The following is a 56913-nucleotide window of genomic DNA, read 5'->3' on the forward strand; positions in this document are numbered from 1 at the left end:
CCGGTGGAGAGCGGTGGACCGCCGGCTTGAGCGGGCCGGCACCGGCCGCTGCGACGCCTGCCGCGTCGCCGATCCAGCCGCAGCACGCCGGAACCCGCGATGCCGTCCCGTGTCTCCGGAACAGCGGAAGGGCCCCCGACCGGTGTCCCGGTCGGGGGCCCTTCCGCTACTGGTGGCAGGTGCAGGATTCGAACCTGCGAAGTCGAAGACGGCTGATTTACAGTCAGCTCCCTTTGGCCACTTGGGTAACCTGCCGTGGCGTGTAGCGAGAGCAAGAATAGCCCCTCCCCTCCGGGGCCGCGCAAGCGGGTTCTCCCCCGTTGAGACCGCGTTCACTGCCGTCCGCTCCGCAGTCGCGCGACCCGGTCGGCGGGGCCGGACTAAGCTTGACGATCGCGCCCCTGGGGCCGTGCCTCTGACACTGCGCCCGTGAACAATGGAAGGACCGGACTGCCATGGCTGACGCCTCGTTCGACATCGTCTCCGAGATCGACCTGGCCGAACTCGACAACGCGATCAACCAGGCCCAGCGGGAGCTGGGGACCCGGTTCGACTTCCGCGGTACCGGCGCGAGCGTGGAGCGCAGCGGCGACGAGGCGGCCGTGATCGCCGCCGAGACCGAGGACCGCGCCAAGGCCGCGCTCGAAGTGCTCAAGGAGAAGCTGATCAAGCGCGGCATCTCCCTCAAGGCCCTCGACGCGGGCGAACCGCGCCAGTCGGGCAAGGAGACCAAGATCGACGTGACCTTCAAGCAGGGCATCTCGACCGAGGACGCCAAGAAGATCGGCAAGATCATCCGCGACGAGGGCCCCAAGGGCGTCAAGCCGCAGATCCAGGGCGACAAGCTGCGCGTCACCGGCAAGAAGCGCGACGACCTCCAGGAGGTCATCAGCCTGCTCAAGGGCAAGGACCTCGACGTGGCGCTCCAGTTCACCAACTACCGCTGATGGACCGCGACCCCGTTGTCACGATCGCGGCACTGACCCTGATCCTCGTGGTCGGGTCCGTGGCGGTGGCCGTGGCCGCGCGCCGCGCCGACCGCCGCGCCGCCGGGACGGGGACCACGTCACCGCCTCCGGTCGGGGCGGGGCCGGTCCGCGAAGGCCCGTGGACGCTCACACTGGAGAGCGTCGGGCCGAAGCTGATCCCGGTCGTCAGAGAACTCAGAGCGATCACGGGCCTGGGGCTCGCCGAAGCCAAGGGCTTGACCGATCGCGTCCCGTCGACCGTGCTGGCCGGCGTCGACCACGCCGCCGCGACCGCCGCCCGCGACCGGCTCGCCGCAGCGGGCGCGGCCGTGCGGATCGCCCAGGGCTGAGTCACGGCGCGAGCCGGTGGGTGAGGCCGGTGTGGCGTTTGCCGGTGCCGGAGTTGCGCACCGCGGCCGCGAGCGCCTGCTTGGAGCCGACGAGCACCACGAGCCGCTTCGCGCGCGTGATCGCCGTGTAGATCAGGTTGCGCTGCAGCATGGTCCACGCGCTCGTGGTCACCGGGACGACGACGGCCGGGTACTCCGAGCCCTGCGAGCGGTGGACCGTGACGGCGTAGGCGTGGACGAGCTCGTCGAGTTCGGCGAACTCGTAGTCGACGTCCTCGTCCTCGTCGGTGCGGACGGTGAGCTGCTGGGCGACCGCGTCGACGGCCTGGACGAGCCCGACCGTGCCGTTGAAGACGCCCGCCTTGCCTTTGCCGTAGTTGTTGCGGATCTGGATCACCTTGTCGCCGAGGCGGAAGACGCGGCCGCCGTGGCGGCGTTCGGGCAGGCCCTCCTGCGCGGGCGTGAGCGCCTCCTGGAGGCGGGCGTTGAGGTTCCCCGCGCCGGGCCCGCCGCGGTGCATCGGGGTGAGGACCTGCACGTCCCGCACCGGATGGAACCCGAACTTCGCGGGGATCCGGCGGGCCACGATCTCCACCACCCGGTCGGCGACGAGCTCGTTGTCGTCGCACGCGAACCAGAAGAAGTCGGGGTAGCCGTCGAGGACGGGGAACTGCCCCTGGTTGACCTTGTGGGCGTTGGCGACCACACCGGATTCGGCCGCCTGCCGGAAGATCCGCGTCAAGCGCACCCGCGGGACCGCGGGGGCGGCGAGGAGGTCCCGCAGGACCTCCCCGGCGCCGACGCTCGGGAGCTGGTCCACGTCCCCGACGAGCAGCAGGTGCGCGCCGGGCGGGACGGCCTTGACGAGCTTGTTCGCGAGAATCGTGTCCAACATGGATGATTCGTCGACCACGAGCAGGTCCACGTCGAGGGGGCGGTCGCGGTCGTAGGCGGCGTCGCCGCCGGGCCGCAGCTCGAGCATCCGGTGCAGGGTGCGGGCCTCGAAACCGGTGAGCTCGGCCAGGCGCTTCGCGGCGCGGCCGGTGGGCGCGGCCAGCATGACCTTGGCGCCCTTGGCCCTCGCGAGGGCGACGATCGAGGAGACGGTGAAGCTCTTGCCGCAGCCGGGCCCGCCGGTGAGCACCGCGACCTTCTCGGTCAGGGCCAGGCGCACGGCCTCGGCCTGCTCGGGGGCGAGCTCGGCGTCGGTGCGCCGCCGCAGCCACGCGAACGCCTTGTCCCAGTCCACGTTCGCGAACGCGTCCAACCGGTCGTCCCCGGCGCGCAGGAGCCCGAGCAGCCCGGCGGCGAGGCCGCGTTCGGCGTGGAAGAACGGCGCGAGGTAGCGGGCCGGGACGTGGGAGTCCTTCGCGGGCACCTCGTCGGCGATGACGTGCTCGCCCGCGTCCGCGAGCTCCTGCAGCGCCTTCGCGACCGGCCCCGGTTCGAGGCCCAGGAGCGCGACGGTGTCGGCCACGAGGTTCGGGGCCGGCAGGAAGCAGTGCCCGGCGTCGGACGCCTGCGAGAGCGTGTACTGCAGCGCCGCCTTGATCCGCTCGGGCGAGTCGTGCGGGATGCCGACCGCGCGGGCGATCGCGTCCGCGGTCTTGAACCCGATGCCCCACACCTCGTTCGCGAGGCGGTACGGCTCGTTCTTGACCACGCCGATCGCGGCGTCCCCGTACTGCTTGTACACGCGCACGGCGAGCGAGGTGGAGACCTCCACGGACTGGAGGAAGACCATGACCTCCTTGATCGCCCGCTGCTCCTCCCAGGCGGCCGCGATCGCCTCGGTGCGCTTGGGACCGAGCCCGGGCACCTCGGCGAGCCGGCCGGCGTCCGCGTCGATCACCTCGAGCGTCTCGGCGCCGAAGTGCGCCACGATCTTCGCGGCGGTCTTGGGTCCGACCCCTTTGATGAGGCCGGACCCCAGATACCGCTCGATGCCCTGGACCGTGGCGGGCAGGACCGTCCGATACGACCAGACCTCGAACTGGCGGCCGTACTTCGGGTGGCTCGACCACCGGCCGGTCAGCGACAGCGACTCGCCGACCTGCGCGCCCAGGAGCGGACCGACGATCGTGATCAGGTCGCCGCCGCCGCGCGCCGGGCTGGCGCGGGCGATCGTGTAACCCGTGTCCTCGTTCGCGTACGTGACGCGTTCGAGGACCGCCTCGAGGTCCGTCCCACCGGTCCGGGGTTCCGCCATGGCCCAAGGCTAGACGGCGGGTACGTCAGTCCTTTCGGTCCTGGTCCGGCTCGTCGGCCAGCACGAGCTTGTGCGTGGCCGTGGGCGGGTCGTCGGTGCCCTCGACGGCGTTCGACGGCAGCAGCCGCCAGTCCGGCCGCGCGAAGAACGCCTTCGTCTCCCGGTACACCAGCGGCGTCAGGATCAAGAGGCCGATCAGGTTCGGCAGCGCCATGAGGCCGTTCGCGATGTCCGACAGGCCCCACAGCAGGTCGAGGCTGGTCACCGCGCCCAGGTAGGTCACGAGGACGTACAGGATCCGGTAGGGGAGGATCAGCGTCCGGCCCGTGAAGCGCTCGAGGCACTTCTCGCCGTAGTAGGACCAGCCGATGATCGTCGAGAACGCGAACGTGGCCAGGCCGACCGCGACGATGAAGCCGCCGATCGCGCCGCCCGTCGTGCCGGACCCGCCGAGGCCCTCCTCGAACGCGAGCCGCGTCAGCGCCGCCGAGGTGACGAGCTCGCCCTCCTCGTCCTGCGCGCCGAGGACGCCCGTGGAGATGATGACCAGGCCGGTCAGCGAGACGACGATGATCGTGTCGATGAACGTCTGCGTCATCGACACCAGCGCCTGGCGCACCGGCTGGTCGGTCTTGGCCGCGGCGGCCGCGATGCCGCCCGTGCCCAGGCCCGACTCGTTCGAGAAGATGCCGCGCGCGAAGCCCATCTGGATGGCCAGCATGATCGTCGAGCCGGTGAAGCCGCCGACGGCCGCGCCGCCGGTGAACGCCTGCTCGAAGACCATGACGAGGGCCGTGCCGAGCACGTCCCAGTTGAACGCGAGCACCGCGAGCGCGCCGAGCACGTAGAACACGATCATGAGCGGCACCAGCGCGGCCGCGACGTTGCCGATCCACTTGATGCCGCCGAGGATCGTGACGCCCACGAGCACGAAGATCACCAGGCCGGTCAGCTCGGGGGTCCACCAGGAGTCGGCGGGCAGCTGCGCGTCGAGGGCGCTCGTGACGTTCCCCGACTGCACCGCGTTGCCGATGCCGAAGCTCGCGACGACGCCGAACACGGCGAACATGATCGCCAGGACCTTGCCGAGCGGGCCGCGGATGCCCTGCGAGAGGTACTGCTGCGGGCCGCCGGACTGCTCGCCCTTCTCGTTCGTGACGCGGAACTTGACGCCCAGGAGCGCCTCGGAGTACTTGGTGGCCATGCCGAGGAAGCCGGTCACCCACATCCAGAACAGCGCCCCGGGGCCGCCGATCGCGATCGCCGCGCCGACGCCGCCGATGTTGCCCACGCCCACCGTGGCCGCCAACGCGACCGACAGCGCCTGGTAGTGGCTCAGGTCCCCCTTGGACTCCGAGTTCTCCTTGCGCTTGAACAGCGCGAGCCACAGTCCGTAGCCGAGGCGGCGGAACTGCACGCCTCGCAGCACGATGGTGAAGATCAGGCCCACGGCGAACAACGTGAAGATGAGGATGGGGCCCCACACCACGTCGACGACGGAACCCACGGCGGACCCGTACCGCTCGTTCAGTCCGTCCGCCCAGGACTGGATGGCCTCTGTCACGGGATCGAGGAAGTCCATGAAGTCCACATGCTCCTTTCAAGGGGGTATACGCGGCGAAAGGCAGTGTGCTACCGCGCCCGAAGAGCATATAGGTGGATTGTCGGGGCCGGCCGGTACGGTGTGGCGATGAGCGAACGATGGTTTGAAGGGCCCCTCCTCGGCTTCGACACCGAGACGACCGGCGTGGTCGTCGACCGCGACCGGATCGTCCAGGCGGCGCTGGTCTCCGGGACCGGCGGCGCCCGGGTGCCCGGCGGCGAGACCGCGAGCGTCTGGCTGATCGACCCCGGCGTCCCCATCCCCCCGGGGGCCACGCGGGTCCACGGCATCACCGACGAGCGGGTCCAGGCCGAGGGCCGCGCCCCGGCCGAGGCGCTCGCGGAGATCGCGGCGGCGCTGCGCGGGGCCGTGGAGGGCGGGGTGCCGGTGGTGGTGTTCCGGGCCGGGTTCGACTGCACGATGCTCTCGTACGAGCTGGAGCGGCACGGGATCGCGCAGCCCGACTGGCAGCGCATGGCGATCGTGGACCCGTCGGTGCTCGACAAGCGCGTCGACCGCTACCGCAAGGGCAAGCGGACGCTCGGCGTGACGGCCGCGCACTACGGGGTGCCGCACGCCGAGGCGCACTCGGCGGCGGGCGACGCGGCCGCGACCGTGGCGCTGGCGCGGGCGATCGGCGCGATGTACCCGGAGGTCGGCGACGTGACCGCGCAGGAGCTGCACGCGGCGCAGGTGCGGTGGCACGCCGAGGACGCGGCGAGCCTGGAGGCGTACTTCCGCCGCAAGGGCCGCGAGGAGGCGGTGGACCGGCGCTGGCCCCTGTGCCGCTGACACGGAACGAGGCCCCGATCCTTCCGGATCGGGGCCTCGTTCGCAACGTTCGGCGGCCTAGTGGCCCTCGGCCTCGGCTTCGGGCTCGTAGTACTCGCGGTCGGCGGCGTCGACCGGCGGGGCGATCGGCAGGTCGACCTCGACCTCGGTGCCGTCGGAGAAGAGGAAGGTGACCCGGACGGCCTCACCGGTGCGCAGCTCCTCACCGACGTTCTCGATCAGCAGGTGACCGCTGCTCTGGGCGCTCTGGTCGAGGCGCACGTAGTCGCCGACGGCGATCGGGATCTCGAACGAGGTCTCGCCGTCGAGCGCGTCGGCTCCGCTCGTGGGGGCCTCGGACGTGGCGTCCCCTGCGGGGGCGCTCGTCTCCCCGCCGTCGGGAGCGCTCGTCTCCTCATCGGTGGGGGTGCTCGTCTCCTCCGCGGCGGTGGTCGGCTCGTCCGGGAGGGCGGTCGGCTCCCCGGTCGGCGTGTTCGCGTCCGCCGTGGGGGTCGCCTCGGACTCGGCGCTCACGTAGGTGACGGTGCCCGCGTCGGTCTCGACGCCGACCAGGCTGACCTCTTCGGTGCCCTCGTTGCCGATCCAGACCCGCAGGGCCGCGTCGTCGCCCGTGTCGTAGCCCCCGGCGTCGTCGAATTCGACCGCGAGGTCGCGCAGAGCCAGGTCGTCCTTGTCGACGTTGACCCCGGCGATGGCGCTCTGCTTCTGGTCGGTCTGGGTCTCCAGACCCGCGCCGCATGCCGACAGAGCGGCCGCAGCGGCCCCCGCGATCGCGATGGCGGCCGCGCGACGAACCGTGATCGCCGTGCTGATTCCCCTGACCACTGCTGGTCCTCCCTGAGTTCCGACAGGCATGCTGACGACAGCGTAGACGACGAGCACCGCTGGTCGCTCTTGGCCGGGCGCGCGGCGAGCCCTGCGTCTCATCCCGACGCTGCTACCGCTCGGATCAATTGCGCGCCAACGATATTACCGAACGATCGAATCATCGGAGCAGGTCGTCGGCGCGCCGACGCCGGCCGCGCCCCGCCCCGTGCCGTACCGCGCCGGAGCGGCGCGAGGCGCCGGACACACCGGAGCGACCCAGGCCTCATTTGCCTCCTCCGCGCGCCGCCCGGAAGCCCAAGGTGCCGTAGAGTAATCAGTCACATACCAATTGACCAGGGAATTCGTGGCGATCCGCTGTCGGGGAAAACCCCGATGACGTGTTAGGCTAGACACAGCGAAAGGGGTTTCGATCCTATGGGTTTTAGTGTCGGCGAGACCGTTGTCTACCCCCACCACGGGGCCGCACTCGTTGAAGCTGTAGAGACTCGCGTCATCGGTGGTATCGAACAGGAATACCTCGTGCTGCGCGTCGAACAGGGTGACCTCACGGTCAAGGTTCCAGCCAAGAACGTCGAGCTCGTCGGCGTCCGGGAAGTCGTCGGCGCCGAAGGCCTCGAAGAGGTCTTCGAGGTGCTGCGCGCCCCCCACACGGAGGAACCCACCAACTGGTCGCGGCGTTACAAGGCCAATGTCGAGAAGCTCGCCTCCGGCTCTCCGCTGAAAATAGCAGAGGTCGTCCGGGACCTGTGGCGGCGTGACCGCGAACGGGGTCTGTCGGCCGGGGAGAAGCGCATGCTCTCCAAGGCCCGCGAAATCCTCACCGGCGAGATCGCCCTCGCCGAGGACTGCGTGAAGGACGAGGCGGACAACATCCTCGACAAGGTCCTGCTCCAGGAGGCCCCGGTCAAGTAGCCGGCCCTCCTCAGCGAACCGCACCAGCGTGAGCTTCGATCACAGTGTGGACTCCCACGACAGCGTGAGTTCCCAGGACGGCACGCGTTCCAGCGAACGCGCCGGTCCCCATACGCCCTTCGTCGTCGGGCACGGCAGTGACGTGCACCGATTCGACGACGAGCAGCCATGCCGCCTCGCCTGCCTCTCCTGGCCCGGCGAGGCGGGCTTGGCCGGGCACTCCGACGGCGACGTGGCCGCCCACGCGGCCTGCGACGCCCTGCTCGCCGCCGCCGGCCTCGGCGACCTGGGATCCAACTTCGGCACCGCCCGCCCCGAATGGGCCGGCGCCTCCGGGGCCGCGCTCCTCGCCGAATCCGCCCGCCGCGTCCGCGACGCCGGCTGGTCGGTCGGCAACGTGTCCGTCCAGGTCATCGGCAACCGCCCCAAGATCGGCCCGCGCCGGGCCGAGGCGGAGGCCGCCATGGCGGACGCCGTCGGCGCACCCGTGCGGCTGTCGGCCACCACCACCGACGGCCTGGGCTTCACCGGACGCGGCGAGGGTCTGGCCGCGACCGCGGTAGCGTTGCTGTACCAGCACTGATCTCCGTTCGGAAGTAATCCCATGGACTCAGACCCCGACCGCCGCTCCGTCGCCGAGCACCTCCAGCGCGCCGAGATGATGTACGAACTCGGCCAAGTGCCCGACGCGCGAGCCGAAGTCGACGCCGCGCTGCGCGTCGACCCCCTCGACCCCGACGCCAACGCCATGGCCGCCGCCTGCGCGCTGGCCGAGCACGACCCGGACGAGGCCCTCGTCTACGCCGGGGCCGCCCTCGCCCACCGGCCCGACCACTCGCGGGCGATGATCACGCGCGGCTACGCGCTCGCCGACGCCGGACGGCGCGAAGAGGCCCTGCAAGCCGCCGCGAGCCTGCTCGACCTCAACCGGACCTCCTGGCGCCACCACATCCACTACGCGCTCATCACCCGCCGCGCCGGCGCGGGACAGCCCGCCCTGGACGCCGCGTGGAACGCCGTGAACCTCGCCCCCGAAGAACCGCGCACCCACATGGCCCTCGCCGCCATCGCCGAGAACCTCGGCATGGACGACCTCGCCAAGCGCTCCCGGCAGGCCGCCGCGGAACTCGACCCCGAGGGCACCGACGGCTCGCCCGCGTTCAAGCTCGCGTTCGACATCGCGTCCCAGCTGCCGCCCGAGGCGCGCCGCGCCCCGCGCCGGTGGGTCGACGCCGACCGGGACGACCCGCACTGGCGCCAGAAGATCTACGGTCCCGGGCTCTTCAGCGGCGCGCTCGGCCGCTCGATCCTGCTCGGCCTCGCCGTCGTCTTCGCCGTCCCGGCCCTGCTCGGCACCGACATCGCCACCGGCCCGCGGCTGTTCTTCGCCGTCATCGCCGTCGGCGCCTGGGTGGGATGGTTCACAGTTCTGCGGCGCCACCGCAACCCCGAGTGACCTTTCGCGCGCGGCGCTCGTTAGTCCTTCACCACGATCTTTGGAGGACGAGCAAGTGACGACGTGCTGGGTTCCCGGGGCCGACGAGAGTCCCTACAACATCCACAATCTCCCCTTCGGGGTCTTCTCGACCGCCGACGAGACGCTGCCGCGCATCGGCGTGCGCATCGGCGACCAGATCCTCGACATGTACAAGGCGGTCCTCTCGGGCGACTGCCAGACGTGCGCGACCTGCGCCGCCCTGCGCGACCCCGCCCTCAACCGGCTGCTCTCGCTCGGCAAGGAGGCGTGGCGGCAGGTCCGGGCCCAGGCGCAGGAGGCCCTCACCGAGTCGAGCATCCAAGAGGTCGCCACCAACTGGCTCACCCCCGTCAGCGAGGCGATCATGCACGCGCCGCTGCTGGTGACCGACTACGTCGACTTCACCATGCGCGCCCCCCACTCCGACCGGTACTTCCCGCGCGCCTCCAACGGCCGGGCCTCGACGCTCCTGCCCTCCGGGATGGAGCTCGTGCGCCCCAGCGGGTACCGCCGCGGCGACGACGGCCTGCCCGTGTTCGGGCCCACCCGCGCCCTCGACATCGAAGCCGAGGTCGGCTTCCTCATCGGCGGCGAGTCCGAGATCGGCCGGCCCGTGTCCCCCGACGCGTTCGAGGACTACGTCTTCGGCGCGGTCCTGCTCAACGACTGGACCGCCCGCGACTTCGCCGAACTCGAGACCGACGGGCTCGGCCCCGTCGCCTCGAAGTCCTTCGCGACCTCCATGAGCGCCTGGGTCACCCCGATCGAGGCCCTCAACGCCTCCCGCACCGCCGCGCCGGAACCGAACGCCGACATGGCCTCCTACCTGAAGGAATCGGACCGGTACGGCTTCGACCTGCGCCTGAACATCGAAGTGAACGGCGTCGCCGTCGCCGGAGCCAACTTCGCGGAGTCCCACTGGACCCCCGCGCAGCAGCTCGCGCAGCTCACCGCCAGCGGCGCGATCCTGCGCCCCGGCCTCCTGTACGGCTCGGGCGAGGCCGCGACCGGCCAGTTCCGGCTCGAGAACGGCGACATCGTCAAAGTCACCGCGACCGCCCCCGGCCCGCGCGGCACCACCATCGCCCTCGGCGAAGTCGAGACGCGGGTCCTCCCGTCGATCACGTGAACCGGACCGGCCGGAGCCACCGAGGTGGCTCCGGCCGGGAACGGGACGTCGAAGACGGGTGCTAGACGAGGACGGTCTTCGCGCTCGGGACGAGCTGCGCGATCAGCTCGACCTCGACGGGGGCGCCCAAGGGCAGCTCCGCGACGCCGACGGCGCTGCGGGCGTGCTTCCCCGCGTCGCCGAAGACGTCACCGAACAGCTCTGAAGCGCCGTTGAGGACCTTCGGCTGGCCGGTGAACCCGGGCGCCGAGGCCACGAAGCCGACGACCTTCACGATCCGCTCGACCTGGTCGAGCGGGACGATCGAGGCCACCGCCGCGAGGCAGTTCAGACCGCAGATCCGGGCCAGGTCGTAGCCCTGCTCCGGATCGACCTCGGCGCCGACCCTGCCGACCGCGGCGAGTTCGCCGTCGACCATCGGCAGCTGGCCCGAGGTGTACACGTAGTCCCCGGAGCGGACGGCCGGCTGGTAGGCGGCCAACGGCGGGACGACCGTCGGCAGCGCGAGCCCGAGGCGCTCCAACGCCCCGTCCACATCCGCCACCGCTACTGCTCCTTCTTGCGCTTGAAGTACGCCACGAGCTGCTCCGAGTTCTGGCCGGGCAGGACGGTGACCAGCTCCCAGCCTTCGTCCCCGAAATTGTCGAGGATCATCTTCGTGTTGTGGATCAGCAGCGGCGCGGTGAGGTACTCCCATTTCTCCATGCGCCCACAGTACGGCGTCTTGATTCCCCCGCGACGCACCGCTACGCTCAGAGTGCGTCGCCTCCCCGAATGCCGCAGCCGCAGGCTGCACCACTCGAAACAGGGAGTTCCCGTGTCGTCAGACACTGCGGCTCAGCCGCCACAGACCGCATCCCGCCAGTCCCCGCGGCCCACCGAGGGACACGCGCCGGCCGACGACCCGAAGCGAACGGACGCACGGCCCCCCGAACACCCCGGCCCCCCGGACCGCTCCAGCCGCGTGTGGGCCTGGGCGACCGCCGGCGCGGCCATCGCGTTCTGCGCGGCCCTCGCCTTCGGCGCGATGCGCCTCTACGTGGACGTCGGCGAGGTCGCCGACTCCCCCGAACGCACCGTCGACGCGTTCCTCGAAGCGCTGCTCGACCAGCGCGACGCCGACGCCGCGGCCGCCTGGCTGTGCGAGGACAAATCCGACCGGGACCTGAGCGAGGCCGTCGCCGCCCTGTCCTACATCGACGACGCGGGCGAGTTCCGCTGGGGCGACGTCGCCGAGACCGGCCGCTCCGTCGGCGCGGCCACCGTCACCGCCGACATCCGCGTCGGCAGCGGCGACGACACCTTCTCGTCCCCCACGACATGGGAGTTCTCGCTCGTGGCCGAGCAAGGCGAGCCGCAATGGCTCATCTGCAGCATCACCGCGGAATGACTAGACTCCGATGAATGACTGCCTCTGCGCCCCCGGTGCCGCGCCTGCACATCGTCACCGGGAAGGGCGGCACCGGGAAGACCTCGGTCGCCGCCGCGCTGGCACTGGCGCTGGCCGGCCCGGGCAGGCGGGTCCTGCTGGTGGAGGTCGAAGGACGCCAAGGCATCGCGCCGCTGTTCGACGCCCCCTCGCTGGGTTACCAGGAGCGGCACCTGGCCGCCGGACTCGACGGCGGGGAGGTCTTCGGGCAGTCCGTGGACGCCGACGAGGCGCTCCTGGACTACCTCACGCTGTTCTACCGGCTCGGATCGGCCGGGAAGGTCCTCCAGAAGTTCGGGGCGATCGACTTCGCGACGACGATCGCGCCCGGCCTGCGGGACATCCTGCTGACCGGGAAGCTCAAGGAGGCGGTCTCGCGCGCCGAGTCGGGCCGGATGGCGTACGACTCGGTGGTGCTCGACGCGCCGCCGACCGGCCGGATCGTGCGGTTCCTGAACGTCACGGTCGAGAGCGGACGGCTGGCGAAGACCGGCCCCATCGGGAAGCACTCGCGCTCGGTGGCGCGGCTCCTGCACTCCTCGCTCACCGCCGTGCACCTGGTGACGACTCCGGCGGCGATGCCGGTGCAGGAGACCGTGGACGCGCACAGGGAACTGCTCGCCGCCGACCTCCCCGTAGGGCACCTGGTGCTCAACCGGGTGGCCGCCGCGAAAGCCGTCGAAGTCGACCACGCTGAGATCGCCGCGGGCCTGACCCGGGCCGGACTGGCCGCGGACGAGACCCTGGTCGCGGGCCTCATGGAGGAGTACGCGGCGGCGCGCCACGAGATCGAGGCGGTGGACGCCTACCGGGACCGGCTGGAGCGCCTCGGCCGCCCGGTCGACGAGCTGCCGCTGCTGCCCGAGGGGGTCGACCTGTCGGGCCTGTACCAGTTGGCGCGGGAACTGCGGCCGAGCTTCGCCGGCGCGCGGCGGCCGCTGAGCGGAGGCACCGATGCGGCCTGACACCATGCGCCCCACTGCCGCCACCCCCGGCGGCGTCCCTGAACTCGATGTGGACGCCCTCTTGGGCGACAAGGAAAAACACGTGATCGCCTGCTGCGGCTCGGGCGGCGTCGGCAAGACCACGACCGCGGCGGCGCTGGCGCTGCGCGCGGCCGAGGTGCACGGACGGCGCACCGTGGTGCTCACGATCGACCCGGCCCGGCGGCTCGCGCAGTCGCTGGGCATGGAGGCGCTCGACAACACCCCGAAGTCGGTCGCAGCGGTGCAGGGCGGTTCGCTGGACGCGATGATGCTCGACATGAAGCGGACGTTCGACGAGGTCGTGGCCTCCCACACGAGCGCCGAGCGCGCGGCCGAGATCTTCGCGAACCCGTTCTACCAGGCGGTGTCCTCGACGTTCTCCGGCACGCAGGAGTACATGGCGATGGAGAAGCTCGGCCAGCTGCGCGCCACGGGCAAGTGGGACCTCATCGTGCTCGACACCCCGCCCTCCCGCTCGGCCCTCGACTTCCTCGACGCCCCCGCCCGCCTGGCCCGCTTCCTCGACGGCCGCATCATCCGCCTCCTCTCGGCCTCGACGCCGGGGGCCCGGCGGTCGATGCTGTCCCTCATGGGCGCGAGCGCCGCGGTGTTCACTCGCGTGTTCAACAAGGTCCTCGGCGGGCACCTGCTCACCGATGTAGCGGAATTCACGGCCAGCCTGGAGGACACCTTCGGCGGCTTCCGCAAACGCGCCGAGGCGACCTTCCGGGCCCTGCAGGACGACCAGACGTCATTCCTGGTCATCGCGGCCCCGGAACCGGCAGCGGTGGGCGAGGCGGTGTACTTCACCCGGCGGCTCACCGAGGAGCGGATGCCGCTGGACGGCATGATCCTCAACCGCCTGACCCCGGTGGCTGCGAGCCTGTCGGCGGAACGGGCCCTCGGCGCGGCGGCCGCGCTGGAAGAGGCCGACGCCGACGACCCTGTGGCCGCGGTGCTGCGCACCCACGCCGACCTGGCCCGGCGCCGAGCGGCCGAGGAGCGGGTCGCGGCCCGGTACGCCGCGGCGTGCCCCGACGTGCCGCAACGGTGGGTCCCGGCGCTCGGGGTCGAAGTCGTCGACTTGGACGATCTCCGCGCCTTCGGCGCGGCGGCCGCCGGCGCGTTGCCGTCTGAGTGAGGTGCGGGCGGACCGCTGGTTGCGGTCCGCCCGCGATCTCCTCGCGAGGTGTGCCTGTAGGAGCCGCGCGCGGGTGCACCCGCGCGCGGTCTTCGGGGGCGGCTCCCGGGATGCCCACTTCGCCGCCGGTCCTACAGGCACCGGTCCGCCGCTCCGCGCTTCCACCTCCACCGGCGGAGCAGCCGTTTTTTCAATCAACCATCACATGTCCGCGATGTGCCGCCAAGGACTGTTTTTCGACCTGTGGATAACTTTGCGAATGTCGCTTATGTTGCCTGGTGGCATGGGGAAGGGTTTTCCACAGGGCATGAAAACGCGCCCGAGACGGCTTCGCCGTCCGGGCGCGGTGGTCTTCCTGTGCTCGTGCTGGTCGCCGGTAAGACGTTCACGTTCACCGGTATCCGGCGCCTGCTCTTGCGAGCGCTCCGCTGCTCATCCTCCAAGGCCACTTCGAACACCGCCCTCCATGAGCGGACGTCGGCGTGCTTGCGCAGCAGCGCCCTTCGTTCCCTCTCGGTCATGCCACCCCAGACGCCGAACTCGATACGGTTGTCGAGCGCGTCCGCGAGGCATTCCAGCCGGACCGGACAGCCTCGGCACACCTTCTTCGCATTGTTCTGCTCCGCCCCTTGGACGAACAAGGCGTCAGGATCACCCTCCTGACACAGCGCCTTGGTCGTCCAGTCGATCAGCAGTCCCATCTGCATGACCTCCCCGTGAGATCTACCCTTCATACCCCCCGACGACTACATTCGAGTGATCCTTCGATCACGCAACGTCGCCGTCAGAACGGACCCTACACCTCTTGTAAGTGTTTGACTACTCTCCGAGACGAAAATCGGACTTTGCGGGACGGCTTCACCCCTACGGCTCACTACGCGATGGCGACTCGCGATAATAACGATTCCGATACGAGAGCATCTCGTCTTCCGGATTGCGGCGTATGCATGCAGGGAACCTGAATCGACGTGGCCGACGCGCTGATCGCAAGCGCTCTCAGCTGGGCCCGCGCCCCGTCGGTCCGACCGGCCGACACTGTCGGCGAGTCGCTGATTCGGCATTTGCACACAGCCGCTCCCGCAGTTTCCGAAGTTCGTTCTAATCTGAGGCGGTGGAGACCTTGAAACGCGACCGGAGTCCCCTTGGGGATGCCATAGCTCTGCTCGTCTGCGGCATCCTCGCCGGAGTACTCGCGGCCGCGGCCGCCTTCCCGCTCGTCGGGCTCGCCGGCCTCGTGACCGAGGACAGCGTCGCCTCGTTCGAATCGCTGCCGACGGAGCTCACCAAACCCACACTCCCGCAGACGTCTTACGTGTACGCTTCTGACGGAGAGACACTCATCACCTCTTTCTACGAGGAGAACCGCCGCGAGGTCACCCTCGAGGAGGTCTCCCCAGTCATGATCGACGCGCTCCTAGCGGCCGAGGACTCGAAGTTCTACGAACACAACGGGGTCGACTGGGCCGGGATCATCCGGGCCGCCGTGGCGAACCAGGGCGGCGACTCCCAGGGGGCGTCGACCCTCACCATGCAGTTCGTACGCAATACCCTGATCTACTCCGCTTCAACCATCGACGAAGTGATCGCCGCGTCGGAGGACACGTACGAGCGCAAGCTCCGAGAAGCTCGGTACGCCATGGGCATCGAGGAGACGATGTCCAAAGAGGAGATCCTGCAGGGCTATCTCAACGTGATCTACCTCGGCAACCAGGCGTACGGGGTCCACGCCGGCTCCTACACCTACTTCAACAAGCCGCCGAGCGAGCTCACCACCGCCGAGGCCGCGACGCTCGCCTCGCTGCCGAAATTCCCCTCCTTCGCCGACGGCCTGCTCGACGGCGAGGGTGACGACAGCGACATCATCGACCGCCGCAATTGGATCCTCGACCGCATGGTCGGTCTCGACATGATCACCCAGGCCGAGGCCGACGAGGCGCAGGAGCAGCCGCTGGGCCTGAACCCCCGCCCGGTCCGCAGCGAATGCGTCGACGTCGCCACCCCGAACTGGGGCTTCTTCTGCGACTACTTCAAGGACTGGTGGGCGAACCAGGAGGTCTTCGGCGAGACCGAGCGCGACCGCCTCAGCCTGCTCAAACGCGGCGGCTTCAGGATCGTCACCAGCCTCGACCCCGCCCTCCAAGAGGCGGCGATGGACGCCATCCACGACGAGATCGACGACGACGACCCGCGCGCCCTCGGCTCCGTGACGATCACGCCGGGCACCGGGCACGTCCGCTCCATGGCGGTCAACCGCGTCTACAGCCTCGACCAGACCGAGAACGGCGAACGCTCCGACGGGGACGACTCCAAGCCGTCGAACTACCCGAACACGACCATCCCGCTGCTCAGCGGCAATGAGCAGGTCTCCGGTTACCCGGCGGGCTCGACGTTCAAGATGTTCGTCATGCTGGCGGCGCTGGAGCAGGGCTGGCCGCTCAAGACGGCCATCCCCTCCCCCAGCCAGTACGCCTCCCGCCTCTACTTCGACGAGACCAAGCAGCCGGCGTCCTGCAACTACCAGGTGGACGGCAAGTGGCCCTGGTGCCCGTCGAACGACGGCAACTGGTCCTCGTCCCCGCTGAACATGTGGGGCATGTTCGGCCGCTCCTCCAACACCGCGTTCGTGCAGTTGCAGGAGCTCGTGGGCACCAGCGCCGCCTTCGACGCCGCCAAGCGAGCCGGGATCGACTTCTACTCCGAAGGCGGCGTCAACGACGCCCTCGCGCACGACAACGTCGACGGCTACGGCGTGTTCACGCTCGGGTTCGACCCCACCACTCCGCTGGAGATGGCCGAGGCCTACGCCACCGTGGCGGCCAAGGGCCTGCACTGCGAGCCGCTGCCGGTCACGCAGATCATCAAGGCCGACGGCGCGGAGTGGACTGAAGCGGTCGCGCCGAAGTGCGACCAGGCCTTCTCCGAATCGGTGGCCCTGGCCGCGGTGAGCGCCGCCCACTGCCCGGTCTACGACAACGCCGACAAGACCCGCTGCTCCGGCGGCACGGCCCGCGAGGCCGAGAGCATCGACCGGCCCGTCATCGGCAAGACCGGTACGGCCAACAACGACCGCTCCTACTGGTTCATCGGCTCGACGCCCAACGCCACCACGGCGACCTTCGTCGGCGACCCCGACAACTCGTCCAACGACGGCATCGCGTCGAACTTCCACGACGAGGTCCGCTCCGCCGGCGTCAAGACGCTGAAGGCCGCGTACAAGGACCTCGAAGAGCAGTCCTGGCCCGCGCCTTCGGACAAGATGGTCAACGGCGACGACCTGGTGTCGATCCCCTCGATCGGCTGCATGGACCCGGACGACGCGCGCTCGCGGGTCGCGAACGCCGGCTTCGAAGCGTCGATCGCGTCCGGTCGCTTCAACTCCGACTGCAAAGAGGGCCAAGCGTTCTCGACGTCGATCACCGGTTCGGCCCCCAAGGGCAGCCCCGTCTACATCCTCATCTCGAACGGCTCCGATCACCAGGAGGAGGAAGAGGACGAGGAGGAGCCCGGCGGCACGACGCCGCCCGACCGGGACTGACCGCAGTACGCGCGGCGGCCGCGGCCCGCTCCCCTTCGGAGGGAGCGGGCCGCGGCCGTTCCGCGGACGGGCGGTCGCAGGACGGGCCGCAGCCGCGCGGCAGGCGGACCTGCGGCCGCGCCTCGAACGGCCGCATCGGTCCGCTTGGGGCGCAAGGATTCCCGGCCCGTCCGGGTCCTCCTCGGCGTGCCGCGGCCGTGCTCGGAACGGGTTGCGGGCCCGCGCCGATCGGCGCGGGCCCGCGGTTTCCTTTGGGAGGAAGGAAGTCGGTCAGTCGGCCTTCGGCATGACGAGCGTCCCGGGTTCGACGCGGTCGGTCGGGGTGCGGTCCTCGTGCTCGCGGTCCTCGTAGAGGTGGTTGCCTTCGCGGAGCCGGCCGTCGCGGATGGTCACCGCCCGCTGGGCGCGGTCGGCCACCTCGTGGTCGTGGGTGATGATCAGGATCGTCAACCCCTCGTCGTGCAGTTCGTCCAATGTGGCCATGATCGCGTCGGCGGTCTTCGAGTCCAGGTTGCCCGTCGGCTCGTCGCACAGCAGCAGACTCGGTTCGGCGGCGAGGGCCCGCGCGATCGCCACGCGCTGGCGCTCACCGCCCGAGAGCGTGGTCGGCAGCGCGTCCAACCGGTGCGAGAGCCCGACCAGTTCGAGTTTCTCCCGCGCGATCTGCCGCCGCTTGCGGCGCGGCACCCCTTGGTACACCAGCGACATCGCGACGTTCTCCGTCGCCGTCCGGTGCGCCATCAAGTGGAACGCCTGGAAGATGAACCCGATCTTGTCCGCCCGCAGCTGGGTCCGGTGGGACTCCTTCATCTTCGAGGTGTCGTGCCCGTCGAGCCAGTACGTGCCCGCCGTCGGGGTGTCCAGCAGCCCCAGGAGGTTCAGCAGGGTCGACTTCCCCGACCCCGAGGGGCCCACGATCGCCACGTACTCGCCGTCGTCGATGCGCAGCTGGACGGGTTTGAGGGCCTCCACCGGCGGCGGCCCCGGATAGGTCATCCCGACCCCGTCCAGCTCGATCAGCGCATGCGGCCCCTCGGCCGCCGGCGGAGCGTCGGCCACGCGCGCGAACACCGCGGTGTCGTCGCCGTCCGCTGGGCGGCCGCCCGCGTCGGCCGCGTTCACGGTCGGCAGGATCATGGTGGCGTCGTCTTCGGTCACGTCACCAAGACGCCGGAAGCGGCGCCGGGGGTTGCACGCGGAGGCGCATCGGGGCTCAGAACGCGAAGTCCGCCTGGACCGGGCGATGGTCGGAAGCGGTCGCGTCGAGCACGTCTGAGCCTGTGGCCTGCACTCCGCGGTACAGGACCTGGTCGATTCGCGCCATGGGCGCGTCTGCGGGCCAGGTGAAGCCGAAGCCGCTGCCGGCCTCGGCGTGCGCGGAGGCGAGCTGGTAGGTGATCGGTGCGAGGGAGCGGTCCTGCACGGTCCCGTTGAGGTCGCCGGCCAGGATCACGTTCTCGAGCGGCTCGTCGGCGATGGCCTCGCCGAGGAGCGAGGCGGTCTCGTTGCGCTGCTCGGAGGTGAAGCCCTCGGCGTTCACCCGCACCGAGAGGAGGTGCGCGACGTAGAACGCCACGGACTCGCCCTCGATGTCGACCGCGGCGCGGAAGGCGCGGGGCCAGCCGAGGTTGAGGTCCACTTCGGCGGAGTCGAGGACCGGGTAGGTCGACCAGAGCGCCACCGTGCCGTAGGAGACCGAGTACTCGTACCGGTCGGCCAGCCTCTCGCCCCAGTCGAGGCGCTGCTCGTCGGTGAGCTCGACCAGGACGATCACGTCGGGGCCGGCGGCGAGGAGCGAGGCCGCGGTGCCCTCGGTGTCGGCGTTCTCAGCGTTGACGTTGTGGGCGACGACGCGGAAGTCGCCCTCGCCGACGTGCTTGTCGGGCAGGAGCCCGCCGTACATCTGGAACCACACCAGGGCCGGCAGCAGCGAGCAGGCGATCGCGAGGGGCCGGCGCCGGATGGCGGCGAGGAGGACCAGGGGCGGGACGGCCAGGCCGAACCACGGCAGGAACGTCTCGATGAGGCTGCCGAGGTTGAACCAGGCGTTGGGGATGAAGCGGTGCAGGAGCAGGATCGCGGCCAAGAGGAGCGACGCCGCGATCACGGCCCCGCTGAAGATCTTCCCGCCCGTCGAGGATCGGCTCACCCGCTGCCCGCCCTTCGTTGTCCGAGTTGCGCTGTCGTCCGTTGCCGGGGTTTCGACAGACTAGTCGCAGGGTGCCAGGAACGCCGAACGCCGGGTCTGTGTCAGACCCGGCGTTCGTTCTCGCTGGCGGTGGCGGTGGGATTTGAACCCACGGTTGAGGGTTACCCAACACTCGCTTTCGAGGCGAGCTCCTTCGGCCGCTCGGACACGCCACCGCCGAAAAGGTTACAGGACCGCCGCGACGCCGGCGCGGTGGGGACCGGCGATCCGGCTCACAGCCGGTCGCCGCGGATACATGGGATGTTTATGAGAAGCTGAGTCCATGACTGCACACATCTCCGCCGAGCCGGGCGACATCGCCGAGAGCGTCCTCCTTCCCGGGGACCCCCTGCGGGCGAAGTGGATCGCCGAGACCTTCCTCGACGACGCCTCGTGCTACACCGAGGTCCGGAACATGTTCGGCTTCACCGGCACCTACAAGGGCCGCCGCGTGTCGGTCCAGGGCACCGGGATGGGCCAGCCGTCGGCCTCGATCTACACCCACGAGCTGCTGGACGTGTACGGCGTGAGGACCGTGGTCCGCGTGGGTTCGGCGGGCGCGATCCACGATGACATCGAGCTGCGGGACGTGGTGGCCGGGATCGGCGCCTCCACGAACTCCTCGATGAACCGCATCCGCTTCAACGGGGTCGTCGACTACGCGCCCGTGGCCGACTTCGGCCTGCTGCGCGCCTCGGTGGACGCCGCGGCCGCCCGCGGCGTCAACCTGCACGTGGGCCAGCTGTACTCCTCGGACACGTTCTACACCGACGCGCCCGACGTCGAGTCCAAGCTCGCCGACTACGGCATCCTCGCCATCGAGATGGAGGCCGCGGCGATCTACACCCTCGCCGCGAAGTTCAAGGCGCGCGCGCTGGCGCTGTGCACGATCTCCGACCACATCCTCAAGGGCACCGAGCTGCCCGCTGCCGACCGCCAGGAGTCGTTCTCCGAGATGGTGGAGATCGCGCTGGACGCGGTCACCGCCGAGTAGTCCCGGGACGACGCGGGGCCCGGCTCGTGTGCGAGCCGGGCCTTCGCGCTACCCGGCGGCGGCGGGCGTGGCGAGGGCGGCGGCGAGCTCGGCCTCCAGGTAGGGGCCGAGGGTCGCGGCGTAGGTGTTCGTCAGGTGCGCGTCGTCGCGGTAGACGAGGACGTTGCCGACCACCGGCGGGCAGGTCTCGGCCTCGCAGATGTAGTCGGTGAAGTCGGCCTTGTGCACGCCCTCGGGGACCTCCAGGTCCTCGAACGCGCTCGCCTCGTAGTAGGCGTCGCGGTCCACGCTGCACTCCTCGGAGTCGGGGCCGTGCAGGTCGACGCACAGGGGGATGTCGAAGCGCGGGCTCGGGGTGTCGCGGACGGCGACGACCTCGGCTCCGGTCGCCAGGAGCTGCTCGTAGCGGTCGGTGTAGTCGGGGAAGGTCTCGCGGGCCTCGTAGCCGACCCGGGAGCCGTAGGTGAACACCAGGTCGGGGCCGATCTCGGCGATCTCGTCCACGACCGCGTCGTTCCAGGCGGCGCAGGAGCGGAAGCGCTCCTCGTCGAGGGCCGCCTGGCCGGTCTCGATGATGCAGGCGTTCTTGGTGAACGCGATGACGTGCCAGTTCCGGGACTCGGCGGCGTAGAGCACGGCGGGGAGCCACTGCCAGATCTTCGAGCCGCCGTACATGACGACGGTGGCGTCGGCGGACCCGTCGTCCTCCTCCTCGTCGCCGTCCGCTGCTTCGCCTTCGTCCTCGCCGGCGCTGAAGTCGCAGCGGATCGGCTCGAAGCCGTTCATCGTCTGGTTGCAGTCGTGCGAGAGGGCCGGGTCGAAGTCCTCGGCGGCGTCCAGCGTGGAGGGCGTGAAGTCGGTTTCGGGCACGTCGAGGCCTTCCGCGAGGGCGGCCGCGCCCGGGTAGCGGCCGGGGTCGTGGGCCGCCTCGGCGAGGCGGTCGCGTTCGTAGGCGACGTATCCGCTCAAGGCCGTGTACGAGGCGAGGACGAGCGCCAGGCAGGCCGCGCCGAGCGCGAAGCCGCCGCGGGCGGTCCGCTGGCCCAGCCCCGTGGCGGGGAGGCGCTGCTCGAGGGACCAGCGTGTGGCGGCGGCGAGCGCGGTCGCGCCGACGAGGACGCCGAGGCCGCCGAGGAGCGTGGCGGTCTCGCGGCCGGTGGCGGTGAGGTAGCAGATGAGGATCGGCCAGTGCCACAGGTAGAGGGTGTAGGAGTGGTCGCCGAGCCATTGGGCCGGACGCGTGTCGAGCAGGCGGCCGGCGCCGGCGCCGGGGCTCAGGGAGGCGGCGGCGATGACGGCGCAGCCGGCGCCGACGGGCCAGAGCGCGGCGAGGCCGGGGAACTGGGTGCTCTCGAGGAAGAAGCCGCCGCCGAGGAGGACGGCGACGCCCGCCCAGCCGAGCGCGGCGGCGAGGAACCGCTGCCGGGTGTCGGCGGCGGCGACGGCGGTGCGCAGGCGCGGGAGGGCCAGGGCGAGGAGGCCGCCCGCGGCGAACTGCCAGAGGCGGGCGCGGAGGTCGAAGTAGGCGTAGGCCTGGTTCGCCGCGGTCTCCCAGAGCGCGAAGGCGAACGAGGCGGCGAAGACGGCGGCCAGCGCGGCGGCGAGGGTGCGGCGGCGGCGCCATCCGGCGCGGCGGGCGGTCCAGACGCAGGCGCCGATGAGGATCGGCCACAGCGCGTAGAACTGGGCTTGGACGCCCATGGACCAGTAGTGCTGGACGATGCTGGCGCCGTTGTTGGAGGAGAGGTAGTCGACGGAGTTGCCCGCGAGGTGCCAGTTGCCGTAGTAGAGGGCCGAGGCGAGGATGTCGCCGAGCTGCTGGTTCCAGGTGGCGCGGGGGAGCCAGAGGGCGGTCATGAGCACGGTCGCGGCGGCGACGACGAGGGCGGGCGGGAAGATCCGGCGGACGATGCGCGCGGCGAAGGCGAGGGGCGCGACCGAGCCGGTGCGTTCGACCGAGCGCAGGAGGCTCGCGGTGATGAAGAAGCCGGAGAGCAGGAGGAACACGTCGACGCCGCCGGAGACGCGGTTGAACCAGATGTGGTAGACGGCGATGACGACGATGGCGAGGCCGCGGAGCCCGTCGATCTCGCGGAGGCGCGGCGGCCGTGGGGCGGCGACGGATTCGGCGCGGCCGGAGTCGGCCGTGGTGGCGGTGGCGCTCATGGGGCTCCGGGGTGGCGGCGGGGTGCGGCGTTCTCACGAGCGTAGCGCCGATGGGTTACGAGAACATGAGAGCCGGGTAGCGGACCCCGGCGCGAGTCGGCGGGCGGGCGGGCCTGGAGCGGGGAGCGAGTCGCGTGCGGGAGGAGGCGGCAGCGGGCGCGCGGATCGGCGGGAACGTCGGCGCGGCCGGGGGAACGTGCCCGGTCGGTGCGACGGGCGCGTGCGGCGGTTCGGGGTTGACGGAGGCGCGGGTGCGGCGGTTCGCGGCGGATGCGTACAAATCGGGCATCGGCGGTCGCCCCCGATTCGATGATGCGCTCCGGGTACGACACGGCCTAGAGCGAAGATCCGGATCCGGCACGGCCTTGACCGGTGCCACGTGCATGCGGGTGCACCGGGCGTTCTCGCGCGCCCCCGGCTCGATCGCGCCCCGCGGGTCCGACAACTGAATGACGCATGGGGCAGATCCGTTGACACGGGAGCGTTCACCCGCCACAATTGCAGTACCTTAACGATCGTTAAGGGACGACGACCGGCAAGGAGGGCGGTGCGGTGGACTTCAGCGGGGACTACCCGGCCGAACGCACCCGGATCGAGCGCGGCGGCGCCGAGAAGTACCACCAGGCGGCGGCCGCCGCGGGCAAGTACCACGCCCGCGAGCGCATCCGCCGCCTGTGCGACCCGGACTCGTTCCGCGAGGACGCGCTCTGGGCCAACCCGGACCCGAGCCTGCCCGCCGACGGCGTCGTCGTCGGCACCGCCACCGTCCAGGGCCGCCCGATCCGGCTCGTCGCCAACGACTCCACCGTCAAGGCCGGGTCCTGGGGCGCCCGCACCGTGGAGAAGATCATCCGCACCGTCGAGGCCGCCCAGCTGGAGCAGCACCCGATCGTCTACCTCGTCGACTCCGCCGGGGCCCGCATCACCGACCAGGTGCAGCTGTTCCCCGGCCGCCGCGGCGCGGGCCGGATCTTCCACGAACAGGTCCGCGCCTCCGGCCGCATCCCGCAGGCCTGCGCCCTCTTCGGGCCCTCCGCCGCGGGCGGGGCCTACATCCCGGCGTTCTGCGACATCGTCACCATGGTCGACGGCAACGCCTCCATGTACCTCGGCAGCCCCCGCATGGTCGAGATGGTCACCGGCGAGAAGACCACCCTGGAGGACATGGGCGGCGCGCGGGTCCACTGCGAGCAGTCCGGCGTCGGGCACTTCCTGTGCCGCAACGAGGACGAGGCCATCGCCGCGGTCCGCCGCTGGCTCTCCTACCTGCCCTCGAACTGGACGCAGCCCGCGCCGGTGCGGGCGGCCCGTCCGCCGCTGCCCGTCGACCTCGCCTCGGTCATCCCGCCGAGCGAATCGGCCCAGTTCGACATGCACGACGTCATCGACGGCCTGGTCGACCGCGATTCGCTCCTCGAAGTCCAGGCCCGCTGGGCCGGGGAGCTCATCACCGCGTTCGCCCGGCTCGACGGGCGGCCCGTGGGCATCGTCGCCAACAACTCGGCGGTGCGCGGCGGCGTCCTGTTCTCCGACTCGGCCGACAAGGCCGCCCGCTTCGTGAACACCTGCGACGCGTTCAACGTGCCCCTGCTGTTCCTCGCCGACGTCCCCGGCTTCATGGTCGGCGCCGCCGTCGAGCACGGCGGCATCATCCGCCACGGCGCCAAGATGATCGCCGCCGTCGCCGAGGCCACCGTCCCCAAGGTCTGCGTCGTCGTCCGCAAGGCCTACGGCGCGGGCCTCTACGCCATGGCCGGGCCCGCCTTCGGGTCCGACGCCGTGCTCGCCCTGCCGAGCGCCCGCATCGCCGTCATGGGCGCCGAAGCGGCCGTGAACGCCGTGTACGCCAACAAGATCGCCGCGATCGAGGACCCCGCGATGCGGGAGCGCTTCGTCGCCGACAAGCGCGCCGAGTACGAGGCCGACGTCGACCTGCGCCGCCTCGCCGGCGAACTGGTCGTCGACGACATCGTCGAACCCGACGCGCTCCGCGATGACCTCATCGCCCGATACCGCCGGCTGACCCACAAGGACCGCCGGTTTTCCGACCGCAGACACCCGATCACACCGGTGTAGGAGGAGCAGCCATGAGACTCGACCTGGAGCAGACCGAGTTCGCCGCCGCCGTGCGCGCGTTCGCCCAAGAGCAGATCAGACCGGTCATCGGCGACTACTACGAGCGGGGCGAGTTCCCCGCCGACCTCGTCCGCGAGCTCGGCAAGCTCGGCGTCTTCGGCGTCACGCTCCCCGAGGAGTACGGCGGCAGCGGCATGGGCCTGTTCATGCTCGGCCTCGCCCTGGAGGAGATCGCCCGCGTGGACGCCTCCGTGGCCGTCACCGTCGAGGCCTCCGTGACCCTCGGCGCCGAGGGCCTCGCCCGCTACGGCACCGAGGAGCAGCGCCGCCGCTGGCTCCCGCGCCTCGCCGCCGGGGAGGGCCTGTGCGCGTTCGCGCTCACCGAGCCCGGCGGCGGCACCGACGCCGGGCACACCGACACCAAGGCCCGCCTCGAAGACGGCGAATGGGTCATCGACGGCGCCAAGTGCTTCATCACCAACGCCGGCACCGCGATGACCGACCTCATCGTCGCCACCGCCCAGACCGGGCCCGGCGAGATCTCCTGCATCGCCGTCGAGCCCGGGACGCCCGGCCTGGAGATCGGCCCCGAGTACTCCAAAGTGGGCTGGCGGGCCTCCGACACCCGCCCCGTGTACTTCGACGGCTGCCGCGTGCCCGAGGCCAACCTCATCGGCCAGCGCGGGCGCGGGTTCGTGCAGTTCCTCGAACTGCTCGACAGCGGCCGCGTCGCCATCGCCGCGCTGGCGACGGGCTCGGCGCAGGGGTGCGTGGACGAGGCGCTCGCGCACGCGAAGGAGCGCGAGGCGTTCGGGCGGCCGATCGGCGAGAACCAGTCGATCGCGTTCATGCTCGCCGACATGAAGCTGCGGGCGCACACCTCGCGCCTGACCTGGCAGGACGCGGCGTTGAAGGCCGATGCGGGGGAGCCGTTCGGGGCCGATGCGGCGCTGGCGAAGCTGCACGCCTCCCAGGCGGCGGTCGACAACGCGCGGGACGCGACGCAGATCTTCGGCGGGTACGGGTTCATGAACGAGACGCCGGTGGCGCGGGCGTGGCGGGACTGCAAGATCCTGGAGATCGGCGAGGGCACGAACGAGGTGCAGCGGATGGTCATCGCGCGTTCGATGGGGCTGTGACCGCTCGGACGGGCGCTGGGGCGGCAGTGCCGCCGGCGCCGTGCGCTCGCTTGAGGGGCGACGCCCCCTGACAGTTTTATCAAAACTTCAACTAAAACCCTTGAGTTTCGGTGTCCGGGCGTGACAAGCTCGGTGCTCCGGCGTCAGCGTTGCGGCCGCAGGCTCCGCAACCGCCCTGCCATGGCTCGCAGGCACCGCCATGGAGGAAGACGGCGCCGCATCCGAAGCGCAAGGAGCTCACCGATGACCGACACCAAGACCGGAACCGACCCGGCCGAGCGGGCACTCGTCAAGGGCGCCGCCTCGCGGCGCGGCGTGATGTGCGGCCTGGCCGGGCTCGGGGCCGCGGGCGCGCTCGCCGCGTGCGGCACCGCCGAGACCCCCGCCGGATCCGATGCCGACGCCACCGCGGGCGGCACCGACGCCTCCACCGGCGGCGGCGCCGAAGGCGGCGGGACCGCGATCGCGGCGACGACCGACGTCCCCGAGGGCGGCGGCATCGTCGTCGACGAGACCGTGATCGTCCAGCCGAGCGCGGACGAGTTCCTGGCGTTCTCGGCGGTCTGCCCGCATCAGGGCGCGATCGTGAGCGAGCCGGACGCCGACGGGAACATCGTCTGCCCTCGCCACCAGTCGACCTGGACGATCGACGGCGCGCTGGAGCAGGGCCCGGCCGAGGTCGATCTCGCCGAAGTGGACATCACGGTGGAGGACGGCCGGATCTTCCTGTCGTAAGTCGAGGACACGGCAGCGGCCGAGGAGCGGAGGCTCCTCGGCCGCTGCCGTCGTTCGCGTGGGACGGTGTCCGGATCAGGTCAGGGCGTCGGCCGCGGCCGGGTCCGAGTCGCGCAGGAACTGGGCGCAGCGGGCGGCCTCGTCGGCCTCCCCGATCGCCGCCGCGGCCCGCGAGAGCTGGTGCAGCGACTTGAGGAACCCGCGGTTCGGCTTGTGGTCCCAGGGGATCGGGCCGTGCCCCTTCCAGCCGCTGCGGCGCAGCTGGTCGAGACCGCGGTGGTAGCCGGTGCGCGCGAACGCGTACGCGGCGACGTCGTCGCCCGACTCCAGGGCGTTCTTCGCCAGCCGGGCCCAGGCGGCGCAGAACCACGGGAAGTGACGGACCGTGTCCTCGGGCGAGTGCTCGTCGAGGTACTTCCTGGCCTCGGTGTCCTCGGGCAGCATCGTCGCCGGAGGTTGGGACATGAGATTCTGCGGAGCCAATACGCTGTCCTCACTCTAGGGTCGAGTCGCGGTGAAAGCCGTCAGCGCCAAGCCTAACCCGGTGGTCGAGGCGTCCTCCACGGCCGGTTCGGCGTCGTCGTCCTCCTCGCCGTCGTCCTCGTCCTGCGGGGTCTTCGGGGCCGTGAGGTGCACCGCGAGCGCGCCGACGGCCGCGGCGAGGAACGAGGCGCACAGGACGCCGATCTTGCCCTCGTCCGTGAGCAGCTCGGCGTCGCCGCCGCCGAAGGCCAGTTCGGTGATGAACAGGGCGACGGTGAAGCCGATGCCGGCCACGAGCGCGATCGCGGCCAGGAGCGGCCAGGTCGTGCCCTTGGGCAGGCGGCCCCAGCCGAGCTTGACGACGAGCCAGGTGACGGCGGTGATGCCGACGACCTTGCCGACGACGAGGCCGAGGACGATGCCGAGCGTCACCGAGGAGGTGAGCGCGGTGGCGAACAGGTCGCCGGTGAGGGCCACGCCCGCGTTGGCCAGGGCGAACAGCGGGAGCACCACGAACGAGGAGAACTGGTGGTTGCGCTCCTGGAGCTGCTCGGTCGGGGGCACGGCGTCGCGGGCGAGCTTGACGAGCCGCTCGGTCTCGGCGGCCGTGAGGCCGCCCTTGGCCATCTCCTGCGCCTCCTCGTGGGCGTACTGCGGGTCGAGGAGCGGCTTGGCGGAGATGATGAGGCCCATGATGACGCCGGCGACGGTGGCGTGGACGCCCGATTCGAGCATGGCGACCCACAGGAGCACGCCGATGACGAGGTAGACCGGCGCGGACCAGACGTTGAGCAGTCGCAGGACGATCGCGATCGCGACGATCGCCCCGGCGGCGGCGAGCCAGGTGGTCGAGAGGTCCGCGGTGTAGAAGATCGCGATGACGGCGATCGCGCCGAGGTCGTCGACGATCGCGAGGGTGAGCAGGAAGATCCGCGCACCCGAGGGGATGCGGGAGCCGAACAGCGCGAGGATGCCGACCGCGAAGGCGATGTCCGTGGCCATCGGGATGCCCCAGCCGCCGGCGCCCTCGCCGCCGGCGTTGAAGGCCGTGTAGATGAGGGCCGGGATGAGCATCCCGCCGACGGCGCCCGCGATGGGCGGTATGGCGTTGCGCAGCCGCCGCAGCTCCCCCGAGACGATCTCGCTCTTGATCTCCACGCCCACGACGAAGAAGAAGATGGCCATGAGGCCGTCGTTGATCCAGTCCTTGAGCGTGTGGTGGAGCTCGAAGTCCCCGAACTGGAACGTGATGTCCAGGCCCCACACGCTCTCATAGGAGGCGGCCCACGGCGAGTTGGCCCACACCATCGCCACCACGGCGCAGATGACGAGGACGACCCCCGCCGCCGGCTCGATCTTGAGGAACTGCGCGGCGGGGCGTCCCACATACCGGGCGAGCGGCCGCCGCGAATAGAGGAACGCGGGCTCTGAGCGCCAGATCGGGGACTTCCAGGGTTCCTTCGACTGCGTCATGCGGGAGAGCCTATCTATGCGTCAGACAGCGGCGCGCTTTGTCGTCACTTCTCGTATGCCCGTGCCACAGTTTCCGTGTCGGTCTCCTGGTCGGGCTCCCACGCCTGCAGGCCCTTGAGGCCGGGGACGGACTCGCGCGTGAACACCGGGTCGAGGCCCGCGCGGCGCTGCTCGTCGTAGTCGCGCAGCACCTTGTAGGTCACGCCGCTCAGCGCGAGCACCGCGATGAGGTTGACGGTGGCCATGAGGCCCATGGTGACGTCGGCGAAGTTCCAGACGGTGCCGAGCGAGGCGACCGAGCCGACGAAGGCGAGCCCGACCACGACCGCGCGGAGCACGTAGATCAGATACGGCTTGTCGAACATGTACTTGATGCTCGACTCGCCGTAGTAGTAGTTGCCGATCAGCGACGTGAAGGTGAACAGCATCAGGATGAGCGCCATGACCTGCAGGGCCCAGCCGCCGAGGGCGGCGTCGACGCCGCGGGTGACGAGGTTGATCTCGTCGTCGCCGAACACCGGGTTCGTGGTGAGGATGATGAACGCGGAGATCGTGCAGATGAAGAGGGTGTCGAAGTAGACGCCGAACGCCTGGGTGAGGCCCTGCTTGACCGGGTGGGTGACCGACGCGGTGGCGCCGGCGTTGGGGGCCGAGCCCATGCCGGCCTCGTTGGAGAACATGCCGCGGCGCACGCCCATGAGGATGACGGTGCCGATGGTGGCGCCGGCGAACTCCTCGACGCCGAACGCCGAGGTGACGATGTCGCTGAGCGCGCCGGGGATCTCGCCGGCGTTGATGATGACGATGGCGGTGCCGATGAGCAGGTACACCAGGGCCATGATCGGGACGGCGAGCTGCGTGAAGTGGGCGATGCGCTTGAGGCCGCCGAAGATCACGGCGGCGGTGAGGGACGCCAGGACGAGGCCGATGACGATCGAGGTGCCGTCGCCCGTGGTGACGCCCATGCCGTCGAGGGAGTCGTTGACCGCGCCGGTGAAGGTGTTGGCCTGCACCATGTTGAAGCTGATCGGGTAGGTGAAGATGAGGATGATCGAGAAGACGACGCCCATCCACGGCAGTCCCATGCCGTGCCGCATGTAGTAGGCGGGCCCGCCCTTGAAGCCGCCCTCGGGGGTGCGCTCCTTGTAGACCTGCGCCAGGGTGGACTCGGCGAAGGCGGTGGCGGCGACGACGATGGCCATGAGCCACATCCAGAAGACCGCGCCGGGGCCGCCGAGGGCGATGGCCGTGGAGACGCCGACGATGTTGCCGGTGCCCACGCGGGCCGCCGACGAGATCGCGAACGCCTGGAACGCGGAGATGTTCTTCGTGCCGTCGGGCAGGCTGCCGGGGTCCTCGCGCAGACCGCGGAACATCTGGCCCAGGAGCCGGAACTGCACGCCCCGGGTGAGGACGAGGTAGACCAGGCTGGTGAGGACGATCAGGGGGATGATGCCCCACGTCCAGAACTGGTCGTTCACCGTCAACGTCTGCTGGAGGAGGTCGTCCATCCGGGCTCCTTCGATCGGGCGTGCAGGCTCGTGGCCTGAACCTAACGGGCGGAAGGGGTGCTCGCTGCGGATTGGGGGCGGAGGCAGCCCGCTGAAGGTATCGGAGCGGATCGGGGCAAGGCAAGCGAAGCGGGCAGTCGTGACCGTTTCGTCACCGAAGCGCGACTAGCGCGCGACAGGGCCGGGCGCCCGGAGAGCCGGGAAGGGCCGAGCCCGGCTCAGGCGGCGTCCTGGCAGTCGGGGCACCGGCCGCGGTAGGTGATCGCGGCGCGGGTGACGGCGAAGCCGTGGCGCTCGTCGCCGGGGAGCCACTCGATCGGGTCGCCGACGGCGTGGACGTCCTTCATGAGGCCGCAGCCCTCGCAGATGAGGTGGTGGTGCGCGTGGTCGGCGTTGGGGTCGTAGCGCTTCGAGCGCCCGTCGAAGGCCAGCTCGAGGACCTCGCCGAGGGCGACCATCTCGTTGAGGGTGTTGTAGACCGTGGCGCGCGAGAGCTCGGGCATGCGCTCGCAGGCGCGCTCGAGGATCTCGTCGGCGGTGAAGTGCACGTGGGAACCCTCGAGGGTCTCGGCGATGACGCGTCGCTGAGGCGTGATGCGCCAGTTGTGGCGCCGTAGTCGGGTAACGAGGTCGCTCATGCTGTTCTCTCACACGGTCGGGGAGTGAAATACCACTCTAGCAGGCGAAACAGTGTGGTACCACTTACTCGGGACTGGTTCTTTGTTTAGACATAGTCTAAGCTAGGATCGTATCTAAGTACCAGCGAAGTCATACGAGGTTCCGCGAGCGGCCGCGCCGCGGGAACCGGTGAAACGCTAGAGAGGGCCAATCCATGAGCGAGCAGTTCGACAACACTGCTGGGCCGCTGACCACCGAGTCCGGCGCGCCGATCTCCAACAACAACCAGAGCGAGGCCGCCGGTGTCGGCGGGCCGGTGCTCGTCCAGGACCAGGTGCTGCTGGAGAAGCTGGCGCACTTCAACCGCGAGCGCATCCCCGAGCGCGTCGTCCACGCGCGCGGCGCGGGCGCCTACGGCACCTTCACCGTGACCGCCGACGTCACCAAGTACACGAAGGCCAAGTTCCTGTCCCAGGTCGGCAAGGAGACCGAGACCTTCCTGCGCTTCTCCACGGTGGCCGGCAACCTCGGCTCCGCCGACGCGGTGCGCGACCCCCGCGGCTTCGCGCTGAAGTTCTACACCGAAGAGGGCAACTACGACCTGGTCGGCAACAACACCCCGGTGTTCTTCATCCGGGACGCGATCAAGTTCCCCGACTTCATCCACACCCAGAAGCGCGACCCGTACACCGGTTCGCAGGAGGCGGACAACGTCTGGGACTTCTGGAGCCTCTCGCCCGAGTCGGTCCACCAGGTGACCTGGCTGTTCGGCGACCGCGGCATCCCCGCCTCCTACCGCCACATGGACGGTTTCGGCTCCCACACCTACCAGTGGGTCAACGAGGCCGGCGAGCAGTTCTGGGTCAAGTACCACTTCAAGACCGACCAGGGCATCAAGAACCTCACCCAGGACGAGGCCAACCGGATCGCCGGCGAGGACCCCGACTCCCACCAGCGGGACCTGCGCGAGGCCATCGAGCGCGGCGACTACCCGTCCTGGACCGTGCAGGTGCAGATCATGCCAGCCGCCGAGGCCGCGACCTACCGGTACAACCCGTTCGACCTGACGAAGGTCTGGCTCAACGGCGACTACCCGCGCATCACCATCGGCAAGCTGGAGCTCAACCGGAACCCGGACAACGTCTTCGCCGAGGTCGAGCAGTCGATCTTCTCCCCCGCGCACTTCGTGCCGGGCATCGGCCCGAGCCCCGACAAGATGCTCCAGGGCCGCCTGTTCGCCTACGGCGACGCGCACCGCTACCGCGTCGGCATCAACGCCGACCACCTGCCGGTCAACCGCCCGCACGCCACCGTGGCGCGCAACGGCAACCGCGACGGCCTCGGTTACGACGGCCGCCACGGCCGCCAGAAGAACTACGAGCCGAACTCCTTCGGCGGCCCGTACGAGACCGGCCAGCCCCTATGGGGCCCGGTCCAGGTCAGCGGCGTCACCGGCGAGTGGGAGACCCCGAAGCACGCCGAGGACGACGACTTCGTGCAGGCCGGGAAGCTCTACAACCTCATGAGCGAGGACGAGAAGGACCGCCTGATCGCGAACCTGGCCGGCTTCATCGCCAAGGTCAGCCGCGAGGACATCATCGAGCGCGCCATCGGGAACTTCGCGAAGGCCGACGAAAACTACGGAAAGCGGCTCGCCGTGGCCGTCGCGGAACTGCGACGCTGAAGCCGCCGCTTTCCGGAGCAGGCAGCGCAGCGGCCGTCACGGCGCTGCGCTGGCAAGACGCCGAGAGCCGCGGGCGGGAATAGCCGCCAGGCCCGCGACTTTTCGACAACGACCCGGTCCGACCCCCTGTCGGAAGCGCCGGACCGGGTCCGACCGCCCGGTCGGGGCCTTGGGAAGGGCACCCCGACCGGGCGTTCCGCGTACGAGAGCGGCCCGGCGGGGGAACCCGCCGGGCCGCTCTCGGCCATGCCGCCCCCGGATCGCTACTCCTCCAGGACCCGCCCGCACTCGCCGCATTCCGGCGGCTTCTGGCGCGGCACCTCCACGAACTCCTCGGCCACGATCCACAGCTTCCAGCGGTCCTCGCCCTCGCGGATCACCGTGATCGAGGTGATGTCGTCCCGGCTGGGCCGCTCCAGGCCCCACAGGATGTCCAACGGCGCCTTGTGCTTCGCGAGCTTCACCTCGCGGCCCTTCAAGTAGTAGCCCGCCCGCGAGTACACCAGCTGCGTCTGCTCCCCGTGCTCCTTCGGCACCGGTTCGCGGCTGCGCCCGTTGAGGAACGAGTGGTACTCGGTGTGCAGCTGCCGGGCGATCTGCTGCAACGGCACCGACGAATAGGCCTTGACCCACCGGTTCGCCGGCTGGTTCTTCCACTTGGTCAGACGCGAGGAGATCTCCGCGTACGAGATCTTCTCCCCCTTCGCGCGCCACTCGCGCTGGAACACCGACAGCGACCAGTTGTACACGGCCCGAACCGCTTCGAGCGTCTCCTCCAGGTTCCGCCGCTGCTGGTCATCGGGGTCGAACGTATACTCGTACCCGCGTTTCACCAAGTGGGTCATAGGCTTCGTCATGTCCATGACCTGTTGATACCAGACGATTACGCACCGACACGTGTTCCTCACCTCATCGGCGTGTCCACTGGCCGTGCGGCAAGTAATTTGGCGTCGTGCCCTTCGACCTCGACCCCGGCCTGTTCGCCCTGCTCATCGTCGCGGCGATCTTCGCCGGCTGGATCGACGCGGTCGTGGGCGGGGGCGGCCTCGTCCAACTCCCCGCCCTCCTGGTGGCCTTTCCCACAGCGCCGCCGGCGCTGATGCTGGGCACCAACAAGATGGCGTCGGTGTGCGGCACGACCGTCTCGGCTTTCACGTACGCCCGGAAGATCCCCCTCGAACACCGGTTGCTGTGGCCCACGGTCGGGCTCGCGCTCCTGGGCTCGGGCGCCGGAGCGGTCGCGGCGCTCACGGTCGCCGCGAGCGCCTTGAAGCCCATCATCATCGCCGTGCTCCTGGCGGTCCTGGTGCTCGTCATCACCCGGCCGCGGCTCGGGCTCGTACCGCAGCCGAAGCTGCGCACCCCGCTGCGCGGCGCGGCGCTCATGGTCGCCGCGGGCGTGGGCGTCGCCTTCTACGACGGGATGATCGGGCCCGGCACGGGCATCTTCCTGTCGATCGCGTTCACCGCGATCATCGGCTTCGACTACATCACCGCCGCGGCCCACACGAAGGTCGTCAACGCCGCCACCAACCTCGGCAGCCTCGTCGTCTTCGCGCTCCAGGGCAACGTGTGGTGGGTCCTCGGCCTCACGATGGGCCTGGGCTGCATGCTCGGGGCCTGGTTCGGGGCGCGCACGGCCATGGCCCGCGGCTCGGGCTTCGTCCGGCTCGTCCTGGTGATCGTCGTCCTCGCGCTCCTGGCCCGGCTGAGCTGGGACGTCTGGAACACCTCGCGGGCCTGAGGACCGCTGGCGAGGAGCAGGCGGGCAGGGCGCGGAGGCCCACGGCCCGGCCCGGGACGATCGCCAGGACGCCGACGAGGATGCGGCCGAGCAGCACGATCGCGGTCGCGCCCAGGCCCGGTGGCGTCTGGCGGCGGCCCGGGACGCGCGGCCACAGTGCCGCCGCTCCCCGGTGCGGCTTCACCGATCCCCACGAGCGGTCGTTCGCCCCCGGCGTCACCGGCGGGCCGGACCGCGCCGCGGGATTCCCTCGGAGGCGCTCGTCCCGCTAGGCTCAGGGCATGACCGGCAACGACATTCCCTCGACGGTGGAGCGCCTCCGCGCCCATTTCGCGACCGGACGGACCAAGCCGCTGCCGTGGCGGCTCGAGCAGCTCAAGGGCCTCGACCTGATGCTGCGGGAGGCCGGCGGCGAACTCGCGGACGCCCTTCGCGAGGACCTGGGCAAGGCCGCACCGGAGTCGTTCCTCAGCGAGATCGACTTCGTGGCCGCCGAGGTGCGGGCCCTGCGCAAGCACCTGCGGTCCTGGATGCGGCCCAAGCGGGTCTACACGCCGCCGCACCTGCAGCCGGCGAAGGCGTACGTGCTGCGGGAGCCGCTCGGCGTGGTCACGGTGATCGGGCCGTTCAACTATCCGGTGCAGCTGCTGCTCGCACCGCTGGCCGGGGCGCTGGCCTGCGGGAACGCGGTCGTGGTGAAGCCGAGCGAGGCGGCGAACACGACGGCGGTCGTGCTGGAGCGGCTCATCGGCGAGTACCTCGACCCGGACGCGGTGGCGGTCGTGCAGGGCGGGCCCGCGGCGACCGAGGCGCTGCTGGCCGAGCGGGTCGACCACATCTTCTTCACGGGTTCGCAGCGGGTGGGGCGGATCGTCGCGAAGGCGGCGGCCGAGCACCTGACGCCGGTGACGCTCGAACTGGGCGGGAAGAGCCCGGCCATCGTGGAGCCGGGCGTGGACCTGGCGGTGGCGGCGCGGCGGATCGCCTGGGGGAAGTTCATGAACGCGGGCCAGACCTGCATCGCCCCCGACTACGTGCTCGCCGTCGACGGCGTGGGCCCGGAGCTGGAGCGGCACCTGGCCGAGGCGGTCCGGGAGATGTACGGGCACGCGCCGGCCGACAGCCCGGACTACGCGCGGATCATCGACGAGCGGTCCTTCGACCGGCTCGTGCGGTTCCTCGCCGAGGGCCGCCTGGTGTGCGGCGGCGGGCACAACCGGGCCGAGCGCTACATCGCGCCGACGGTGATCGCGGACGTCTCGCCGAAGGACGCGGTGATGGGCGAGGAGGTCTTCGGGCCGATCCTGCCGATCCTCGCGGTCGACTCCCTCGACGACGCGATCGCGCACGTGAACGCGGGCGAGAAGCCCTTGGCGCTGTACGCGTTCACGAACTCGGACCTGACGCGGCGGAAGCTCTTGACGCGCACCGCGTCGGGCGCGGTGGGCTTCAACGCGCCGATGGCGCACATCGACGTGCCGGGCCTGCCGTTCGGCGGCGTGGGGCGCTCGGGGATGGGCGCCTACCACGGGAAGTCGTCGATCGAGACGTTCAGCCACGCGAAGTCGGTGCTGGACAAGCCGCTCGCGCCGGACACGATGAAGGTGGCGTACCCGCCGTTCACGGCGTTCAAGGAGCAGGTGCTGCGGCGGCTGCGCTAGTTCCCGCAGCGCGTCGGACCGCGGCCGCCAGGCGGCGGCTCAGCCGCCCGCCGCGAGGTGGGCGTTGATCCGGCCGAGCAGTGCGAAGAGCTGCTCGCGCTCCCCGGGGCCGAGGGGCGCCATGACGCGCTCGTTGACGCCCTCGAGGATCGCGTCGAGTTCGGCGAGCCGCTCCGCGCCCGCTTCGGTGATGGTGATGACGTTGCGGCGTTTGTCGGCCGGGTCGGGGGCGCGCCGGATCCAGCCGCCGTCGGCGAGCTCGTTGAGGACGGCCACGAGGTCGCTGCGGTAGACGCGCGTGCGGTCGGACAGCTGCGCCTGGCTCGCGGGGCCGAACTCGGCGAGCGCGGCGAGCACCACGAAGTGGTCCTTGCTGGCGCCGATCGCGCCCATGGCCTCGTTCGCGATCTTGCGGATCTGCGCGCTCGTCATGCCCATGAGGCGCGAGAGCTGGCGTTTGAGACGCTCAGGGGTCGCTCCGTCCGGGCCTCGGCCGGCGGTGTCGAACCGCAGTTCGGCGTTGGATTCCATGCGGACAGCCTACCCCTTGCGTTAGTGTCACTAACGATGTATGGTCGTTAGGAGAACAAACATTAGATGATCTAACGAATAAAGGAGCGCCCCGTGCTCAACGAGACGACCGTCCGAGCCCTGTCCGACCGCATCGAACTCGCCGACCTCGTCGCCCGCCACAGCCTGTGGATCGACGAGGCCCGGTGGGACGAGACCGACCGCATCTTCACCGAAGACGTCGCCGTCGCCTCCCCCCGCGGACAGGCCCGCGGCTTCGAGGAGCTCCTCGCCCTCGTCCGCAAAGGGCACGACCAGTTCGCGACGACCCTGCACTGCAAGTCGAACCTCGTCATCGAGGTCGACGGCGACACCGCCGCCGTGCGGGCCCACGAGATCGCCGTCTTCGTCGTGGACGAGCGGACCGAGGCGATCGCGGCCGGGATCGCCCGCTACACGGCCCGCCGCACCGAGGGCGGCTGGCGGTTCTCGAGCCTCGACATCACCCCCGTCGCCCTCACCGAGGGCATCGAACGGGCCCCGATCCCCAATCCCCGGACGAAAGGCACCACGTCATGAAACGCGTCGACCTGCTCGACTCCCACATGTCCTATGTCGACGAAGGCGCGGGCGAGGGCACCGTCGTGCTCCTGCACGGCAACCCGACCTCCTCGCACATCTGGCGGCACGTCGTCCCGCGCCTCGCCGGCGCCGCGCGGGTGGTCGCGCCCGACCTCATCGGGATGGGCGAGTCCGGCAAGCCCGACATCGACTACTCCTTCGCCGACCAGGCCGCGTACCTGGAGGCGTTCCTGGCCGCGATCGGGGTCGAGCGCCCCGTCCTGGTCGGCTACGACTGGGGCGGCTCACTCGCCTTGGACTGGGCCGCAAGGCATCCTGGCCGGGCGCGGGGCCTGGTCCTCATGGAGACGTTCCTGCGCCCGATGACCTGGGCCGAGTTCCCGACCGGGGCGACCGAGTTCTTCCGGACGCTGCGCACGCCCGGAGCGGGCGAGCAGATGGCCTTGGCGGAGAACTGGTTCATCGAGCACGCGCTGCGCGCCACCAATCCCGGCATCGCGGACGAGGACCTGGCGGCCTACCGCAAGCCCTTCCCCGATCCGGATGCGCGTCGCCCGCTGCTGGCCTGGCCCCGGCAGATCCCGCTCGCCGAAGCGGGCGGCCCGTTCGAGCCCGCGGCCGTGGCCGAGCGCTTCGAGGCTTACGCCGCGTGGGCGGCGGCCACCCCGGAGGTCCCGAAGCTGCTGCTCACCGGGAGCCCGCACGCGCTCGGCTCACCCGCGATGACCGCGTGGGCGAAGGAGCACGTCGCGGGCCTGGAAGTGGCGAGCATCGGCGAGGAGGTCGGCCACCACGCGCCGGAGGACGCCCCCGAGGCGATCGCCGAAGCGGTCCTGGGGCTGCTCGCACGGCTGCCGTGACCGCCGGTCGCGGCGGCACGAAAAACGGGCCCTGACCGGTGGTGAAACCGGTCAGGGCCCATACCCCTCGAAGACAAGCTTGGGGAAAGCGTACCAAACGACTTGCGCGCGCTAGATCCGGGCAGGGCAGCACGAATACGCAACGCTCCCAGGCGGAACACGGGCACGAATATCAGCCTTCAGTCCATAGAGGATTCCGATGTCGCACGGCACGCGACCGGGTCCCGCCACGGGCGGCAGGGCCGGTTCGCCGCGGTCGCCGCGGGGCTTCGGCCCCGAGCGAACGCGACGACCGGGTCGCGGTCGACGGAACCGAGACCCGCTGCGGCCCTAGAGGTACCGCCAGCAGACGGTGTAGGCGTGGTCGGGGAAGTCGTCGCTCCTCCAGGTGCTCCAGCCGTCGTCGCCGCACCACCAGCCGGCGTCGTATTCGTCGGTGCGGCCGGTGACGTACACGTTCGCGCCGTCGCAGTCGCTGAAGGCGTAGTCGGCGTCGCCGCCGTCGGGGTCGCCGGTCATCGACATGCAGTTGTCCAGCTCGGCGTATCCGATGTCGTCGGGGTAGATCATCGACAGGCACAGCACCACGTCCAGGTAGGACTCGGAGGCGGTGAAGGCGTACCAGTGGTTGAAGTACGTCGATTCGGCGCACGCCTCGGCGTCGGACTCGCCCTCCAGGCGTTCGAGCACCTCGAACGCGCCGGTCCGGCAGTCGATGAAGTACCACGCGTCCCCGTCCGGCCGCCCGTAGACGCACTCGCCGACGTCGGCGTGGTAGATCTCGCCGTGGGTGTGCAGGTAGCTCAGGCACAGCACCAGGTCGCCCGAGGACGAGGAGACGCTGGTGCTCACGTCGTCGACGCCGTCGCACGAGTCGAGGTCGGTGGTGCCGTGGAAGACCTCCACGACCTCGAAGGAGCCGTCTTCGCACGAGGACGGTTCGAGGTCGGCGGTGTCCTCGTCGCCGTAGTCCCAGAAGCAGTCGCCGACCGCCGCGTCGTCGACCGGGTCGGCGGGCGCCCCGGTCGGGTCGTCGGCCCAGTCGGCGTCCGCGTCGTAGGCGTCCTCCGATTCGGTGTCGTACGCAGGGGTCTCGCCGTCCGAGCCGATCGTCGGGTCGCCGCCGCCGCCGTCCAGACCGGGCAGGATGACGATGCCGGCGAGGACGACCGCGGCGATCGTGGCGAGCGCCTTGTAGAGCGCCGACCGGTCGGGCTTCGGCGCCGGAGGCGGCGGGCCGCCGGGGGCGACGCCCGGTCCACCCGGCGGCGCGGGCGAGGACGGGTCCGAGCCGCCGGGCGGGGTGGTGCTGTACGAGCCGGGCGGCGGGGTCGGCCCGTACGCGAAGGTGGTCGCGTCCGCGCCGGTGACCTCCTCGGCGGCGACGAAGCCGGGCCCGAACATGAACGCGGTCCGGTCGGGCCGCACCCGGGTGTCCCATCCGTGCCGCCGCGCGAGGTCGGCGACCTCGGCGCGCCGGCGTTCGTCCAGGGCGGCGACACCGGGCGGCCACGGGCCCGCGAGCGGTTCGCCGACGCGGGCGAGGAGCTCGGGGGCGGTGACGCGTTCCTCGGGGTCTTTGCGCATGCACGGCCCGACGAGCGCGCGCAGGCCTTCCGGGAGGCCGCTGAGGTCCGGGTCGCGGTGGACGACGCCGCTCATGATCGCGAAGAGCGTGTCGGCCTCGAAGGGGTTCGCGCCGGTGGCCGCGGTGATCACGGTGGTGCCCAGGGAGAACAGGTCGGTGGCCGGCCCGAGCGGGCGCTTGGTGATCTGCTCGGGGGACATGAACGCGGGCGCGCCGATGAGAGCGCCGGTCTCGGTGACGGTGGTGGCGCTGCCGCTCGCGCCGGGGACGCGGGCGATCCCGAAGTCGATGACCCGCACCCCGTCCTCGGTGAGGATCACATTGGACGGTTTGAGGTCGCGGTGGACGACGCCGTACCCGTGGATCTCCGCCAGTGCGGCGACGAGGCCGTGCATGAGGCGGCGTGCGGCGGCCTCGTCCAAGGGGCCGTTCGCGTCGACGGCCTCGGCGAGGGTGGGGCCGTGGAAGAACTCGGAGGCGAGCCACGGCTCGGGGGCGTGCTCGTCGGAGGCGACCACGGCCGCGGTCCAGGGGCTGGCGGCGACCTCGCGGGAGGTGAGCACCTCGCGGCGGAACCGGAAGCGGAACCGGTCGTCGTGGAGCAGGTGGGCGCGCATGACCTTGAGTGCGACGAGTCGCCCGTCGTCGGCGGCGGCGAGGAGGACGCGGCCCATCCCGCCCTCGCCCAGTTCGGCGAGGACCCGGTAGGGCCCGATCTGGCGCGGCTCGTCGTCGCGAAGCGGCTTCATGCGGCGGCTCCCGGTGTCGGGTGGATCCAATGCGACGCGACAGTAGGGCCCGCCGTCACAACTCCGTCATGATCGGCGGCACCGCCGTCCCGACCGGGTCATCGCCCGCTTCGCCGTCGGCGGTCCGAGCGGCGCCGCCGGCGCGGGCTCACGCGGGTCCGGCGCTTCGGGTCCGTCCGAGGAGCGCCGGGCGGCGGGGGCGGTCTCCGCCGCCACCGGTGCGCCCGCGGCGGCTCGGGTGCCGCCGTACGGTCCGAGCTCGCCGTCCGCGCGGAGCCGCGCCGGAGGGCTGCGGTTCGTCACCGCCCTGATCCCCGACGGGATCGCCTCGGTCGGCGCCGTCACCGGGAAGTCGTGCCGCTGGCAGCGGGCGCGTTCGGCGAGCCAGCCGGCCATGGCGCGGACGCCGAGACCAATGGCGTCCTCGTCGGGTTCGAAGGCCCCGCAGTGCGGGTAGGCGGTGGTGATGTCGGCTCCGGGCTCGCGGACGCCGAGGGAGGTCCAGGTGCCGGGGACGTGGTCGAGGAACAGCGCGAAGCCCTCGCCGCCGAAGGGGATCGCGTCGGGGCCGACGGCGCGGTGCAGGCGCCGTTCGAGGGCGCGGGCCTGGTCCTCGTCGACGATCACGGCGGGGAACGGGTCGTTCGGGAAGCGCACGGCCGCTTCGCCGTACGACTCGGCGAGCCGCTCGATCGCGTACTGGGGGAGGCCTTGAGCGGCCGGCGCGGCGCGCGCGGGGCCTCGGCGGCGACGAGGGCCGCCGCCGCACCGCCGACCATGAAGCGCCTGGTGAGTGCGGGGGCGCTGATCGTCTTGCGGCGCATGGGGCTCCTCCATCGTCGGCGGCGGGGCCGCGGGTTCCTGACACCGTTCAGCCTGCTGCGATCCGCACCTCGAAGCAGTCATGCCCACCCCCGGACCGCCCTCGCGCCGTGACCCAGAACATAGGCGGGTCCTGTCATGGAACCGGGAGCCGTCCCGTTCAAAGGGCGCCATCGAACCAGAGAGGCACGCGATCATGAAGCACCGCATCACCGTCCTCGGCGCCGGATACGCGGGCGGCTACACCGCCGGATACCTCGCCCGCCACCTGCACCCCGACGACGTCCAGATCACCGTCGTCAACGCCGAACCCGACTTCGTCGAACGGCTCCGGCTCCACCAGGTCGCCGCCGGACAGGAACTGCGCCGCCGCCCGCTCGCGGACATGTTCGCCGGCGCCGGCGTCCAACTGCGGGTCGCGCGCGTCGACATGGTCGACCCGGACCACCGCACGGTCACCGCGACCGGCGGCGGGGGCGTCGACCGGCTCGAGTACGACACGCTCGTCTACGCGCTCGGCAGCGCGGTCGACGACCACGGGGCGCCCGGCGTGGTCGAACACGCCCACCACGTCACCACCCGGCCCGCGGCGATGCGCCTGCGCGAGCATCTCGACGCGCTGGGCGGCACCGGGAAGGTCCTGGTCGTCGGCGGCAACCTGACCGCGATCGAGGCCGCCACCGAGCTCGCCGAATCCCGGCCCGGACTCCAGGTCGCCCTCGCCACCCGAGGCGAGCTCGGCGGCTGGCTCGGCCCCAAGGCCCGACGCCACCTCCGGCAGGCCTTCGACCGGTTCGGCATCGCGATCCACGAGCACGCCGCCGTCACCGAGGTCGCCGCGAACGGCGCGATCGCCGAGAACGGCACCGCCTTCACCGCCGACGCCACCGTGTGGGCGGCCGGCTTCGCCGTCCACCCGATCGCCGCCGCCAGCGGCCTCGCGGTCGAACCCAACGGCCAGGTCACCGTCGACCGCCGGATGCGCTCGGTCTCCCACCCGGAGGTCTACGCCGTCGGCGACGCCGCGTTCGTCGTCGGCGAGAACGGGAAGCCGCTGCCGATGTCGTGCGCCTCAGCGGGGGCCACCTCGATGCAGGCGGTCGCCTCGGTCATCGGCGACCTCACCGGCCGCTCGCCCAAGCAGACCGGCCTCTCGTACGTCGGCAACCACATCAGCCTCGGACGGAACGACGCGATCTTCCAACTGGTCGACGGCGACGCGCGGTCGAAGCCCGGGGCCCTGCTCGGCCCTCCGGCCGCCCGCGTCAAGGGCGCCATCCTGAGGACGTCCGCCTGGAGCATGGGCCACCCGACGTTCGGCATGCCGGCCCGCAGGCGCCGCGTGGCGACCGCCGCCGACCACACCCGGAAGGCGGTCAACGCCTAGAGTGGCCCTCATGGACGCCGCCGCCTTGGAGCGCTTCGAGGCCGACCGGTCCCGGTTGGCCTCGCTGGCGTACCGCCTGCTCGGCTCGGCGGCCGACGCCGAGGACGTCGTCCAAGACGCGTTCCTGCGCTGGCAGGCCGCCGACCGGGAGCGGGTCGAGGTGCCGGAGGCGTGGCTGACGAAGGTCGTCACGAACCTGGCGCTGGACCGGCTCCGTTCGGCGAAGGTGCGGCGCGAGCGCACGGTCGGCACCTGGCTGCCCGAGCCGCTGCTCGACGGCGACCCGATGCTGGGCCCCGCCGAGACCGCGGAACAACGCGAATCGGTGACGCTCGCCGTGCTGACGCTCCTGGAGCGGCTGCCGCCGATCGAACGGGCCGTCTACGTCCTGCGGGAGGCGTTCTCCCACAGCCACGCCGAGATCGCCGAGATCCTCGACATCAGCGAAGCGGCGAGCCAGCAGCACGCCCACCGGGCGCGGCGGCATGTGGCCGCCGCCCGCAACGTCAACGAGATCGACGACAAGGCCGCGCGGGCGATCGTGGAGGCGTTCGTCGAGGCCGCCGCCTCAGGCCGCACCGAACGGCTCGTGGCCCTGCTCACCAGCGACGCGACCGCGATCTCGGACGGCGCCGGACTGGTCGAGCACCTGATCCGGCTGTCGGCGCCCGAGCGGATCGCCGCGGCCGTACGCGCCGCGTTCAAACCGACCCCGGCGAAGCGGAAACTGGCCGGCGGCACGCCGTCGATCCACGCCGGCGTCGTCAACGGCTGCCCCGCGGTGCTCGCCGTGCTCGACGATCAAGTCGTCGGGACCGCGGTCCTCGAAGTCCGCGACGGCAAGGTCGCCAGCGTGCGCGGCATGGCGTCGCCGAAGCGCCTCGGCCGCCTCACCGAGGAGTGGCGTCGGCGCGACCACGACGCCCCGATCATCGAATCCTGGTGACCGACGCTCCATCGAGCACCCACGAACGGCCGCACCCACGACCGGCCCCCCCCCCGACCGGCGTCCGCCGCGGCACCGCCTCGCCCCTTGCCTTCAGGAGCCTGCACGAGCGATGCCGCAACCGTTCCCGCCGTCCCGGTACCTCATCGTCCACCCGGCCCTCACGAGGCAGTGGGAACGGGCCTCGCTCGAGGAGACCGGCCGAGCGAACCCATAAAGGACTCGCGACTTCTACCCGCGCAGGGGAGGCCCCTCCCCCGCGCGAGGGAGGCGACCGCCCTGGCGCCGCCGCCAAGATGGAGCCAATGCGGGCACACCGGACCGCCGACCTCCACCGTCCACTGTGATCCAACTACCTTCACCAGTAGGAGCCCCATCGTGCGCCAACCCCGCGTCGTCGTCATCGGAGCCGGTTTCGCCGGATTCCACGCCGCCCGCATGCTGTCCCCCTCGACACCGCCGACCCCGAACTCCCCGCCCTGCCACCGCGAGAACCGGCCGCGAAGTAACCCGGGCCACTCCCCCGCACGTTCACCCAAGGATCACCACCGAGCCGGACAGGAGACCGCCCGGTCCGCCGGCGCGGACGTGAACTCGCCCATGGCCCGACTCGGATGGCGTTGCGGCCACGCCGCCGCGCTCAGCCGACTCCAGATCATTCCGGGCATCCCCGCAGCCGCGCGTTCACGCCCGAGAATCCGGAATTTCACCTCGATGGCGCGGACGCGCCTGCACCCGAGCGGAGACGCCACCGGCCACGTCCTCCCGCGCTCCCGAGCCGGAGGTGATGCGGCCTCAACCCCAGGACGAAACACCATCCTTCCGGAGGCGACGCCTTCATCCTTGAAACGACTGACTTGACCGTTTCATTACCGTACTCGGAGACGCCCGGACCACTACAGGACCGGAGCCGAGTCAATCGGCACCGAATCCAGTCGGTCACGGCCGAACGAGAAACATCCCCGCCTTCCAGCGTTTGTGCTGACAGACGGGGATTTTTTACAGGCTATGAAGGTGGCCAGGGCCGGGGTCGAACCGGCGACCTTCCGCTTTTCAGGCGGACGCTCGTACCAACTGAGCTACCTGGCCGAGATGCGCATCGTGCCCGCATCGCAGTGAACACTGTACAGGACCCCCGACGCCCGCTCCATGCGGTATTCCTACGAACGTGACGCCGACCCCTGCCGCCCGCCACGCAGGCCCTCGGCGGCACTTCACGAGCGCAGCAAGGACGAACCCAAGAGCCGCAATCGCATTCAGAGGGCCGGTCCCGGGCGTCGGCAAGCGCGGGTAGCGTACAGGGCACTCAACCCCCGAGGAGGTTTCTGTGACCCGACTCGCTGCCAGGCCCCCCATGGGCTGGAATTCATGGGATGTGTTCGGCACTTCGGTGACCGAGGCCGAGACGCGGGCGAACGCGGACTTCATCGCCGAGCACATGGCCGAATACGGCTGGGAGTACGTCGTCGTCGACATCCAGTGGTACGACCCCGCGGCCCGCGCGGGCGGCTACAACACCGGAGCCAAGCTGGCCCTCGACGAATACGGCCGGCCCCAACCGGCCCCGAACCGCTTCCCCTCCGCGGCGGGCGGCGCGGGCTTCAAGCCGCTGGCCGACTATGTGCACTCCCTGGGCCTGAAGTTCGGCCTCCACATCCTTCGGGGCGTGCCGCGCCAAGCGGTCGCGGCGGACACCCCGATCCAGGGCAGCGAGTACTCGGCGGCACAGATCCCCGACCGGGAGCGGCTCTCCTCGTGGATCGACGACAACTGGGGCATCGACCACTCCCACCCCGGCGGACAGGCCTACTACGACTCGCTCGTGCGCCAATTCGCCGAGTGGGGCGTGGACTACATCAAGGCCGACGACATGATCGCCCCGTATTGGGAGGACGAGGTCGAAGCGTTCTGGCATGCGGTCGAGCGCGTGGACCGCGACATCGTGCTCAGTCTCTCGCCCGGGATGAGCGTGTCGACGGAGCACGCCGAACATCTGCAACAGCACTCGCACATGTGGCGGATCTCGGCCGACCTTTGGGACCGGTGGCGCGACATCGACGTCCAGTTCGACCTGCTGCGCGACTGGGTCCCGTTCGGGGGCCCGGGACACTGGCCCGACGCCGACATGCTCCCACTGGGGCACATCGGCATCCGCGCAGAAGTCGGCGAGCCTCGGGAGAGCCTTCTGACGCCCGACGAGCAGCGCACGATGCTCACCTTGTGGTGCATCGCGAGGTCCCCGCTCATGGTCGGGGCCGATCTGCCCAGCTCGAGCACTGAAACGATCGAACTGCTCACCAACCCCGAAGTGCTGGCGGCCCAGCGTCATACCGCCGGAGCCCGGGAAGTCTGGCGCGAGGGTCGGCACGTGGCCTGGGCCTCGGAGGACGGCGCCTTCGCGGCGGTCTTCAATCGGAGCGCCGAGGCCGCCGAGCTGCGGCTGCCCTGGTCGGTGCTCGGTGTGGACCGGCCCGAGCGGCTTCGCGACTGCTGGGACCGCTCGGATGTCACGCCGGAGGATCTGCTTCGGGTGAAGCTTCAGCCGCACAGTTCGGCGCTGTTCCGTCTTTCCTGAGGGGGTACATGCCGAAAGCCGGCCGAGGGCCGGGATGCTGCGATGCGGGCGGTCGGGCTGGTGTGCCCGACCGCCCGCGTGTTCCGCGGAAGGCATGGTCCTGCGGGGACCGCGCGCGGGCGGCTTCCCGCGCGCGGTCTCGGTATGGCGACGTTCGCGAATCCCCTTCTGTCGCCGCCATCCCGCAGGGCCAGATGGCTTTTTTGTTTCAACCCTGACACGCTCTGCGATTGACCGGCAACAGCGAGTTTCTTCCTGTGGATAACTTTCTCCGCAGTGGAATCCATGCGGGGTGCAGCCTTGTGGACAGTGGAGGTGGGCGTGCCGACGGCGATGGTTCGGTGGCGCATCTTTCAACCGTGTCACGGGTTGCAAGCGAGCGGCAACCTTAGGTTTTCCGCCTGTGGATAACCCTGGGGATTCGTTTGTTATTGCAGGTTATGACTCGGTTGCGGTCTTGGGGTCGACCATCCACTGGACGAGCTGGATGATGACGCCGTTGGGGTCGGCGGTCTGGAAGTAGCGCTCGCCCCATTCCTCGGTCTCGATCGGCGTGGTGATGGCGACGCCCTCCTCTTGGATGCGGGCGTATTCGGCGTCGATGTCGTCCACGACGAACACGAGCAGCAGGCCGTCGGCGTGCCCCTTCGCGCTCTCGGGCTTGAAGGTCGACAGGCCTGTCTTCAGGAAGATGACGTTGAAGCCGGCGTCAGGGCGGGAGAGCGAGACGAAGCCCTCCGCGGCCATGTCCTCCGCGAAGCCGTAGTGGCGCTTGAGGAATTCGGCCGAGGCGGTCGGTTCGGCGACGTTGAGCGAAACGGCGGACGAGGTAATGCGCATGTGCGGCTCCTTATCTTCGTACGTTGTATATTGTACAAAGTACGTCGTACGCCGTACAAGTCTGCGCGATAGGATTCCTCTGTGAGAGCCACCACCGAGTCCCCCAGACCGAATCTGCTCGAACTGCTCTGGAGGGCCACGCCCGAGACCAGCCGCGGCCCCCGCAAAGGCCTGACCGTGGACGAGGTGGTCGCCGCCGCCATCGCCCTCGCCGACGCCGAGGGCCTCGAAGCGGTCACCGTGCGCCGCCTCGCCCAAGAGCTCGGGAAGGCCCCCATGACGCTCTATACCTACGTGCCGGGCAAAGCCGAGCTCGTCTCGCTCATGCTCGACTCCCTGTTCGAGGGCATGGCGCGGACACCAGCGCAGGGCTCTTGGCGCGAGCGCCTGGCCACGGTCGCCCGTGACAACTACACGCTCTACCGGGCCCACCCTTGGGCCGCTGCCGCATCGCCGAACCGGCCGCCGCTCGGGCCCGGGCAGTGCGCCAAGTACGAGCACGAGCTCCAGGCCCTCGAAGGACTCGGGCTGAGCGACGTGGAGATGGACGACGCCCTCACCTACCTGCTCGCCTTCGTGCGCACCGCCGCGCGGGACGCGGCCCAGTCCGACGCCGAGCGCGAGACCAGCGGCATGAGCGACGAGGAGTGGTGGGAGACCAACGGGCCACTGCTCGCGAGGGTCCTCGACCCCGCGCGCTTCCCGACCGCCGTCCGCGTCGGCCAGGCCGCGGGGGAGGCGCACGACGCGGCCTACAACCCCGAGCACGCCTTCGTGTTCGGGCTCGAGCGAACCCTCGACGGCCTCAGCACGCTCATCGAGCGCTGACGCGGCGAAGGCGCGGTCGTCCACGATGGATGCCCGCGCCGTCCCGGCTCAGATCTGGAGCGACGGGTGCAGGCTGTCCGGCCTCCATTGGCGGCGGCCCGCCACCACCGGCGACGACGCCGCGAGCGTGCCGACCAGGGACGCGCCCAGGACGAGCAGTGCTCTGACCACGTGCGAGGCCTCCCCGCCGCTGATGGTCACCCGCAGTGTGTCGACGACGTAGCTCATCGGCAGCGGCGGAGGCAGCGCCTGGAAGAACTCCGGCGTCGTCTCCACCGGGTAGAGCCCGCCCGCGCTCGTCAGCTGCAGCATCAGCAGGACGGCGAGGAGCAGGCTCCCCGCGGTGCCGAACGCGAGCTTGAACAGGTGCGCCATCGCGAGAACGTGAGGATCGCCAGGCCGACGGTCGCCAGCGCGTCCTCGGCGTCGAGGCCGACGCCGTCGGCGAGGTCGCCTGCGCCGGATTCGGCGGTGGCGGCGGCGACCTGGGTGGCGACGTCGGCGGCGCCGGTCTTGAGGTCGGTGAGGTCGCTGGAGGCCTGTTCGAGGGTGTCGGTGGCGGTGCCTTGGATGTCGCCGCCGGGTATTTCAGGCGATTGACCGGCCTGGTCGCTCCTGGGCACTCTCCTCACAGGCCGATGCGTCCCGATTCGGGCGGTTACACGGGCAGATGACCGTCCATATATTACTTATGAGTAACTTATGATCGAGAAGCGGCGGCCACGCTGTGACCGGCGCGTCCCGCCCGCGGCCCTTACAGTTGAGGCATGTCGGAAACGCAACCTGCGAAACCCGCGGCTCCGCGCCGCGACCAACCGCGCACTCACCACGGCGACACCGTGAACGACCCGTACGCCTGGCTCAAGAATCCCGAGGACTCCGCCACCGTCGACTACCTCAAGGCCGAGAACGCCTACACCGAAGCGCGCACCGCCCATCTCGCCGGCCTGCGCAAGGCGATCTTCGGTGAGATCAAGGGACGCACCCAGGAGACCGACCTCTCCGTCCCCGTCCGCAAGCGCGGCTGGTGGTACTACGGCCGCACCGAGGAGGGGAAGCAGTACGGCATCCAGTGCCGCCTCAAGGCCGACGGCGACACGCCCCCCGAGATCGAGGCCGGGGTGGCCGTCGAGGGCGAGGAGATCCTGGTCGACGGCAACGAGCTCGCCGAGGGCCACGACTTCTTCTCCCTGGGCACCTGCGACGTCTCCCCCGACGGGAACCTGCTGGCCTATGCGGTGAACTACTCGGGCGACGAGCGCTTCACCCTGCGGTTCAAGGACCTGCGCACCGGCGAGGACTTCCCCGACGACATCCCGAACGTCTTCTACGGCGGCGCGTGGTCGCGCGACGGCTCCGTCTTCTTCTACACCAAAGTGGACGACGCCTGGCGTCCGTACCAGGTGTGGCGGCACGTCCTCGGCGAGCACGAGGACAAGGACGTCCTGGTCTACCAGGAGGACGACGAGCGGTTCTGGACCGGCATCGACCTGACCCGCTCCGAGCGCTACCTCTTCATCGTCTCCGGCTCCAAGATCACCACCGAGTACCGCTACCTCGACGCCGCCGACCCGCAGGGCGAGTTCACCGTCTTCGGCGAGGGCCGCGTCCAGGGCGTCGAGCTGAGCGTCGACCACCAGGGCGACCGGTTCTGGGTGCTCCACAACAAGGACGCCGAGAACTTCACCCTCGGCTGGGCGCCCGTCGACGACACGACGCAGTTCAACGAGGTCATTCCCCACGACGAGGCGGTCCGCCTCGAATCCGCCGACGCCTTCGCCGACCACGTGGTCGTCTCGATGCGCCGCGCCGGACTCTCGCAGGTGGCCATCCTTGAAGGCGGAGCCGGAAAGGATCGTGAGCGCAGTCTTGAAGGCGGAGCCGGAAAGGATCGTGAGCGCAGTCTTGAAGGCGGAGCCGGACAGGGCCCGGGGCACGAGTACGACGGGGCGCGCCTGACCGAGATCCAGTTCGACGAGCCGATCTACGCCGTCGGCCTCGGAGAGAACGTCGACTACGACTCCCGGCAGATCCGCCTCGGCTACACCTCGCTCGTCACCCCGTCCTCGGTGTACGACTACGACATCGACGACGCCGAGCTGCGCCTGCGCAAGCGCACGCCCGTCCTCGGCGACTTCGACCCGGCCGACTACGTGCAGTACCGCGAGTGGGCCACGGCCGCCGACGGCACGAAGGTGCCGATCTCGATCGTCGCGAAGGCCGGCGTCGCCCCGGACGGGACCGCGCCGTGCCTGCTGTACGGCTACGGCTCCTACGAGCACTCGATCGACCCGTACTTCTCCATCGCCCGCCTGAGCCTGCTCGACCGCGGCGTGGTCTTCGCGATCGCGCACATCCGCGGCGGCGGCGAGATGGGCCGCCGGTGGTACGAGGAGGGCAAGCTGCTCCACAAGCGGAACACGTTCACCGACTTCGTGGACTGCGCCGACCACCTCGTCGAGGCGGGCTGGGCCGCGCCCGACCGGATCGTCGCCCGCGGCGGCTCGGCCGGCGGCCTCCTCATGGGCGCCGTCGCGAACCTCGCTCCCGCGCGGTTCGCCGGCATCCTCGCCGACGTCCCGTTCGTGGACGCCCTCAACACGATCCTCGACCCCACGATGCCCCTCACGGTCATCGAATGGGAGGAGTGGGGCAACCCGCTCGAGTCGGCCGAGGTCTACGAGTACATGAAGTCGTACTCGCCCTACGAGAACGTCACCGGCGTGCGGTACCCGCCGATCCTGGCCGTGACCAGCCTCAACGACACCCGGGTGGGCTTCCACGAGCCCGCCAAGTGGATCGCGAAGCTGCGCCACGAGAGCCCGGACTCGGACGTGTTGCTGAAGACCGAGATGGAAGCCGGCCACGGCGGCCGCTCCGGCCGCTACGACGCCTGGGAGGAAGAGGCCTTCAACCTCGCCTGGGTACTTGACAAGCTCGGTGCGGCCGAGGTCGCCTGAGCGCCGCAGTTCGCTGCGGCTGCTCGAGCGCGGCAGCGCTGCCGTGAGCGCTTGCCGTGCCGCACTCGCGTCGGCCGCCTGAACAGTCGCCCGGCACGGCATGAGGCCCGGCCCCGCGGTCGTCCGCGGGGCCGGGCCTCCATTCGTCTACCGTGCGTCGAGTTCCTCGTCGTCGTCGAGCAGGACGATCTGATGCTGCTCCGCCGCGTCGGCGGGGTCGGCCTCGTCGGGGACCGCCCCCTCCTCCTCCGCGACCGGCGCCTCAGGGTCGTCGTCCCCGCCCGAAGGTTCAGAGGAGTCGACCAGATCGAACTCGGACAACTCGTCGGACTGGTCCGCCCATTCCCGGTGATAGTTCATATAACCCACGGTAGACGCGCCCGAGGCCGCTCGGCCAGTGAACCACCAGGTAGCCTGAGTCATGCCTTCACACGCCCGTGGGCAATACTTCATCTCGACGCAATAGTTCGAGGCCATCAGACAGCGGCGTCTGAGTCCCGCCCCCGGTCGGGGAGCAATCAACGACTTGTCTAAGGAGCTGGCAGCATGCCTATCGCAACACCCGAGGAATACAACGAGATGCTCGACCGGGCGAAGGCTGGCTCCTTCGCCTACCCGGCCATCAACGTCACCTCGACCCAGACGCTCAACGCCGCCCTGGCCGCGTTCGCCGAGGCCGAGTCCGACGGCATCGTCCAGGTCTCCACCGGCGGGGCCGAGTACCTCTCCGGCCCGACGATCAAGGACAAGGTGACCGGCTCCGTCGCGCTCGCCGCCGCCGCCCACGAGATCGCCAAGAACTACCCGGTCAAGGTCGCCCTCCACACCGACCACTGCCCGAAGAACCACCTCGACGGCTTCGTCCGGCCGCTCCTCGCCATCAGCGAAGAGCGCGTCTCCCGCGGTGAAGAGCCCCTCTTCCAGTCGCACATGTGGGACGGCTCGGCCGTGCCGCTCGAGGAGAACCTCGAGATCGCCAAGGACCTCCTCGCCCGCACCACCAAGGCGAAGGTCGTCCTCGAGGTCGAGATCGGCGTCGTCGGCGGCGAAGAGGACGGCGTCGAGGCCGAGATCAACGAGAAGCTCTACACCACCGTCGCCGACGCGCGCGCGACCGTCCAGGCCCTCGGCTCGGGCGAGAACGGCCGCTACATGACGGCCCTGACCTTCGGCAACGTCCACGGCGTCTACAAGCCCGGGAACGTGCGCCTGCGCCCGGAGATCCTCAAGGAGATCCAGGACGAGATCGGCAAGGAAGTCGGCAAGGACAAGCCCTTCGACCTCGTCTTCCACGGCGGCTCCGGCTCGACCGCGCAGGAGATCAGCGACGCGGTCGACTACGGCGTCATCAAGATGAACATCGACACCGACACCCAGTACGCGTTCACGCGCCCGGTCGTCGACCACATGTTCCGCAACTACGACGGCGTGCTCAAGGTCGAGGGCGAGGTCGGCAACAAGAAGGCCTACGACCCGCGCGCCTACGGCAAGCTCGCCGAGGCCGGCATGGCCGCCCGCATCGTGGAGGCCTGCCAGCAGCTCCGCTCCGCCGGCAACAAGATCAAGTAAGCGACCGCCGCAAGGCGAGAAAGGGCCCGGCCGCTGTGCGGCGGGGCCCTTTCGCGTGGCCGGGCAGGGCGGCGAAACGGTCCGGCTGCATCCATGGGACCGGCTCGTGGCCCGGGACCGGCGCCGGTGGGCGATCCGCGCCGCCGGCCATTGGGAGGAGGTCCCCCTCTGGACGTTCGCGAAGAGGACTGGACCGCGGTCGAGGCCGCCGTCGCGCGGCGCTGGCCGCCGCCAGCGCCGCGGTGCACGCGAAACGGGCCCGGAGCGGCCGCTCCGGGCCCGTTGCCGGGTCGGGTTACTTGGCGAACCAGGCGGTCGCGCCGCCCGGCAGGGCGCCGTTTTCGATCGGGGCGCTCGCGAGGAGGACCTCGCCGCCGTAGCCCTCGACCGGGACGGGCTCGTCGCCGAAGTTGGTGACGCACACCAGGGCGCCGTTGTCGAACGCGAACGCGTTCTCGCCCGGGTCGGCCAGCCACGTCAGCGCCGCCGCCTTCCGGGTCTTGCGGATCGCGATCGCGGCCCGGTAGAACTCCAGCGTGGAGCCCTCCACGCCGTCCTCGGCCTCGGCCGAGACCGCGGCCCAGTCGGCCGGCTGCGGCAGCCACGAGCCGTTCGCGCCGAACCCGAACGACGAGCCCTCCCGCGTCCACGGCAGCGGCACGCGACAGCCGTCGCGGCCGAGCTGCTCCCCGTTCGTGCGGAAGAACGTCGGGTCCTCCCGGACCTCCGCGGGCAGGTCCAGGACCTCGTTGAGCCCCAGCTCCTCACCCTGGTAGACGTACACGACGCCCGGCAGCGACAGCAGCAGCTGCGTCGCGGCCTTCGCCCGCGCCAGGCCCCGCTCGCCCCCGCCGTAGCGGGTCACGTGCCGCTGCACGTCGTGGTTCGACAGCACCCACGTGCACGGCGCGCCCACGCCCGCGTTGTTCGCGATCTCCGAGTCGATCGCCTTGCGGAAGTCCGCCGCCTGGAACGGCGCGAGCACCAGGTCGAAGTTGAACGCCTGGTGCAGCTCGTCGGGCCGCAGGTAGAGGGACCGGCGCTCGGCCGAATCGGTCCACGCCTCGGCGACGAAGATCCGGTCGCCCTCGTACTCCTCGATGATCGGCCGCCACGCGCGGTAGATCTCGTGCACGCCGTCCTGGTCGAAGAACGGCGCCTGCGTCGTGCCGATCATCTCGATCGTGCCGTCGCCGCCGGTGTCCGGCAGCCCCTCGGCCTTGACCATGCCGTGCGCGACGTCGATGCGGAAGCCGTCCACGCCCCGGTCGAGCCAGAACCGCAGGATCGACTCGAACTCCGCGTGCACCTCCGGGTTGTCCCAGTTCAGGTCCGGCTGCGAGGAGTCGAACAGGTGCAGGTACCACTGCCGGCCGTCGTCGGTCTTGGTCCACGCCGGGCCGCCGAAGATCGACTGCCAGTTGTTCGGCGGCGTGTCCGGCGCCGCCGGGTCCACGTCGCGGAAGTGGTAGCGCTCTCGTTCCGGCGCGCCGGGGTCCGCGGCCAGCGCGGCCTGGAACCAGGCGTGCTCGGAGGAGGTGTGGTTGGGCACGAGGTCCACGATGAGGCGGATGCCCGCGGCGTGCGCGGTCTCGAGCATCCGGTCGAAGTCGCCGAGGTCGCCGAAGCGCGGGTCGATCGCGCGGTAGTCGGCCACGTCGTAGCCCGCGTCCTTCTGCGGGGAGGCGTAGAACGGCGAGAGCCAGATGGCGTCCACACCCAGCTTCGCCAGGTAGGGGATGCGGGAGCGGATGCCCTCCAGGTCGCCCATGCCGTCGCCGTTCGCGTCGGCGAAGGAACGCGGATACACCTGGTAGATGACCGCGTCGCGCCACCAGTGTTCACTCATCGGGGAGGTCCCTTTCAGTCTTTGGGCGCCGCACCGGTGGAACCGCGTACGACGAGTTCGGGCCGGAACAGGTATTCCGACGACGGCGTGGGCTGCCCGGCGATCTCGTCGAGCAGGGCCCGGGCGGCGGCGGTGGCGATGTCGCGCACCGGTTGCCGCACGGTCGTGAGCGGGGGGTTGGTGTGGGCGATGAGCGGGGAGTCGTCGTAGCCGACCACGGAGAAGTCGGCGGGGACGGTGAGGCCGCGTTCCTCGGCGGCGCGGATCGCGCCGAGGGCCATCATGTCGGAGCCGCAGACGACGGCGGTGGCGCCGCGGTCGATGAGGCGGGAGGCGGCCGCGTAGCCGCCCTGTTCGCCGAAGAGGGTGAGTTCGATGAGTTCGGGTCCGACGCCTTGCATGGCGGCGCGGTAGCCGTTGATCTTGCGGCGGACGGGCCAGTAGCGGTCGGGGCCGGAGACGAGGCCGATCTCGTGGTGGCCGAGGCCGGCGAGGTGTTCGACGGCGATGCGGGCGGCGACGGTGTCGTCGCAGGAGAAGGAGGCGGCCTCGACGCCTTCGGGGTGGCCGGTGACGAACGCGACGGGGAGGCGCTTGTCCTTGAGTTCCTGGTAGCGCTCGGTGCTGGCGGCGGTGTCGGCGTGGAGGCCGGAGACGAAGATGATGCCGGCGACGGCTCGTTCGCGGAGCATCTCGACGAATTCGTCTTCGGAGACGCCCCCGGGGGTCTGGGTGCAGAGCACCGGGGTGTAGCCGGAGCCGGCGAGCACGTTGGAGATCGTCTGCGCGTAGAGCGGGAAGATCGGGTTCTCCAGTTCGGGCACGACGAGGCCGATGAGGCCGATGGCGTGCTTGCGCAGCGCTGGGGGGCGTTCATAGCCGAGCACGTCGAGGGCAGTGAGGACGGACTGTCGGGTCTGCTGACCGACCCCGGGTTTGTCGTTGAGGACCCGGGACACCGTTGCCTCACTGACCCCGGCCTGCCGGGCGATGTCAGAGAGTCGAAGCCGCATGATGACAGACTAACCTATCTGAAACTTGGCAACAGTTTGGTTGCAAGGGTTTCCTGATTCTGAAACATCTTGCTAATCTTCGGGGGAGTCGGGGCGCGAGCCCCGGGACACCGGCCCCCGCCCCGGGGCCCCTCAATGAGGAGTGAGACAGACATGCGCAGAAGGACCCTGGGTATCACCGCCGTCTCGGCCGCCGCTCTCGGCGCGGCCGCCGCCTGCGGTTCGGACGACGGCGACGCGTCGAGCGAGGAGACCTCGCAGTTCTCGGGCGAGCTGGTCATCTGGGCCGACGAGACCCGCACGCCCGTCCTCAAGGAATTCGTCAAGGACTTCGAGTCCCAGGTCGGCGTCAAGGTCACCGTGGAAGAGCACGTGGAGACCCTCCGCGAGGACTTCCTCACCGCCGCCGAGCAGGGCCAGGGCCCCGACATCGTCGTGGGCGCGCACGACTGGGCCGGCCAGTACGCCGCCGCCGGCGCGATCGCCCCGATCACCCTCAGCGCCGACAAGCAGGGCACCCTCAACGAGACCTCCGTGAAGGCCTTCACCGTCGACGGCAACGTCTACGGCGTCCCCTACGCGATGGAGAACCTCGGCCTCATCCGCAACACCGACCTCGCGCCCGCGGCCCCCACCACGTTCGAGGAGCTCATCGCGGCCGGCCGCGCCGCGGGCACCGACGAGGTCCTCACCATGGAGGTCGGCGTCGACGGCAACGCCTACAGCGCCTACCCGCTGTTCGCGTCCATGGGCGGCTACCTGTTCAAGGACGACGGCGCGGGCAACCTCGACCCGACCGACGTCGGCGTCGACTCCCCCGGCGGCGTCGCCGCGTTCGAGAAATTCGCCGAACTCGGCGCCGACGGGGTCCTCAAGACCACCATCGACGCGAGCAACACCATCCCGTTCTTCGTCGACGGCAAGACCGCGTTCATGATCTCCGGGCCGTGGGCGCTCGTCGACGTCCAGGGCGCGGGCCTCAACTACGAGGTCACCGCCATCCCCGGCTTCGAGGGCCAGGGCCCGGCCTCCCCGTTCCTCGGCGTCCAGGGCTTCTACGTCTCGGCGACCGCCAAGAACGCCGTGTTCGCGCAGGAGTTCGTCACCAACTACGTCCTCACCGAGGACCTGCAGCGCTCCCTCGCCGAGGCCGGCGGGCGCCTCCCGGCGCTCACCGCCGCCGCTGAGGCCTTCTCCGCCGGCAACGCCGACATCCAGGGCTTCGCCGCCGCCGGCGAGAGCGCCGTCCCGATGCCGAACATCCCCGCGATGAACGCCGTCTGGGAGCCCTTCGGCCGCGCCGAGGCCGACGCGATCGACGGCGTCGCCACCGGGGCCGAGGCCGCCGGCACCGCCGCGCAGGCCATCCGCGACGCCGTCGCGTCCTCCTAGGTCGACCGGTCAGCCCTCGACGAGCGAAGGAACGCACTGTGCCTGACCAACGTCCCGCGTCGGCGACCGCCGCGGGTCTGCTCATCAAGATCGCGGTACTCGCGGTGGTCGCCGCGCTGGCCGTCTGGGCGGCCCTGCCGCTCATCGCCGCCGAGGCCTGGTGGGGCCTGGCGCTGGAGGCGGCCGTCGTGGCCGTCGTCTACTCCGTGTACCTCCAGCGCCGGGCGATCCAGCTCAAATACCTCATCCCCGGGACGCTGCTGCTCATCGCCTTCCAGATCCTCCCGGTCATCCTCACCGTCGGCACCTCCTTCACCAACTACGGCGACGGCCACCGCGTCGACAAGGAGCAGGCCACCGAGGCGATCATCGCCGCGGGCGTCCAGCAGACCCCCGGCGGCGCGACCTACCTGGTCGCCGTCGGCGAGTCCGCGAGCGGCGAGCTGACACTGCTGCTCACCGACAACGAGGACGGCTCCGCCTGGGCCGGGACCGAAGCGGGCCTGACCGAACTCGACGACGCCACCGTCGACGACACGGGACGGGTCACCGCCGCCCCCGGCTACACCGTGTGGGACCTCGCCGAACTGGGCGAACGCCAGGCCGAGCTCG

50 protein-coding genes, 3 tRNA genes and 1 pseudogene (1 of these 54 only partly in view) are annotated in these 56913 nt (G+C 70.6%); 28 read left to right on the forward strand and 26 right to left on the reverse strand.

The genetic code is table 11. The annotated features are described in order from the left end of the window. Positions 1-170: 170 nt before the first annotated feature. Positions 171-255, reverse strand: a tRNA-Tyr gene (locus tag K3N28_RS15900). 200 nt (positions 256-455) lie between these two features. On the opposite strand from K3N28_RS15900, the gene K3N28_RS15905 reads away from it, so the two are divergent. Together K3N28_RS15905 and K3N28_RS15910 are read left to right on the forward strand one after the other, a co-directional pair. Continuing rightward, positions 456-947, forward strand: a complete 492-nt coding sequence (locus K3N28_RS15905) for a YajQ family cyclic di-GMP-binding protein (RefSeq protein WP_228093534.1) — start codon at positions 456-458, stop codon at positions 945-947. After that, positions 947-1318 carry a ribosomal protein L7/L12 gene (locus K3N28_RS15910; RefSeq protein ID WP_228093535.1) on the forward strand — a complete coding sequence of 124 codons (372 nt, stop codon included), beginning with the start codon at positions 947-949 and terminating at the stop codon, positions 1316-1318. The genes K3N28_RS15905 and K3N28_RS15910 overlap by 1 nt, the downstream gene beginning before the upstream one ends. Before the next feature lies 1 nt (position 1319). Here K3N28_RS15910 and K3N28_RS15915 read toward each other — a convergent pair whose 3' ends face one another. Continuing rightward, positions 1320-3527, reverse strand: coding sequence for an ATP-dependent RecD-like DNA helicase (locus K3N28_RS15915; RefSeq protein ID WP_228093536.1), 2208 nt, complete (start codon positions 3525-3527; stop codon positions 1320-1322). Between the two features lie 25 nt (positions 3528-3552). Beyond that, on the reverse strand, positions 3553-5109 hold the full coding sequence (locus K3N28_RS15920) for a sodium:alanine symporter family protein (RefSeq protein WP_228093537.1): 1557 nt from the start codon (positions 5107-5109) through the stop codon (positions 3553-3555). Between the two features lie 108 nt (positions 5110-5217). Here K3N28_RS15920 and K3N28_RS15925 point away from each other — a divergent pair, with 108 nt between their 5' ends. Then, the gene (locus tag K3N28_RS15925) at positions 5218-5922 is read left to right on the forward strand and encodes an exonuclease domain-containing protein (protein WP_228093538.1); all 705 of its coding nucleotides are present in this window, start codon (positions 5218-5220) and stop codon (positions 5920-5922) included. A gap of 57 nt (positions 5923-5979) precedes the next feature. On the opposite strand, the gene K3N28_RS15930 is transcribed toward K3N28_RS15925, so the two are convergent. Then, entirely contained in the window at positions 5980-6747 is a 768-nt protein-coding gene (locus K3N28_RS15930) for a hypothetical protein (protein WP_228093539.1), read from the reverse strand. A gap of 417 nt (positions 6748-7164) precedes the next feature. Between K3N28_RS15930 and K3N28_RS15935 the strand changes: the two genes are divergently transcribed. The 4 genes from K3N28_RS15935 (at position 7165) to K3N28_RS15950 (ending at position 10268) form a co-directional block, all read left to right on the forward strand. Next, positions 7165-7662: a CarD family transcriptional regulator gene (locus tag K3N28_RS15935; RefSeq protein WP_228093540.1), complete on the forward strand. Its 498-nt coding sequence runs from the start codon at positions 7165-7167 to the stop codon at positions 7660-7662. Between the two features lie 64 nt (positions 7663-7726). Further along, complete coding sequence (ispF, locus tag K3N28_RS15940) at positions 7727-8245, forward strand: 2-C-methyl-D-erythritol 2,4-cyclodiphosphate synthase (protein ID WP_228093944.1); 519 nt, start codon at positions 7727-7729, stop codon at positions 8243-8245. Positions 8246-8266: 21 nt separating this feature from the next. Continuing rightward, on the forward strand, positions 8267-9118 hold the full coding sequence (locus K3N28_RS15945; protein ID WP_228093541.1) for a tetratricopeptide repeat protein: 852 nt from the start codon (positions 8267-8269) through the stop codon (positions 9116-9118). 55 nt (positions 9119-9173) lie between these two features. Beyond that, positions 9174-10268, forward strand: coding sequence for a fumarylacetoacetate hydrolase family protein (locus K3N28_RS15950; protein ID WP_228093542.1), 1095 nt, complete (start codon positions 9174-9176; stop codon positions 10266-10268). A 61-nt stretch (positions 10269-10329) separates the two neighbouring features. Here K3N28_RS15950 and K3N28_RS15955 read toward each other — a convergent pair whose 3' ends face one another. Next, the gene (locus K3N28_RS15955) at positions 10330-10812 is read right to left on the reverse strand and encodes a RidA family protein (RefSeq protein WP_228093543.1); all 483 of its coding nucleotides are present in this window, start codon (positions 10810-10812) and stop codon (positions 10330-10332) included. A 2-nt stretch (positions 10813-10814) separates the two neighbouring features. Continuing rightward, the gene (locus tag K3N28_RS15960) at positions 10815-10973 is read right to left on the reverse strand and encodes a hypothetical protein (protein ID WP_205325936.1); all 159 of its coding nucleotides are present in this window, start codon (positions 10971-10973) and stop codon (positions 10815-10817) included. A gap of 112 nt (positions 10974-11085) precedes the next feature. Here K3N28_RS15960 and K3N28_RS15965 point away from each other — a divergent pair, with 112 nt between their 5' ends. From K3N28_RS15965 to K3N28_RS15975, 3 genes are read left to right on the forward strand one after another with little or no spacing between them, the layout of a single operon-like run. After that, complete coding sequence (locus K3N28_RS15965; RefSeq protein ID WP_228093544.1) at positions 11086-11658, forward strand: hypothetical protein; 573 nt, start codon at positions 11086-11088, stop codon at positions 11656-11658. A gap of 14 nt (positions 11659-11672) precedes the next feature. Further along, positions 11673-12662 (forward strand): ArsA-related P-loop ATPase, encoded by a 990-nt coding sequence (locus K3N28_RS15970; RefSeq protein ID WP_228093545.1) that lies wholly within the window; start codon positions 11673-11675, stop codon positions 12660-12662. After that, entirely contained in the window at positions 12652-13824 is a 1173-nt protein-coding gene (locus K3N28_RS15975; RefSeq protein ID WP_228093546.1) for an ArsA-related P-loop ATPase, read from the forward strand. Before K3N28_RS15970 ends, K3N28_RS15975 begins: the two co-directional genes overlap by 11 nt. A gap of 437 nt (positions 13825-14261) precedes the next feature. Here the strand turns inward: K3N28_RS15975 and K3N28_RS23585 are convergent. Continuing rightward, positions 14262-14525, reverse strand: a pseudogene (locus tag K3N28_RS23585) (WhiB family transcriptional regulator); the annotation flags it as partial. 410 nt (positions 14526-14935) lie between these two features. On the opposite strand from K3N28_RS23585, the gene K3N28_RS15985 reads away from it, so the two are divergent. After that, a complete protein-coding gene (locus tag K3N28_RS15985; RefSeq protein WP_228093547.1) occupies positions 14936-17359 on the forward strand; it encodes a penicillin-binding protein in 2424 nt (807 codons plus the stop codon). Between the two features lie 270 nt (positions 17360-17629). Here the strand turns inward: K3N28_RS15985 and K3N28_RS15990 are convergent, their stop codons facing one another. From K3N28_RS15990 to K3N28_RS16000, 3 genes are all read right to left on the reverse strand, one after another. After that, complete coding sequence (locus K3N28_RS15990) at positions 17630-18355, reverse strand: ABC transporter ATP-binding protein (protein ID WP_374209807.1); 726 nt, start codon at positions 18353-18355, stop codon at positions 17630-17632. Between the two features lie 217 nt (positions 18356-18572). Then, complete coding sequence (locus K3N28_RS15995) at positions 18573-19508, reverse strand: endonuclease/exonuclease/phosphatase family protein (protein WP_228093549.1); 936 nt, start codon at positions 19506-19508, stop codon at positions 18573-18575. 124 nt (positions 19509-19632) lie between these two features. Next, a tRNA-Ser gene (locus K3N28_RS16000) sits at positions 19633-19723 on the reverse strand. Between the two features lie 107 nt (positions 19724-19830). Between K3N28_RS16000 and deoD the strand changes: the two genes are divergently transcribed. After that, on the forward strand, positions 19831-20541 hold the full coding sequence (gene deoD / locus K3N28_RS16005; RefSeq protein ID WP_228093550.1) for a purine-nucleoside phosphorylase: 711 nt from the start codon (positions 19831-19833) through the stop codon (positions 20539-20541). 48 nt (positions 20542-20589) lie between these two features. Here deoD and K3N28_RS16010 read toward each other — a convergent pair whose 3' ends face one another. After that, positions 20590-22707: an acyltransferase family protein gene (locus tag K3N28_RS16010; RefSeq protein WP_228093551.1), complete on the reverse strand. Its 2118-nt coding sequence runs from the start codon at positions 22705-22707 to the stop codon at positions 20590-20592. 552 nt (positions 22708-23259) lie between these two features. On the opposite strand from K3N28_RS16010, the gene K3N28_RS16015 reads away from it, so the two are divergent. From K3N28_RS16015 to K3N28_RS16025, 3 genes are all read left to right on the forward strand, one after another. Beyond that, a complete protein-coding gene (locus K3N28_RS16015) occupies positions 23260-24783 on the forward strand; it encodes an acyl-CoA carboxylase subunit beta (RefSeq protein ID WP_228093552.1) in 1524 nt (507 codons plus the stop codon). Between the two features lie 11 nt (positions 24784-24794). Further along, positions 24795-25922 carry an acyl-CoA dehydrogenase family protein gene (locus K3N28_RS16020; RefSeq protein ID WP_228093553.1) on the forward strand — a complete coding sequence of 376 codons (1128 nt, stop codon included), beginning with the start codon at positions 24795-24797 and terminating at the stop codon, positions 25920-25922. Between the two features lie 243 nt (positions 25923-26165). After that, the gene (locus tag K3N28_RS16025; RefSeq protein ID WP_228093554.1) at positions 26166-26657 is read left to right on the forward strand and encodes a Rieske (2Fe-2S) protein; all 492 of its coding nucleotides are present in this window, start codon (positions 26166-26168) and stop codon (positions 26655-26657) included. Positions 26658-26732: 75 nt separating this feature from the next. On the opposite strand, the gene K3N28_RS16030 is transcribed toward K3N28_RS16025, so the two are convergent. The 4 genes from K3N28_RS16030 to K3N28_RS16045 form a co-directional block, all read right to left on the reverse strand. Next, the gene (locus K3N28_RS16030; RefSeq protein WP_228093555.1) at positions 26733-27122 is read right to left on the reverse strand and encodes a DUF3151 domain-containing protein; all 390 of its coding nucleotides are present in this window, start codon (positions 27120-27122) and stop codon (positions 26733-26735) included. A gap of 33 nt (positions 27123-27155) precedes the next feature. Further along, a complete protein-coding gene (gene nhaA / locus K3N28_RS16035) occupies positions 27156-28613 on the reverse strand; it encodes a Na+/H+ antiporter NhaA (RefSeq protein WP_228093556.1) in 1458 nt (485 codons plus the stop codon). A 44-nt stretch (positions 28614-28657) separates the two neighbouring features. Beyond that, on the reverse strand, positions 28658-30124 hold the full coding sequence (locus tag K3N28_RS16040; protein ID WP_228093557.1) for a sodium:alanine symporter family protein: 1467 nt from the start codon (positions 30122-30124) through the stop codon (positions 28658-28660). A 218-nt stretch (positions 30125-30342) separates the two neighbouring features. After that, entirely contained in the window at positions 30343-30762 is a 420-nt protein-coding gene (locus K3N28_RS16045) for a Fur family transcriptional regulator (RefSeq protein ID WP_228093558.1), read from the reverse strand. A 194-nt stretch (positions 30763-30956) separates the two neighbouring features. Between K3N28_RS16045 and K3N28_RS16050 the strand changes: the two genes are divergently transcribed. Next, positions 30957-32426, forward strand: coding sequence for a catalase (locus K3N28_RS16050; RefSeq protein WP_228093559.1), 1470 nt, complete (start codon positions 30957-30959; stop codon positions 32424-32426). Between the two features lie 263 nt (positions 32427-32689). On the opposite strand, the gene K3N28_RS16055 is transcribed toward K3N28_RS16050, so the two are convergent. Next, the gene (locus tag K3N28_RS16055) at positions 32690-33289 is read right to left on the reverse strand and encodes a helix-turn-helix domain-containing protein (protein WP_228093560.1); all 600 of its coding nucleotides are present in this window, start codon (positions 33287-33289) and stop codon (positions 32690-32692) included. 89 nt (positions 33290-33378) lie between these two features. Between K3N28_RS16055 and K3N28_RS16060 the strand changes: the two genes are divergently transcribed. Further along, positions 33379-34170 (forward strand): TSUP family transporter, encoded by a 792-nt coding sequence (locus tag K3N28_RS16060; protein WP_228093561.1) that lies wholly within the window; start codon positions 33379-33381, stop codon positions 34168-34170. Between the two features lie 281 nt (positions 34171-34451). Next, positions 34452-35831, forward strand: a complete 1380-nt coding sequence (locus K3N28_RS16065) for an aldehyde dehydrogenase family protein (RefSeq protein ID WP_228093562.1) — start codon at positions 34452-34454, stop codon at positions 35829-35831. Positions 35832-35870: 39 nt separating this feature from the next. On the opposite strand, the gene K3N28_RS16070 is transcribed toward K3N28_RS16065, so the two are convergent. Beyond that, positions 35871-36362, reverse strand: a complete 492-nt coding sequence (locus tag K3N28_RS16070) for a MarR family winged helix-turn-helix transcriptional regulator (protein WP_228093563.1) — start codon at positions 36360-36362, stop codon at positions 35871-35873. Between the two features lie 93 nt (positions 36363-36455). Here K3N28_RS16070 and K3N28_RS16075 point away from each other — a divergent pair, with 93 nt between their 5' ends. After that, positions 36456-36920, forward strand: a complete 465-nt coding sequence (locus K3N28_RS16075) for a nuclear transport factor 2 family protein (RefSeq protein WP_228093564.1) — start codon at positions 36456-36458, stop codon at positions 36918-36920. After that, entirely contained in the window at positions 36917-37783 is an 867-nt protein-coding gene (locus K3N28_RS16080; protein WP_228093565.1) for a haloalkane dehalogenase, read from the forward strand. Before K3N28_RS16075 ends, K3N28_RS16080 begins: the two co-directional genes overlap by 4 nt. 330 nt (positions 37784-38113) lie before the next feature. On the opposite strand, the gene K3N28_RS16085 is transcribed toward K3N28_RS16080, so the two are convergent. Beyond that, the gene (locus tag K3N28_RS16085; RefSeq protein ID WP_228093566.1) at positions 38114-40120 is read right to left on the reverse strand and encodes a serine/threonine-protein kinase; all 2007 of its coding nucleotides are present in this window, start codon (positions 40118-40120) and stop codon (positions 38114-38116) included. 66 nt (positions 40121-40186) lie between these two features. After that, positions 40187-40777, reverse strand: coding sequence for a hypothetical protein (locus K3N28_RS16090; protein WP_228093567.1), 591 nt, complete (start codon positions 40775-40777; stop codon positions 40187-40189). Positions 40778-41138: 361 nt separating this feature from the next. On the opposite strand from K3N28_RS16090, the gene K3N28_RS16095 reads away from it, so the two are divergent. Beyond that, a complete protein-coding gene (locus tag K3N28_RS16095) occupies positions 41139-42329 on the forward strand; it encodes an NAD(P)/FAD-dependent oxidoreductase (RefSeq protein WP_228093568.1) in 1191 nt (396 codons plus the stop codon). A 10-nt stretch (positions 42330-42339) separates the two neighbouring features. Further along, positions 42340-43275, forward strand: a complete 936-nt coding sequence (sigJ, locus tag K3N28_RS16100; protein ID WP_228093569.1) for an RNA polymerase sigma factor SigJ — start codon at positions 42340-42342, stop codon at positions 43273-43275. A gap of 1015 nt (positions 43276-44290) precedes the next feature. Here the strand turns inward: sigJ and K3N28_RS16105 are convergent. Then, positions 44291-44364, reverse strand: a tRNA-Phe gene (locus tag K3N28_RS16105). Positions 44365-44629: 265 nt separating this feature from the next. Here K3N28_RS16105 and K3N28_RS16110 point away from each other — a divergent pair. Further along, a complete protein-coding gene (locus K3N28_RS16110) occupies positions 44630-45850 on the forward strand; it encodes a glycoside hydrolase family 27 protein (RefSeq protein ID WP_228093945.1) in 1221 nt (406 codons plus the stop codon). 438 nt (positions 45851-46288) lie between these two features. Here the strand turns inward: K3N28_RS16110 and K3N28_RS16115 are convergent, their stop codons facing one another. Next, entirely contained in the window at positions 46289-46690 is a 402-nt protein-coding gene (locus K3N28_RS16115) for a VOC family protein (protein ID WP_228093570.1), read from the reverse strand. 81 nt (positions 46691-46771) lie between these two features. Between K3N28_RS16115 and K3N28_RS16120 the strand changes: the two genes are divergently transcribed. Next, positions 46772-47518 (forward strand): TetR/AcrR family transcriptional regulator C-terminal domain-containing protein, encoded by a 747-nt coding sequence (locus K3N28_RS16120; RefSeq protein ID WP_228093571.1) that lies wholly within the window; start codon positions 46772-46774, stop codon positions 47516-47518. Between the two features lie 48 nt (positions 47519-47566). Here the strand turns inward: K3N28_RS16120 and K3N28_RS16125 are convergent, their stop codons facing one another. Both K3N28_RS16125 and K3N28_RS16130 read right to left on the reverse strand, forming a co-directional pair. After that, positions 47567-47893: a hypothetical protein gene (locus tag K3N28_RS16125; protein WP_228093572.1), complete on the reverse strand. Its 327-nt coding sequence runs from the start codon at positions 47891-47893 to the stop codon at positions 47567-47569. Next, the gene (locus tag K3N28_RS16130; RefSeq protein WP_228093573.1) at positions 47830-48141 is read right to left on the reverse strand and encodes a hypothetical protein; all 312 of its coding nucleotides are present in this window, start codon (positions 48139-48141) and stop codon (positions 47830-47832) included. Before K3N28_RS16130 ends, K3N28_RS16125 begins: the two co-directional genes overlap by 64 nt. 144 nt (positions 48142-48285) lie before the next feature. Here K3N28_RS16130 and K3N28_RS16135 point away from each other — a divergent pair, with 144 nt between their 5' ends. Next, complete coding sequence (locus tag K3N28_RS16135; protein ID WP_228093574.1) at positions 48286-50478, forward strand: S9 family peptidase; 2193 nt, start codon at positions 48286-48288, stop codon at positions 50476-50478. A 147-nt stretch (positions 50479-50625) separates the two neighbouring features. Here K3N28_RS16135 and K3N28_RS16140 read toward each other — a convergent pair whose 3' ends face one another. Then, the gene (locus K3N28_RS16140; protein ID WP_228093575.1) at positions 50626-50838 is read right to left on the reverse strand and encodes a hypothetical protein; all 213 of its coding nucleotides are present in this window, start codon (positions 50836-50838) and stop codon (positions 50626-50628) included. A 186-nt stretch (positions 50839-51024) separates the two neighbouring features. Here K3N28_RS16140 and fbaA point away from each other — a divergent pair, with 186 nt between their 5' ends. Continuing rightward, the gene (gene fbaA, locus K3N28_RS16145; protein ID WP_228093576.1) at positions 51025-52047 is read left to right on the forward strand and encodes a class II fructose-bisphosphate aldolase; all 1023 of its coding nucleotides are present in this window, start codon (positions 51025-51027) and stop codon (positions 52045-52047) included. Positions 52048-52342: 295 nt separating this feature from the next. Here the strand turns inward: fbaA and K3N28_RS16150 are convergent, their stop codons facing one another. After that, positions 52343-53896: a glycoside hydrolase family 13 protein gene (locus tag K3N28_RS16150; RefSeq protein ID WP_228093577.1), complete on the reverse strand. Its 1554-nt coding sequence runs from the start codon at positions 53894-53896 to the stop codon at positions 52343-52345. A gap of 14 nt (positions 53897-53910) precedes the next feature. Next, complete coding sequence (locus K3N28_RS16155; protein ID WP_228093578.1) at positions 53911-54909, reverse strand: LacI family DNA-binding transcriptional regulator; 999 nt, start codon at positions 54907-54909, stop codon at positions 53911-53913. A gap of 153 nt (positions 54910-55062) precedes the next feature. On the opposite strand from K3N28_RS16155, the gene K3N28_RS16160 reads away from it, so the two are divergent. Together K3N28_RS16160 and K3N28_RS16165 are read left to right on the forward strand one after the other, a co-directional pair. Beyond that, positions 55063-56301 (forward strand): maltose ABC transporter substrate-binding protein, encoded by a 1239-nt coding sequence (locus tag K3N28_RS16160; RefSeq protein WP_228093579.1) that lies wholly within the window; start codon positions 55063-55065, stop codon positions 56299-56301. Between the two features lie 38 nt (positions 56302-56339). Continuing rightward, positions 56340-56913, forward strand: the start of a protein-coding gene (locus tag K3N28_RS16165) for an ABC transporter permease subunit (RefSeq protein WP_228093580.1). Its footprint extends 965 nt past the window's final position; the window shows 574 of its 1539 coding nt (coding positions 1-574); the start codon lies at positions 56340-56342; its stop codon lies beyond the right edge, outside the window.

It is taken from the genome of Glycomyces sp. TRM65418, from assembly GCF_019710475.1.
Taxonomy (GTDB): Bacteria; Actinomycetota; Actinomycetes; order Mycobacteriales; family Micromonosporaceae; genus Glycomyces.

Excerpts from the sequence above, each read along its gene's own strand:
- K3N28_RS15905 (WP_228093534.1), top strand. The coding sequence starts at position 456 with ATGGCTGACGCCTCGTTCGACATCGTCTCCGAGATCGACCTGGCCGAA.
- K3N28_RS15910 (WP_228093535.1), top strand. The coding sequence starts at position 947 with ATGGACCGCGACCCCGTTGTCACGATCGCGGCACTGACCCTGATCCTC.
- K3N28_RS15915 (WP_228093536.1), bottom strand. The coding sequence starts at position 3,527 with ATGGCGGAACCCCGGACCGGTGGGACGGACCTCGAGGCGGTCCTCGAA.
- K3N28_RS15920 (WP_228093537.1), bottom strand. The coding sequence starts at position 5,109 with ATGGACTTCCTCGATCCCGTGACAGAGGCCATCCAGTCCTGGGCGGAC.
- K3N28_RS15925 (WP_228093538.1), top strand. The coding sequence starts at position 5,218 with ATGAGCGAACGATGGTTTGAAGGGCCCCTCCTCGGCTTCGACACCGAG.
- K3N28_RS15935 (WP_228093540.1), top strand. The coding sequence starts at position 7,165 with ATGGGTTTTAGTGTCGGCGAGACCGTTGTCTACCCCCACCACGGGGCC.
- K3N28_RS15945 (WP_228093541.1), top strand. The coding sequence starts at position 8,267 with ATGGACTCAGACCCCGACCGCCGCTCCGTCGCCGAGCACCTCCAGCGC.
- K3N28_RS15960 (WP_205325936.1), bottom strand. The coding sequence starts at position 10,973 with ATGGAGAAATGGGAGTACCTCACCGCGCCGCTGCTGATCCACAACACG.
- K3N28_RS15970 (WP_228093545.1), top strand. The coding sequence starts at position 11,673 with ATGACTGCCTCTGCGCCCCCGGTGCCGCGCCTGCACATCGTCACCGGG.
- K3N28_RS15975 (WP_228093546.1), top strand. The coding sequence starts at position 12,652 with ATGCGGCCTGACACCATGCGCCCCACTGCCGCCACCCCCGGCGGCGTC.
- K3N28_RS15990 (WP_374209807.1), bottom strand. The coding sequence starts at position 18,355 with ATGACCTATCCGGGGCCGCCGCCGGTGGAGGCCCTCAAACCCGTCCAG.
- deoD (WP_228093550.1), top strand. The coding sequence starts at position 19,831 with ATGACTGCACACATCTCCGCCGAGCCGGGCGACATCGCCGAGAGCGTC.
- K3N28_RS16010 (WP_228093551.1), bottom strand. The coding sequence starts at position 22,707 with ATGAGCGCCACCGCCACCACGGCCGACTCCGGCCGCGCCGAATCCGTC.
- K3N28_RS16020 (WP_228093553.1), top strand. The coding sequence starts at position 24,795 with ATGAGACTCGACCTGGAGCAGACCGAGTTCGCCGCCGCCGTGCGCGCG.
- K3N28_RS16025 (WP_228093554.1), top strand. The coding sequence starts at position 26,166 with ATGACCGACACCAAGACCGGAACCGACCCGGCCGAGCGGGCACTCGTC.
- K3N28_RS16030 (WP_228093555.1), bottom strand. The coding sequence starts at position 27,122 with ATGTCCCAACCTCCGGCGACGATGCTGCCCGAGGACACCGAGGCCAGG.
- nhaA (WP_228093556.1), bottom strand. The coding sequence starts at position 28,613 with ATGACGCAGTCGAAGGAACCCTGGAAGTCCCCGATCTGGCGCTCAGAG.
- K3N28_RS16040 (WP_228093557.1), bottom strand. The coding sequence starts at position 30,124 with ATGGACGACCTCCTCCAGCAGACGTTGACGGTGAACGACCAGTTCTGG.
- K3N28_RS16045 (WP_228093558.1), bottom strand. The coding sequence starts at position 30,762 with ATGAGCGACCTCGTTACCCGACTACGGCGCCACAACTGGCGCATCACG.
- K3N28_RS16050 (WP_228093559.1), top strand. The coding sequence starts at position 30,957 with ATGAGCGAGCAGTTCGACAACACTGCTGGGCCGCTGACCACCGAGTCC.
- K3N28_RS16055 (WP_228093560.1), bottom strand. The coding sequence starts at position 33,289 with ATGGACATGACGAAGCCTATGACCCACTTGGTGAAACGCGGGTACGAG.
- K3N28_RS16065 (WP_228093562.1), top strand. The coding sequence starts at position 34,452 with ATGACCGGCAACGACATTCCCTCGACGGTGGAGCGCCTCCGCGCCCAT.
- K3N28_RS16070 (WP_228093563.1), bottom strand. The coding sequence starts at position 36,362 with ATGGAATCCAACGCCGAACTGCGGTTCGACACCGCCGGCCGAGGCCCG.
- K3N28_RS16080 (WP_228093565.1), top strand. The coding sequence starts at position 36,917 with ATGAAACGCGTCGACCTGCTCGACTCCCACATGTCCTATGTCGACGAA.
- K3N28_RS16085 (WP_228093566.1), bottom strand. The coding sequence starts at position 40,120 with ATGAAGCCGCTTCGCGACGACGAGCCGCGCCAGATCGGGCCCTACCGG.
- K3N28_RS16095 (WP_228093568.1), top strand. The coding sequence starts at position 41,139 with ATGAAGCACCGCATCACCGTCCTCGGCGCCGGATACGCGGGCGGCTAC.
- sigJ (WP_228093569.1), top strand. The coding sequence starts at position 42,340 with ATGGACGCCGCCGCCTTGGAGCGCTTCGAGGCCGACCGGTCCCGGTTG.
- K3N28_RS16110 (WP_228093945.1), top strand. The coding sequence starts at position 44,630 with ATGGGCTGGAATTCATGGGATGTGTTCGGCACTTCGGTGACCGAGGCC.
- K3N28_RS16115 (WP_228093570.1), bottom strand. The coding sequence starts at position 46,690 with ATGCGCATTACCTCGTCCGCCGTTTCGCTCAACGTCGCCGAACCGACC.
- K3N28_RS16125 (WP_228093572.1), bottom strand. The coding sequence starts at position 47,893 with ATGGCGCACCTGTTCAAGCTCGCGTTCGGCACCGCGGGGAGCCTGCTC.
- K3N28_RS16135 (WP_228093574.1), top strand. The coding sequence starts at position 48,286 with ATGTCGGAAACGCAACCTGCGAAACCCGCGGCTCCGCGCCGCGACCAA.
- K3N28_RS16140 (WP_228093575.1), bottom strand. The coding sequence starts at position 50,838 with ATGAACTATCACCGGGAATGGGCGGACCAGTCCGACGAGTTGTCCGAG.
- fbaA (WP_228093576.1), top strand. The coding sequence starts at position 51,025 with ATGCCTATCGCAACACCCGAGGAATACAACGAGATGCTCGACCGGGCG.
- K3N28_RS16150 (WP_228093577.1), bottom strand. The coding sequence starts at position 53,896 with ATGAGTGAACACTGGTGGCGCGACGCGGTCATCTACCAGGTGTATCCG.
- K3N28_RS16155 (WP_228093578.1), bottom strand. The coding sequence starts at position 54,909 with ATGCGGCTTCGACTCTCTGACATCGCCCGGCAGGCCGGGGTCAGTGAG.
- K3N28_RS16160 (WP_228093579.1), top strand. The coding sequence starts at position 55,063 with ATGCGCAGAAGGACCCTGGGTATCACCGCCGTCTCGGCCGCCGCTCTC.